Raw genomic sequence first — 57,671 nt, 5'->3', positions numbered from 1 at the left:
ATTGAACTTGCCAAAATTTTGCTGCAAAAACCTGATCTTATTTTGTTAGATGAGCCTACCAATCATATAGATATTGAATCTGTAATCTGGTTAGAAGATTTTCTACTCAATAAAGCCAACGCCGTAATGGTAATTTCACACGATAGGGCATTTATAGACAATATTACCAACAGGACTATTGAAGTTACCATGGGCCGCATCTATGATTACAAGGCCAACTATACCCACTATCTGCAATTACGGGAAGACCGTAGGTCTCACCAAATCAAAGCCTATCAAGAACAGCAAAAATTTATTGCTGATAATATGACTTTTATTGAACGGTTCAAAGGAACATACTCCAAGACAAATCAAGTGTCGTCTCGAGAGCGAATGTTAGAAAAATTGGTAATCATTGAAATTGATGAAATAGATACATCATCTTTAAAATTGAGTTTTCCGCCAGCACCACGTTCTGGTGATTACCCTGTAACCGTTAAAGATGTTTCTAAATCTTATGGAGAAAAAGTAGTATTCAAAAATGCGAATATGTCTATTGCAAGGGGCGAAAAAGTCTCTTTTGTAGGTAGAAATGGAGAAGGAAAATCTACCATGATCAAAGCTATTTTAGGTGAGATTGAAGTAGAAGGAACTTGCCAATTGGGCCATAATGCAAAAGTGGGATATTTTGCCCAGAATCAAGCTTCATTATTAGATCCTGAATTGACCATTTTTCAAACGGTAGATGAGGTTGCCTTTGGCGATATTCGAAATCAGATTAAGAATATTTTAGGAAGATTTATGTTTAGTGGTGATGATATAGATAAAAAAGTAAGTATGCTATCCGGTGGAGAAAAAACCCGTTTGGCGATGGTTAAATTATTATTGGAACCTGTAAACCTTTTAATTTTGGATGAGCCTACCAATCATTTGGATCTAAAATCAAAGGATGTTTTAAAAGAAGCATTATCCACTTTTGACGGTACGTTGATTTTGGTTTCACATGATCGTGATTTTTTGCAAGGCCTTTCTGAAAAAGTATTTGAATTTAAAGACCAAAGGGTAATAGAGCATTTTGAAACGATTGATGCCTTTTTAGAACGCAATAGAATTAAAAGTATATCAGAAATCAATCTGATGAAATAATAGTAACCAATCAAATTTCTTATTACAAATAACTGTGTAAAGTAATTTACATTGCCAGGTTTATAATTAAAACCAACGATTTCAACTAATTGATTTATAGCAGTTACGGTAATCAATTCTATTAAACTATATCTTTGAGAGGTTAGGATTAGATTAACTGTTCGACAAATAAAATTCTATAAGTAAAATTTGAGAAGACGATTTCAATTATTTCAACTTTAATTTTTATTTTCAAAATATGAATCGAAATTTTAAAATTGTAACTATTATTTTATTGATGGTAGTAGGCTGTAAAGACTTTCAAAAGGATGATAAAAATGCATCACAAACCGAAAAATCTGCTAAAGAACTAAAAGAAGAGGCTACTCAAGCTGTGGTAAATGAGGCAATTAAAGCCCACGGTGGAAGTCTCTATGATTCTGCTTATTATCAATTTTTATTCCGTGATAAACTATTCTCTTTTGAAAATAAAAACGGGTATACGTATAAAGTAAGGTCAACAGATAGTTTGGGTAATCAAATCGAAGACATTTTAAAGGATGGAAAGTTTGCCAGAACAGTTAATAATGAGTTGCTGGAACTATCAAAAAAGGATATTGCTAAATATAGTGAAGCGCTGAACTCGGTTATTTATTTTGCTACATTACCGCATAAATTAAATGATAAAGCAGTACAAAAGGAAGGTGCAGGTGAAACTATTATTAAAGGAGAAGATTACGATGTAGTAAGAGTTACTTTTGGTAAGATAGGTGGCGGTAAAGATCACGATGATGTTTTTATGTACTGGATAAATAAGAAATCGCATTACATAAATTATATAGCGTACAGTTATAGCGTTAATGACGGTGGAGTACGATTTAGGAGTGCGTATAACCCAAGAACCGTAGATGGTATTCGTTTTCAAGATTACATTAATTGGGAAGCACCAGTTGGCACCCCTTTAAAAGAACTACCTGAAATGTTCGAAAAAGGACAATTGAAGGAACTTTCTAGGATAGAGACTACAGATATTCAGAATTTGAATTCCGTCGAGATGGTGGAGTAGCCATTTTTGTTGAACACAATTTACTTATCGTATCTTTGATAAGCGCTGTTTGAGGTTTTCAAATACGTATTATTATCACTTGTTTTTAAATTAAACTCCGTCTTATATGAAGGGTGATGCCTTATTCGAAAATTTTAGGGAGGTTTCTGCAAAAGAGTGGAAACAAAAAATTCAATACGATTTAAAAGGTAAGGATTATAATGAAGAAGTTGTTTGGGATTCTCCTGAAGGAATTAAAGTAAAACCTTTTTACCATGCAGACGATTTAGATAATCTTAAAATAGAATCGTTGCTAACAACTCCTTGGAGAATAGGCCAATCCATTTACGCAGGTAATGCAATTATGGCCAATGAAAAAGCGCACAGGTTAATTAAGAAAGGTGCTGAGGTTATACATTTTGTAATTGATAAAGAAACAGTTGATGTTGTTAAACTTTTGAACAATATTGATTTAAATAAGACAAAAATTTCTTTTGATATGCAATTTTTGTCCAATGTTTTCATTGATAAGATTTTTAAACTAGTTCCAAATTCTAATAATGTTTATTTTCAAACTGATCCTATTGGCCATCTAGCTAAGTCTGGTAATTGGTATGATTCGCTAACTTCGGATTTTGCGGTTTTAAACGAATTAATAGATTTGAATGTTGAAAATTTAGTAAGTGTAGATCTTGCGCTTTATGATAATGCCGGGGCAGATATTTCTCAACAATTGGCCTATGCATTAGCACATGCCAATGAGTATTTTAACGTATTGCATGGGAATGGAAATCTACAAAAGTTAAAGAGTATAGAATTCAAAGTTGCCGTTGGGGGTAATTATTTTTTTGAGATAGCAAAGTTGAAAGCGTTACGAAATCTTTGGAAAACGCTTACTGAAGCATACGAGATTTCTCCGCGCTGCCACATCTCAACAATTCCATCGAAACGGAATAAAACCATATATGACTATAATGTTAATATGCTAAGAACGACAACTGAATGTATGTCTGCAGTTCTTGGAGGTTCTGATACCGTTTATAATTTACCTTATGATTCCATTTATAAAAAGGATAACGTTTTCGCAAATCGCATTGCCCTAAATCAGTTAGTGTTGATGAAAGAGGAAAGCTATTTTGATAAGGTAGAAAACCCTACAGAGGGTAGTTATTATATAGAAACCTTAACCAATCAATTAGCGGAAAAGGCTTTGGTTCTTTTTAAGTCTATTGAAAAAGAAGGCGGCTTTCTTAAACAATTAAAGAATAATTCTATACAGAATAAAATAGCTGATAGCGCAAAAAGGCAGCAAGATAAATTTGATGATAAGAAGACTGTTTTAGTTGGCACAAATACATATCAGAATAAAAATGATATTATGGGAGGGGAATTGGAGATTTATCCATTTTTAAAGAAGAATCCTAGAAAAACTTTGATTACACCTATAATTGAAAAGCGTTTAGCGGAAGAATTAGAGCAAAACCGATTATCACATGAGTAGAAAGGATTTGCAACATATTAGTTTAAAGAACTCAGATCATAATTCGGCTAAAATTGATGAGACAAACTCATCGAATACGGCGGTTTTTGAAACAGCTGAAACAATTGCAATTAAAAAAAGATATTCTAAAGATGATATATCAGAATTAGAACACGTTAATTTTGTTGCAGGTATGCCACCTTTTCTTCGTGGACCTTATGCTACAATGTATGTGCAACGCCCATGGACCATACGTCAATATGCAGGATTTTCAACTGCTACAGAAAGTAATGAATTTTATAGAAAAAACTTAAAAGCTGGCCAAAAAGGATTATCGGTGGCATTTGATTTACCGACTCATAGAGGTTACGACAGTGATCATGAACGGGTTGTGGGCGATGTTGGTAAGGCAGGTGTGGCAATAGATACCGTCGAGGATATGAAAATTCTGTTCGAGGGTATTCCACTAAATGAAATGTCGGTTTCTATGACCATGAACGGGGCTGTTTTGCCTATCATGGCTTTTTATATCGTTGCCGCCGAAGAACAGGGTGTTTCGTTAGAACAATTATCAGGTACGATACAAAACGATATACTTAAAGAGTTCATGGTTCGTAATACGTATATCTATCCGCCAAAACCATCCATGCAGTTGGTTGCAGATGTATTCAAGTATACGAGTAAATATATGCCCAAATTTAATAGTATAAGTATTTCTGGCTACCATATGCATGAAGCCGGTGCACCAGCGCATTTGGAGCTGGCGTATACCTTGGCCAATGGATTGGAGTACATTAGAACAGGAATAGAAGCAGGTTTGAAAATTGATGATTTTGCTCCTCGACTTTCATTTTTTTGGGGTATTGGTATGAACCATTTTATGGAAATTGCCAAAATGCGAGCTGCGAGAATGTTATGGGCCAAAGTGGTTAAGAAATTCGATCCTAAGAGTGAAAAATCCTTAATGCTTAGAACACATTGCCAAACTAGTGGATGGAGTCTTACCGAACAAGATCCATTCAATAATGTAGCACGAACCACTATAGAGGCTTCTGCGGCAGTTTTTGGAGGAACACAAAGCTTACATACGAATGCCTTAGATGAGGCGATAGCGTTGCCTACAGATTTCTCTGCGCGTATAGCAAGGGAAACTCAATTGTACTTGCAACATGAAACCAATATAACCAAGACTGTAGATCCATGGGCGGGCAGTTATTATGTAGAGAAATTAACGCATGATTTAGCGCATATAGCGTGGGAGTTAATGGAGGAAATAGAAAATCTTGGTGGAATGACCATGGCTATCGAAACAGGAATTCCAAAAACTAGAATAGAAGAGGCTGCAGCTAGAAAACAAGCTCGAATAGACAGTATTCAAGATGTTATTGTCGGTGTAAATAAATACCAATTAATAGCCGAAGATGAACTTCAAATATTGGAGGTTGATAATAAAGAAGTACGCAGACAGCAATTATTACGATTAGAAGAGGTAAAAAGAAAACGAAATACTACGAAAGTAGAGGAATGTTTGAGTGCCATTTCAAAGGCGGCAACAAATAAATTGGCCGGTAGCGATTCGGAAGAAAATTTATTAGCTTTAGCAGTAGCTGCCGCTCGAGAAAGAGCAACTTTAGGAGAGATAAGTAGCGCTTTAGAAAAGGCGTATGGCAGACATAAAGCTATCATTAATTCATTTACTGGTGTGTATTCAAGGGAGATTAAAGAAGACGGAAGCTTTAAAAAGGCACAGGAGTTAGCAGATCGTTTTGCCGAGCAAGATGGTAGAAGACCTCGTATTATGGTTGCAAAAATGGGTCAAGATGGTCATGATCGCGGGGCGAAAGTTGTTGCTACAGGGTATGCCGATTTAGGTTTTGATGTTGATATTGGACCTCTTTTTCAAACGCCAAAAGAAACCGCAAAACAGGCTGTAGAAAATGATGTACATATTCTTGGAATATCATCACTTGCTGGGGGACATAAAACCTTAGTGCCAGCAGTGGTTGCAGCATTGAAAGGATACGGCCGAGATGATATTATGGTTATTGTTGGGGGTGTAGTACCAAAACAAGATTATGAATTCTTAAAAGAAGCTGGTGCTACTGCAATATTCGGACCTGGAACTAAAATTAGTGATGCGGCTATACAGCTATTAGAGTTACTTTTGGAGTAAGCCTTTTAAATATTGAAAATAAAATGGCCGAACAAATTATTTGTTCGGCCATTTTTTATGGTTGAATTTGAAATTATGCTGTAGCAACTTCTACTTCACTTTTACTATTCTTCATCCAAAAATAAAGGATGGTGAAAAGAACTATTAAGATAGCAGGGAATAGGACCATAGTTCCTAAAGTTTCCTGTCCAGATATTAATTCTAATTCATCTCCTGTTAAACCTTGTGCTGATGCGGCTGCTCTATCAGAATCAATCCAACCACCAATGATAGGTTGAAAAATTGAAGTTGAGAACATACCAATAGCACCAATGATAGACATTCCTAAAGCACCAGTTTTAGGTGTTTTTGTTGCAGCAAGTCCAATCATGTTTGGCCAGAAATAAGCAATTCCTAATGCAAAAATAATTGCAGCGACGTAAGCCATAGCTCCTGTTTGTGTACTAAATAAATAGATGCCAATGGTTGCCAAAATAGCAGACCCTAATAATACACCTGTTTGGTCAAATTTCTTTACCATATCACCACCAAAATATCTTGCTATTGCCATTAAACCTGCGGTTAATGCTAAAATTAACGTTGGTTCTGCACCACTTTTAGATAATATTAGGCCAACCCATTGATTGGGTCCAAATTCAGAGATAGCCGTAAGTGCCATACATATTGCGATAAATGCGAATAATGGGGTAAGCATACCCTTTAAATTTCCACTTAGGGTTGCAGCTTCCTCTATTTTTGCCTTAGGCCAAGTTTGCCCATAAAACAAATAAGCGTAAATAACTGCTGGGATTAATAGTAACCAAACTTGACTTTGGCCGATGATTCCGAAATCTGTCATGAATCCAGATAGTAAACTCCCTACTGCTATGCCGCCTGGAAACCACATGTGAAAACGGTTTAGCATTTTACTCATTTTTGTACCTTTATAAGCATCTGCAATCATTGGATTACACGCAGCTTCGGTACAACCATTTCCTAATCCGATAAGCAGATTTGCCACTAATAAGCCAATATAACTACCAGAAAAAATTAACAATATAATTCCGATCGTATGTGCGAAAAATGCAAATTGCATTATAATTTTACCACCTACTTTATGGTAAATAAGTCCTCCTATTACCATTGCAATAGGGAATCCTGCAAACCACATTGAGGTAATTAAACCTGCTTGACTTGCGGTTAATTCTAATTCTGTTTTTAATTGATCTAGAATTCCTGCTGCTATAGCAAAAGAGAAGGCTGTTGTGATTAATGCGAAACAGCTGGCATAGAACAGCCTATTCGCATTTACATTAGAAGTTGTACTAGAACTTTCCATATTTGTATTGATTTAGTTGTTGTTGGTTTAACTGCTAAACTAATAAAAATGAAATAATAACAATGCTTTTTTAGTAAAATGATACCTTAAGTGCGACATATAGCACAAAAAAATACTTTTTATAGACATTTTAGTGGGTTTTATGTAATTACAATTCCTCAGATTTTTAACCTTATTATGTTGATGCTTAGGTATTAACTAACTTGTACTTAAATAATATGTCACTAATTAAAATATTTATGAAGAGATTGATTTATGTTTTTTTATGCCTACTTTTTTTTAGCTGTAGTGAGATAGATAGGAGTTTGAATAAAAAATCAGGAAGTGATCAAAGGATTACTGCAGACTTAAATTACAATCCGGAGGCTAATTTGAAAAGTTTAGGTATTGTATTTCGAGATCAAGGCAAACCAGTAGCAAATTATGTACATGCGGTTAAAAGTGGCAACCTTCTGTTTTTGGCAGGTAAAGGACCAAAACAAGCCAATGGTGAGAACATAGTGGGCAAATTAGGGGAAGATTTAAACATAGATGAGGGTTATGCGGCTGCACGTGAAGTAGGAATCAATCAACTTTCTGTGTTAAAAATGGAATTGGGTGATTTGAATAAGATTAAAAGGATTGTTAAGGTTTACGGTATGGTCAATGCAACGCTAGATTTTACAGATCATTCTAAGGTAATTAATGGATATTCTGATTTAATGGTAGCCGTTTTTGGTGAAAAAGGAAAACATGCACGCGCTGCTGTAGGTATGGGTTCTTTACCAGGGAATATGGCGGTAGAAGTTGAGATGATTGTTGAGGTGTATGAAGAATAGCTAACTGGGAAGTAATTTTAAATTTGGTTTAAATAATTCTATTTTTGCCATACTTTAAGATTCCGGCCTCGTAGTTCAATGGATAGAATAGAAGTTTCCTAAACTTTAGATGCAAGTTCGATTCTTGCCGAGGTCACTTTTTGAGTTCACAATCATATCATTTAAAACCATCTACTAGAGTTCACAATCTTCAATATTTTATCTTAATCTTTTCGTACGATGTAACGGATTATTTTAATTAAACGATTTGTAGATGATTTGTCTTTCGTCCTTAATTTGGTTGAACTTAAAGATGTTTGTTGCGCGTACTACTTCAAAATTTTCAATCATATACATTCACTGACGCAGGTCATTTACCTTGTTTTTCTTGTACACTACTTTTGTTTTAATCAATTTTTATGGTGATGAATCAAATCATTAATTAAAACAACAAATTATGACTGTTAAATATAATACCTTCTGCAAACTGTCAAAGTACCTACTAATGCTCATTTTAATATGTGGGGGTGTACTTTTAAGTAGTTGCAATGAGCAAGCCCTTGGGTTTGCATTACCTCAAGGTAATATTGAAGAAGGAAAAGCGACTTATGAGAGATTGGCCTGTAATGAATGCCATAGTATTTCTGAGATTGAGTGGAAGGGTGGAAGTGATAGTCTCAATATTCAACTTGGCGGTGAAGTAACCATTAAAAAATCTTATGGAGATCTTGTCACTTCGGTTATCAATCCATCGCACAAAATCGCTCCGCGTTACAAACAAAATAATGCTACCGAGACTACCGAATCGGGCCATTCTAAGATGAAGAATTACAATGAAGCTATGACTGTTCAGGAACTTATTGATTTAGTCACTTTTCTTCAATCGGAATACAACATAAGTATTCCGAAAACGTATTACTATCCTTATTATTAAATAGTTTAGGTCTTAATCTATGCACATTGCCTTAACCGGGTCTTCTTCACTCTTAGAGATTCCTTAATAACGTCATCAATATTCCCTTTGATTTTGGGTTTTTTTTGAAAAAAATAATTGGATTAAAAACAAAGAATAACATGAAAATTAATCGTGTTTTCATGTTTTGTTTTTTAAAAGGGGTTTTGAATAAAGATAAACGTTTAAACATTCTCAAATTTTACAGAAATAACTTGGTGTTATCAGTGTTTTAAAATAAGTTAAGTAAACTAGAACAAAATTATTTCGGTCGGAAATCAAACTAAAAGAACCCCTTCGATATAATTGAACACGCCTGTCTTAAAGGTGTTGAAATTGGTATAGAATTCCTCAAAACGTTTTTTTAAGTCCTTGTGGTTTTGCAGATAATAGGTGTCACAAGAAATATCTTGGCATTCTAAAATACCTAGCAACTTGGTTTCATATAATTCCAGTTCTTTTTTTAGATTTTTGGTATCTCTATTTCTAGTGTTTAGTTCTTGCTTGAATAGTTGTAACCGCTCATATAGATTGGGTGTGTTTTCTTTATATATTTTAGTAGACAGCAACCGATCTATGAAATGGGTTTCAGTTTCAAAATATCCAACTGCCGTTCTCCACCATTGTGCGTCATGATGGAAATCGGTCAACAGTTCTTTTTGTGTGTTCTGTTCGCCCAACATATTCTTAAATGATTAAATTGATCAAAAAGTTAAGCTTTATGGCTGAATACTTAAATGATAATTATCAGTTCTGTACATTATTTTCTACCGGTTTTGTAACACTTTTGCTCCACTGATATGTTGTTCCTTTAGTTCCAACAATGCCTTGTTTGCTTCTTCTAAGGGATAAACTTGATAATTGGGCCTTATTTTTGCTTTTGCCGCCAATTTCAAAAATTCGGAAACATCCTTCCCCGTTACGTTGGCAACAGACTTGAGTTCCTTTTCCATCCATAAATCTTCTTGGTAGGATAGGTTTTTAAGGTAATCTTTGTCATGGTCCTCTTTTCTAATGGCGTTTATAACCAATCGCCCTCCTTTTTCTAGGTTGCCCAATGCTTCTACAACGGGTTTCCAAGCTGGCGTAGTGTCTATGATGGTTTTCATTTTTTCGGGAGATGAATCTGTTGTGTCGCCCACCCAAACGGCTCCAAGTTTTTTGGCGAATTGCCGTTCCTCTTCCTTTCTTGCAAATACAAACACTTTGGTATTCGGGTAGCAGTACTTGACTATTTTCAGTACTAAATGGGCCGAAGCCCCAAAACCTGTAAGTCCTAACCTATCACCATCAGTTATCTGGGCTAGATGGATGGCCCGATAACCTATAGCTCCAGCACATAGTAGAGGGGCTGCCTCACTATCGGTAAAAAACTCTGGAATGTTATGCGCATATTTTTCCGATACGGTCATATATTCGGCATAGCCGCCATTAACGTCCTTTCCAGTGGCTTTAAAATCATCACAAAGGTTCTCATTACCTTCTTTACAAAATTTACATTTGCCACAAGCGGAAAATATCCAAGCGACACCCACTCGATCGCCAATCTGAAATTTCGTTGCTCCTAAACCTAATTTTTCCACAAGACCGACAACTTGATGCCCAAGTACTACCGGAAGTTCTGGAGGCATCAATCTCCCTTCGATTTCGTCGAGTTCGGTATGGCAGACTCCACAGACCGAGATTTTAATTCGAACTTCACTTTCATTGGGTTCTGGAATGGGAATATCAACCAAATCTAGTGGCATTCTATTTTCCTTTAAATCGGATATTTTTTTTAGGATCATTGCTTTCATACATCTATTTATTGTCCTCCAATTTTCGCTAAAATTTTTAATCGAACCACGGTAATCTTTATGGGAAGTCTTCAAGATTAATTTGCATAAATATAATTGAAGCAAAATGGGTTTTAAATGATCAAGATCATTCAAAATATTTTGGCTAGAATGATCTCGGTCATTTTTTACCCTAAGGCATTCCCTTAATTTTAATCCAATTTAAAAGACCAGTAAAATGCAAACTGAGCAGAAATATAAATCCGTAAATATCGTGTTAGATGGACTTGTGTTAAAGGGAAATCTTGCTGTTCCCAAAAACGCCATAGGAATGGTAATCTTTTCTCACGGTAGTGGAAGTAGTCGCCTAAGCCCTAGAAACAATTATGTAGCCGAAGTTTTACAAGAAAAAGGATTGGCAACCTTGCTCTTTGATTTATTGACAAAAGATGAAGACCAAATCTATGAAAACCGATTTAATATCGATTTACTGACTATGCGTCTGATTGATGTGACCAAATGGGTACAACTACAAAAAGAGACCAAAGGTCTGGCTATCGGGTATTTTGGAGCTAGTACCGGTGCGGCTTCGGCGTTACGTGCCGCCGCTTTTTATGGTAAAGACATCGAGGCCGTCGTCTCAAGAGGGGGCAGACCAGATATGGCCTTGCAAGATTTACATAAGGTAATAGCTCCCACCCTCTTAATTGTAGGAGGTTGGGACGATGTGGTTATTGAGCTTAATAAAAAAGCATATCAGAAGTTAAAAGGCGAACGTAAATTAGAAATCATACCAAATGCTTCCCATTTATTCGAGGAGGTGGGAAAATTGGAAGAGGTAGCGCGCATATCAGCTAATTGGTTTGCAAAATATCTGCATCCAGAAAAAATAAAAAAAGATGTTTAGGGATAGAATAGATGCAGGTCATCAATTAGCGGAAAAATTGATGAAATTCAAGGATGAAAATGTTGTGGTCCTTGCCATTCCTAGAGGAGGTCTGCCTTTAGGGGCAATCGTCGCAAAGGCTTTGCAAGCTCCTTTAGATGTAGCCCTGACCAAAAAAATAGGACATCCTTCAAATAAGGAATATGCCATTGGGGCGGTAAGTCTAGATAACATTATATTGACGAATGACATGGGCGTTAATAAAGAGTATATAATTGAAGAGACGGAGCGTATCCGTGAAAAACTCCTAAAACGCCATGACGAATATTACAAAAATCGTTTGCCCCAAAATGTCAAGGATAGAACAGTAATCATTATCGATGACGGAATTGCGACCGGTAACACACTATTGGCTACCATAGAACTAGTTAGTGAACAAGGTCCGAAAAAAATAATCGTAGCGATTCCCGTAGCACCAAATTCGGCAATAAGAAAACTTGAAAGCACTCTAAAAGTTGATGAAGTAATTTGTTTACAAGTACCTTACAATTTTCAGGCGGTTGGGCAGTTTTATGAAGAATTCTATCAAGTTTCCGATCAGGAAGCGATACAGTTATTGGAGAAAGCATATACATCAACAAAAACTAACCCTTAATAACTGCCACTGGTCTCAATTTTGCGACTTTCTTGGCAATACCCGAATCGCTTACGGTCTCGACCACCATATTAACATCTTTATAGGTGGACTTGCAACAAAAAAGTGGACAATTAGATAAGAGTCATGCGGCTATTTTTTGATTAGACATTTCGGTTTCAAATTCTTCTATTGTTTACAGTTCTAAATCTAGAAGTGAAAACAAACATTAGTTTACCCTAAAGCGAAAGGATTACCAATTTTAGAAGTTGATATTTTAAAAACGAAATTAACAGGTACCTAGATACCAGAACTGGCAGACCGTTTGCAAATTGATATCAAAAATTTGGTAAATCAAGACCATCCATCCTATAAAGCAAATTTCGAATATCATGATTTTTCAGAAAACGATTGGATAAAGATAATACGGTTCAATTCAGAAGCAACCTATTGTGCTTCGTGGTGATATGACCATATAAGTCGAAATTCCTACGGATATAATTAAAATATGAATCTGAAATGAATACTTTATTTGATTCAAACAAATTTTCATAACCCTAGGTGAGTTTTTACTATGACTTTTTCACTACAAAGTTCGATTTATGTAAATAGTGAATTAAATCTCTGATGATTCTCCCTTCAAAACTTTTAGATAAGCTGCTATCTGACCCGTGTGATAAATTTCGTGTTCTAAAACATTCCTCATAATAAACCACCAGAAACTCATTTTCTTTCCATTTTTATCGGCAACTTCCTTATTCATCCCAAAATCATCAAGTATGCAGATAGCGGTATATCGTTTTTTCAGATTTTTTTTTAATTCTAGAATCTTTGTCTCATAGGTATGTTTTGTTAGGTCTATATTTGGTTGTTCTGATCCTAATTCCCATTGAAATTGGTTTTCTTTGGATGTTCCTAAACTGAAAAAAAGCTCATCTACCTCAATAAGGTGTTTTAGGATATGTCCAAAACTCATCGCTGTGTTATTCAATCTCCAATTAAAAAAACCCTCAGGAACTTCTTGAAGCCTTTCAAGGGTAATTTTGCGTATTTCAGAAGAAAACTCTGCTAATCCTTGTATACTTTCATAAGTGTCCATAAGTGCTACCCTTCTTAAAAATTTGCGTTTTTGAATTTAGTATGGTGAGTCCAAAAGCACATAATAAAACTGAACTTGACACTGATAGTGAAGTACAGTATATTCAAAAGTGACTGCGATTCGCTTAGTAGGTTAGATTCTTTATCATATCGTTGGATCATATTCAATTCACCAAACAATCAAGAATCAAGTCCGAAAGCATAATACTGTTTTCCGGGCATATCTTCATATACTCCTTCGAGCATTACACCCCCTTCTTTCTTTTCGAGAGCGGAAACCAGTTCCTTTATATCGGTCACCTTTTTACCATCTATATGAGTAATGATAAAACCGGCGCGCATTTGTGTTTTCTGGCGTAATACCCCAGGGTGTAAATTAACAACCACCACTCCACCTTCCAAATTCAATTTTTTAGCTGTTTCCTTGTCCAGGATTTCAAAATCTGCACCCAGATAATTGAGCATTTCTACATTTTCCTTTTTCGTAATATTGGTGGTGCCCTTTACGTTTTCAAGAGTAACTTGAAACTCTTTCTCTTTTCCTTTTCGGTTCACAACAACAGATACCTTGTCGCCTGGTCTATGCTGCGCAATAATTTCCTGTAACCTTGGCGAGGTGGTAATATTTATACCATCGACTTTCACGATAATATCACCTTCTTCGATGCCCGCTTTTTCAGCTGCACTTTCTTCACCGACAGTTTCGACCCAAACGCCCTTTACGAAATCGATTTTCTTTTCCTTGGCCAAACTACCGTTCATCGTGGTTATGGTTACACCGAGCATACCACGCTGTACACTGCCATATTTTAAAAGGTCGCTAACCACTTTGGTAACAATGTTACTCGGTATGGCAAAACCATATCCTGTATAGCTACCCGTTCGGGTAGCAATGGCCGAGTTGATTCCCACAATTCTTCCATCAAGGTCTACTAGGGCACCGCCACTATTACCAGGGTTTATGGCAGCATCGGTCTGGATAAAACTCTCAACCGCTAATTTCTCAGGATTCATGTTGATATTACGTGCTTTGGCACTTACGATACCTGCCGTAACCGTAGAATAAAGGCTATAAGGGTTACCTACGGCTAATACCCATTCTCCGATTTCTACATCATCGGAATTGACAAACGATAACGCTTTTAAGTTGTCGCCCTTTATCTGTAACAATGCTAGATCCGTAGCAGGGTCAGCACCAATTACGATGGCCTTATACGTTTCGTTGTTGTGCAGCGTAACGTCCAATTCTGAGGCATTATTTATAACATGGTTGTTGGTCACAATATGACCTTTCTCATCGATAATAACTCCTGAGCCTGATCCGTACATTGGTTCTTGCGGCATATTTTCTGGCAATTGAAATCTGTCACCGAAAAATTCCCTAAAAAAATCGGGTAATTGTTGTGGCTGTATATCTTCATTTCCGCTACGCGGACTCTGTGTAGATCGAATATGCACCACGGCATCCAAGACTTTTTTGGCGGTATCGGTAAAATCAACTGGCCCGCCTTTAAAATTTTCATTTTCCGTAGATTCATCAGCATCCCTGTTCTCCGCATAAAACTGAACCTGTTCATTTTCTGTGTTTGCCTCTAGGTCGTTTACCTCCTTACAAGATGTTATTGATATAGACATCAAAATTATCAATAGTGCGCTTAAACTGAATTTTATGTTCTTCATGATTTTTGTGTTAAATGCTTTTATTGTACTTGAATTTTATATCTTATCTAAATGCTTTGCCTCTAAACCATTTCTATGCCTAATTCTACATAGCGATATGGAAACGTCTCTGTAAATGAAAATCCTTATCATTTGTTCAAATAGTACAATGGGGTAATTGAATTATTTTTAGACCTATAATCTTTATTACCATAATTCACATTAGTGTACTATAGGAGACTAAAGTAAAATTATGCTATCAATCATTTTCGTGCGATTCCAGTAGTCCCGGATGGTATTTTCTCAGAAACGAATTTCTGGTGGAATCCATTTTTCTCATCATTTCTTTTATGTCCAATGGTTTTCTTTTCCAATGGTCATAGAAATAGTCCTCCTTAAAAAAGTCCTTCATGAAAAGGGAGTCCGACTTGGGGAAATAGGAGAGCCCATCGTTCCATTTATAGGGAGCATGATAATCAAAATAGCCCCTAAAAGAATTCATTATGCTATCTAGATTTACTCGAACCGAGTCTCCCTCTGCATTGGGGAAGGCATATCTGTAGACGGAATCGTAGCGTATTAGATTACCTTGCTCATCAAATTCTCTGTGAACTTCCCATTCTTGCTTGGGTTTTTCGGACAACTCCTTTTTTTCATTTTCCTGTAGTTTCTCTTTTTCTTGGCCTTTGCATCCCACAAATAACAAGACCAATAATATTGTCATTATATTTTTCATAGTGTCAAATTTTAAGATATTCGTTTTTGATTTCAAAAAATCCTTTTTAATTGTTCCTCCGTGTCGTATTCCTGTTACTTCTCGTAGTGGTCCTATTACTTCTTCCTCTATTTGCATTATTTTCCTCGTGATAGGAGCGTATATTATCGTCTCGATATCCTTTTACTCGCTCGTATCTTGAACGCCTAAGATCTAGATTTCTGTAAGGTGGTGGCAAGACCTTACGGCGTACCCAAACGCCCCTGTCAAAATAAAGATAGGTACGGGCCGATAGGTCAAAATAAAAATGATGTTCCGGAAAATACACATAACGCACAACTTCCAACCTGTTCGGGTAGAACCAACGTGGTGGTGGCTCGATGACCCCTGTGGTCATAACCAAAGGGCCACAGCTTGCCAATAGCATTAAGATTATAGTTATGAGAAATAGCTGTACTGACCGGTATAGTTCCTTTATTTTGATATCCATCTTATTATCAATTCATAAACAAAATAATGGGAAACCCACCATCTTCGAAATGATCTGCATCATTCTGGACTTAAATTCTCAAATAGATGCGATGAAGTATTGAATTTATTTGGGCATAACAATTCATAATTATGAAATCGTAAAAAATTCAAAGGATTTATCGTTTCTCATTTCGCCCGTTTTTTATAGGAATAGATAAGAATCGATGATAAAATAACTACAGACTGATGTGTGTCATTTTGAGTGATATCAAATGCTTTTACTTTTAATTCTATTAAATAAGGTTTCCCTTTTATCTGAAGAAAGGCAGATTTATGTAAATAAAATTAAAAAAAGGCAATTATGAAAACGGTTGCAGAGCCAATAGGTTATTTTGGATGAACGGGTATTCTTACCAGATGTCAACGTGACACCGATTGGGCTCATCGTTAAGGTGACTAGGTAATCCTTTGCCAGGTTCGTATATGCCCATCTGAAAAAAGTTGCCTCAGAAAAAGCGATAAAAGGTATTACGGTTGTCAAGGCCGTAAACGAGGGCGTTGTCTTAAAATATTGAGATGACTATAAAAGAATGATACACTGCTTGCAAAAACCTTGGTAAAGGAGAAAGCGGATAACGGTTATAGAGATCCTACCGGTAATTTACTTTGGGTGCATCAAATAAATGCTGCAAAACGTGCGGTTAAAAATCTCTTATAAGCAAAGGAGCATCAATAACTTAAAATTACCTCGAAAAGAGGAACCTAATTAATATAAAGAAATAAGAAGCATACTCTTGATCGTTTCTTAAATCTTTATGCCAAGGGTAAATGGGTACAAGTAATAAATAGCATCGTATAACTGAAGGGTAGAGTACACTCGCACTAGTAAAATAAATTACCCTAAAGGGCCGCTAATACAAAATAGGTAACTAAAGTGCGGAACGATATTGTTGTAAGGTTCTATTCAGATTTTACCGATTAATACAAAACAAACATGAATGATTTTTTCTGATAAAATAGCACATAGCGAAAAGATACTGTTTCCTAAATCAGCGATTACCAAAGGTCAGCTCATAGCGTATTATGAAGCAATTGCAACTTATATGTTGCCTTATCTAAAAGATAGACCGCTGACGTTGCAGCGATTTCCCGATGGCATCGTAAAAAAAGGATTTTTCCAAAAAAATACGCCTAATTATTTCCCCGACTGGATACACACTGAAAAAGTTAAGAAGCAAGGGGGATGGGTAAACCATGTTATCTGCGATTGCAAAGAGACCTTGATTTACCTTGTGGGTCAAGGTACTATATCGTTTCATATTACGCTTAGCAGAATAGATAAATTGGACTATCCAGATAAATTGATATTCGACCTAGACCCTTCAAACGCTACATTCCGAGATGTGACAGAAAGTGCTCATATTCTTCGAACGTTGTTGGAGAGCGAATTGGGCCTTACTACCTATCCAATGTTGACGGGATCATTAGGAATTCATTTGGTGGTGCCACTTGACCGGTCAGATAATTTTGATAGTGTACGTGCTTTTTCGAAAAATATAGCACAATATATAGCAAAGGTATATCCAGAGGAATTTACCGCTGAAATTCGAAAACAACAACGAAAGGGGAGGTTATTTGTGGATTACCTTCGAAATTCATATGCGCAAACGGCCATCTGCCCCTTTTCGGCTAGGGCCTTTGAGAATGCGCCCGTTGCCGTGCCAATTGGTTGGGACGAGTTGCAGAATGGCATAAAAAGCGCACAAGCTTTTACCATTAACACTATTTTAAATAGACTAAAGTATAAATCAAATCCATGGGAAGACCTTTTCAAAAATCCATATTCCTTAGACAGCGCCATGTCTAAGCTGGAAAATTTGTCGGGGAAAAATTAATACTGATAAAAATTATAAATCTTCTTAAAAAAGCATCTAAATAAAAGGTTATGAATATTGAACAACAGCGAATAAAAAAACTTAGCGAAGTGAGTCAAAAACTTGAGAATGCCTTGGATCTCGATCCCCTAATAGAGGCACTCTCTCATTCGAAACTTGTGCTTTTGGGCGAGGCATCACACGGCACCCATGAATACTATACATGGCGTACCGCTATAAGTAAACGACTAATTCAAGAGCACGGATTCAATTTTATTGCCGTAGAAGGCGATTGGCCCGATTTCTATCGCGTAAACCGCTATGTAAAGAACTATCAAAACAGCCACAATAGCTCGGTCAAGGTGCTTAAGGAATTCAATCGCTGGCCAACTTGGATGTGGGCGAATTGGGAAATTGAAGCCTTGGTAAATTGGCTGTACATGCATAATACCGATTTGTCCGCCCACAAAAGGGTAGGCATATATGGTCTAGATGTTTATAGTCTTTGGGAATCCATTGAGGCTATTGTCGATTATCTACAAATACACGATAGAACGCTCTTGCCTTCAGCCAAAAGGGCTATGGGCTGTTTCGAACCCTTTGGCGATGAAATGGGCATGGCCTACGCACGGTCTTTGCAGCGTTTTTTGCCCAAGACCTGTGAAAATGAAGTTGTTTGGTTATTGAGCGATATAAAGAAACGTGTACCTACTTTTAATACTGATATCGAAGCCGCTCTAAATATGGAACAAAACGCCCATATCGCTAAAAATGCAGAAAAATATTACCGTTCTATGGTTTCGGCAAATCAAAGTTCCTGGAACTTGCGTGACCACCATATGATGGATACTTTAGAGCGATTGTTGCACTTTCACGGGCCCAATACCAAGGCCATTATTTGGGAGCACAATACCCATGTCGGCGATGCCCGTGCTACTGATATGGCACTTGACAATACCATCAATGTTGGTCAATTGGTACGCGAGCAACTTCCAGGCTATAATCCTAAATTAGTTGGATTTGGATCATACCAAGGTACCGTGGTAGCAGGCTCTGAATGGGGTGCACCTATGCGGAATATGCACGTTCCTGAAGCAGTCGAAGGTTCCTGGGAATATTTATTGCATAAAACCGGTAAGGGTAATCAATTGGTTTTCATGGATGAACTAAAAGAGAACGACCTATTTAAAACTTCAATAGGGCACCGTGCCATTGGGGTGGTGTATCACCCAAAATATGAAAGAATAGGGAATTATGTGCCCTCGGTCATGCCTGAGCGATATGATGCCTTTATCCATATTGATTCTTCAGAAGGGGTGCATGCCATGGACGTTTATGTAGATAAATCCCAGCTCCCTGAAACCTACCCATGGGCTTTTTAAGGCGAATATATTGTGTAAGGTTTTCTGTAAAGGAATGCATTTTTTTAACTTCAACCTATGTTCTTATTAAACCCCGCTCACTAGTTTTATTAGACAATTTTTTATGGAAAATTTTAAAGGATTTTTGAGCATATAGAAGTTAAAGTCTTTAATTGTAATAAGCAATGCCACGAACCAAACCTGATTATATGGATGGGTTCAGGGCTGGTATGAGGGCATTGCTGAATGGAAAATGTGTTTATGCGATTTCAATTACTTTGGGCGGTCTTTTCTTGGCCTCTTCTTTTTTGGCCAATTTAAAGCTCAAGATGCCATCATTATATTTTGCTTTGATTTCTTCTTCTTTTACATTTTCAGGCAATTGTAACGAACGCTCGAAAGAGTTGTAGCTAAATTCCCTGCGGGTGTAGTTGTCTTCTTTTTCTTCTTTCTCCATAGACTTTTCGGCCGAAATATTCAAGCAGCCATCATCGATTGTTACATTAAAATCTTTTTTACCAAAACCCGGGGCGGCAAGTTCGATCTCGAAATTATCGTCAGTTTCCTTGATGTTCAAGGCTGGTTCTGCAGATTTGCCATTCCAAAAGGCATCGGGCAACATATTTCGCCCCCATCTACGGTTGTCAAAAAAATTATCAATATCGAAAAAATCTTGGGTAATTAAGTTTCTAAAGGGCCTTCTTCTAAATTTTACTAGTGACATAATATTTTTTTTAGATTAAAAAATTATTCAAATATAATTTGAAGGTATAGCCAGTATTGTACCTATAAAATGATTCGGGTCAGTTTAATTTTTTTTGTAACAATACAGTCAAGTCAAGGATGTACAAATTTGAAAAATCAGTTTTGTGTGTCTTTGCATTAAAGTGCATTGATATATTTAATTTTCTTAATAGGATTTATTGTGACCGAAATTCTGTGTTTTTATAAAGGCTTGGCGGCTTTGTCAAGCATCTATATAAATGAAGTTTATTTTTTGACACATACCATAGGTAGTTTTCTTATTCCTGTAACTATAATGTCTGATTTTAATTATGAATTTAAAAGTAAAACCAGCTTTAAAGGGATGTGTTTCTGGTTTCATTTAAATAAAGAAAATCATTTACACTTGAAGCGCTGGGTAAGATTATTTTAAATTTACTTGCTAATTACGTTTTGCCCAAATCTCGTACATAGGCTCTCCTTTACTATTATTTCCTGTATGGTGCCAATCATCGCCTTGTAGATTGTATTTAAAATCTAGTTGAGCACCTACCCTTGAATTGTCTTTAGAGAAAAATTCTATATGTTCAGTATAAATACCATCCATTGCGCTGTAACTACCTCCACCAGTACCAGAAAAACGAAAAGATTCTGTGTCGTAAGCTATCCATTGAAACGTACCATCTTTTAGAAATTTCAATGTTTTTCTTGAGCTTTCTTCCCCACGTCTTTCCTGATCTTCATCAGGACCTCTTGTTGCAAAGAGCCATTCGCCATCTAAATCTTGAGTTTTAGTTTCAATAGGTTCTAAAGTCAATTCTTCAAACCAACTCAATTGTAGTTTTTCTCCAACCATTTTTAACGATATGCTTAGCTGCCTAATAGAATCTTGTTCGTAATTTGAGTTAAATTCTAGTAAAACTATTAATTGAGTATTAGAATCAGTCTTCTCTATTTTAGCAAAACCACCTAATGTTTTTATGAAATTGGAGGGGTCATTTTCGTAAGCGGTATAGATGAAATAATCACTATGTATTTTAACCTGGTGTATTATTTTTGAGCTGTTATTTTCTAAAGTGTCAACATAAATCCCCTCAGATATCTGACCATTTGCTATAAAATTTGCTGTAAAAAATAACAAAGTTAGCATGGAGTAATTCAATACCGTATTATTTCTCTTTTCTTTCATCGTATTATTTTCTTTTAATGTACTAAAAATAAGATAGTTACATGGTATTTAAAAATTTTGTTTTAAAAATAATACAAGAACAAAGTAGCTCATCGTAAAAAAAATGAAAATGCTTGTTTTTTGATTTTTTTTGATTTCATTTGTTCTATCCTAATACACTATTATCGGTGTTAGGGATTTTAAGCTTTTAGCTGAACATTATGTGTAATTTTTTCATGTTCGGATTTGAGGGAAGTTGGAAACAAATTCAACAGATTGCTTATAACATTAGTTTTCATGTTGTAGAGCTCGCTTCCCATCCTTTTTCAACAATCATGCAAAGTCAGCATGATTATTTTTTCATTCCTACCACACAAAAACAAATTCTAATTTGATTTTCTAGTTGAAGATTACGTTTTCTTAACGTTCAAACCGCAGGCTAGTGGTTATATTTATAAAGAGTCAAAATTCATTATAATTCAATTTCATGAATACCAAATACATTGATCTTATTGATCAAACTTATTATTTTCCTCAAGAAGAGTTTAATTTAGATGGTGAACACTTACAATTTCATGGTATACCATTACATGATTTAGTGGAGCAATATGGAAGCCCATTAAAATTCACCTATTTGCCTAAAATATCTGAGAATATTTTAAGAGCCAAAAACTGGTTTGCAAATGCCATAGAAAAGAATGATTACAAGGGTAAATACCACTATTGTTATTGTACAAAAAGCTCTCATTTTCAGCATGTAATGCACGAGGCTTTAAAAAACGATATTCATATGGAAACTTCATCTGCCTTTGATATCAATATTATTGAAAAACTTAAAGAAGATGGTAAATTAACCGATAAAACGTATGTAATCTGTAACGGATTTAAGCGTGACAAATACATTGAGAACATTGCTAGATTAATAAATAAAGGTCATCAAAATTGCATTCCAATTATTGATAATTACGAAGAAATAGATTTATTGACCGATGTAATTGATGACACCTTTAAAGTGGGTATTCGAATTGCCTCTGAAGAAGAGCCTAAATTTGAATTCTATACTTCTCGATTGGGTATCGGCTATAAAAACATTGTACCATTCTATGAAAACCAAATAAAAGATAATGATAAGGTAGAGCTTAAAATGCTTCACTTTTTTATAAACACGGGTATTCGTGATAATGCTTACTATTGGAACGAATTGGTAAAATGCCTTAAGGTGTATGTTCGGTTAAAGAAGATGTGTCCTTCATTGGATAGTTTGAATATTGGTGGAGGTTTCCCTATAAAGAATTCTTTACAGTTTGATTATGACTATCAATATATGATTGATGAAATATTAAACCAAATTAGTATTGCCTGTTCTGATGCAGATGTACCTGTTCCACATATTTTTACCGAATTCGGTAGTTTTACCGTAGGTGAAAGTGGTGGTGCCATTTATGAGATCTTGTATCAGAAGCAACAGAACGACCGTGAAAAGTGGAACATGATCGATTCTTCTTTTATAACTACATTACCAGACACTTGGGCAATTAATAAAAGATTTATTATGTTGCCAATTAATCGTTGGAATGATGAATATGAACGTGTACTTTTAGGTGGTCTTACTTGCGATAGTGATGATTATTATAATAGTGAACAGAACATGAATGCTATTTATTTGCCAAAATATAGAAAGGATAAACCTCTATACATAGGCTTTTTTAATACTGGTGCTTACCAAGAATCAATAGGAGGTTATGGTGGTTTACAACATTGCCTTATTCCTCAGCCAAAACATATTTTGATAGATAAGGATGAAAATGGTAATTTCACGTATAAGCTCTTTAGAGGGCAGCAAAAAGCAGAAGACCTTTTAGGTATATTGGGTTATGATGTTGAGAGTTCCAATGAATAAAAATAAGTAAATTCAAAAGACCGTTAAATAAAGAATTACGCATATAAAATTGAAAAATTTTCTAAAAAACCACTTAACAATAGCTGAAATATCATGAGTACATCTAAGAATTATGCCGGTATTGCCGATGAATTCGCACAACTAGAAAAATCCAAAATTATCTTGATACCTGTTCCTTATGATGGAACCAGTACTTGGGGTAAAGGAGCGGACAAAGGTCCAGAAGCTTTTTTAGAAGCCTCTGAAAACATGGAATTGTATGATATTGAAACCGATTCTGAAGTTTACAAACAAGGAATTCATTTAACTGACCCTATAACTGAAAATAGTTCGCCAGAAGCCATGGTCAATGAAGTGCATACTATTACGAAAGACTTTATTAAGCGTAATAAGTTCGTGACGTTGTTTGGAGGTGAACATTCTATGTCCATAGGTTCTATTCGTGCCTTTAATGAGTGTTTTGATAATCTTACCGTATTGCAGATTGATGCACATGCAGATTTGAGAGAATCATATGAAGGTACAAAGTATAATCATGCTTGTGCTGTATATGAAGCCAACCAGACCACCAATTTGGTGCAAGTCGGTATTCGCTCTATGGATGCTATCGAGAAAACGTTAATGGATGAAGATAAAACATTCTTCGCTCATGACATGGTTAATGATGAATATTGGATGGATAAGGTGATTGAAACAATGACCGATAATGTTTTTATAACATTAGATCTAGATGCTTTTGACCCTTCTATTATGCCTTCAACCGGTACTCCAGAACCAGGTGGCTTATTTTGGTACGAGACTTTAGAGTTTTTAAAGCAAGTTTTCGAAGATAAGAATGTGGTTGGTTTTGATATCGTTGAACTTTGCCCAAATAAAAATGATAAATCATCAGATTTCTTAGCAGCTAAATTATATTACAAAATGCTTAGTTATAAATTTGCTGGTCAAGATATCGATCAAGAGTATGATAATACATTCGATATAGATTATAAAGCTAATACAAATTCAAGATTTGAAGATGACGAAGACTAAAGGTGCGATTACTAATTTTATAGAAAAATACTATTTACATTTCAATGCCGCTGCCTTGGTAGATGCTGCCAAAGGCTATGAACAGCAACTGAATAACGGAGCTAAAATGCTAGTTTCATTGGCAGGTGCAATGTCAACAGCGGAGTTAGGTAAAATTTTCGCAGAGGTTATTCGTCAAGATAAAGTTCAGATAATATCTTGTACAGGTGCTAATCTTGAAGAAGATATTATGAATTTGGTAGCACATTCTCATTATAAACGCGTGCCAAATTATAGAGATTTAACACCGCAAGATGAATGGGATTTGTTGGAGAAAGGGTTAAATCGAGTTACCGACACCTGTATTCCAGAAGAAGAGGCGTTTAGAAGATTGCAAGAGCATATTTTTAAGATTTGGAAAGATGCAGATGACAAGGGTGAGCGCTTTTTGCCTCATGAATTCATGTACAAAATGTTACTTTCGGGGGTGTTAGAAGAATACTACGAAATTGACCTTAAAGATTCTTGGATGTATGCTGCTGCAGAGAAAAACCTACCTATCATTTGCCCAGGTTGGGAAGATAGTACTATGGGTAACATTTTTGCATCTTATGTGATGAAAGGGGAGTTGAAGGCTAGTACAATGAAATCAGGTATTGAGTACATGACCTTCTTGGCAGATTGGTATACCGATAATTCTAAAAATGGAATTGGATTCTTTCAAATTGGTGGTGGTATTGCAGGCGATTTCCCAATTTGTGTAGTGCCAATGTTATATCAAGATATGGAACGTACCGATACGCCTTTCTGGAGTTATTTCTGTCAAATTAGTGATAGTACAACCAGTTATGGTTCATATTCCGGTGCAGTGCCAAATGAAAAGATTACTTGGGGTAAATTAGATATTAATACTCCAAAATATATAATAGAGAGTGATGCGACGATAGTTGCACCTTTGATTTTTGCTTACCTTTTAGATATGTAATTATGGACAAGAACGCACATTTAAATAGAGTCATTGTTGACTTTAAAAAATTGACCCCAGAAGTTCTTAAACTTTTGGTAGAAAAATATCCTGACGGATACGATGATCGTAATATTATCTCTTTCAGAAATGGACAAGGAGAGCGTATTGAAGCTGTTGAAGTGTTAACTGAAGATACCAAGTATTTAGTGAAAATAAGTGCTAAGCTTGAGTATACTATGGAGAATTATGACGAAGATGATTACGAAGATTTCGATGATGACGATCCTGAAGCAGTAGTAGAGCCAGACCCAGAAGATATGGTCGATGGCCAAGACGAAGACTAGCTTTATTGCTAAGTTAGAGTTACAAAACTATTTAAATAAATTCAAAAAAATTCCTTTTCCGGTTTGCTATTTGTAAATCGGAAAAGGATTATATTCTATATATACATTTTAAACTTAACACGGTTGTATTTACAACGCCAATATGAAGATTGATGAAATTGAGAATATCGAATTAAAATTCTTAGACCTTGATGATTATCAAGAGCTTAAAGCAGCAATGATTTCTGCTTATGCCAATATGCCTGGGTCATACTGGAAAGAGGAACATATTAAATCTTTAATCGATAAATTTCCAGAAGGTCAGGTAGTCATAAAAATAAACGGACAAATTGCTGGTGTAGCCTTGTCTATAATTGTTGACTATGATGCGTACGATGATAGTCATACTTATGAACAAATTACGGGTAAATATACTTTCGATACCCATGATGACAATGGTGATGTACTTTATGGTATAGAAGTTTTTATAAAACCAAGTTTTAGGGGTTTACGTTTAGGTCGACGTTTGTATGATTATAGAAAAGAACTATGTGAGAAGTTGAACCTAAAAAGTATTGTATTTGGTGGCCGTATGCCTAACTACCATTCACATGCTTCAGAACTTTCACCAAAAGAATATATTGATAAGGTTCGACGTAAAGAAATTCATGATCCAGTACTGAATTTTCAAATTAGTAATGACTTTCATCCTGCCAAGGTTATGAAAGGGTATTTAGATGGTGATAAGGCTTCTCAAGACTTTGCAATTCTTATGGAATGGGATAATATCTATTATCAAAAACCGAATAAAAAGGCAGCTACCAAAAAATCAATTGTTCGTTTAGGATTGATTCAATGGCAAATGCGCCCTTACAAAGACTTGGAGGAACTTTTACAGCAAGCGGAATTTTTTATAGATTCTGTTTCTGGTTACAGGTCGGATTTTGCTTTGTTTCCAGAATTTTTTAATGCTCCCTTAATGGCAAAGGACAATGATATGTCTACATCGAATGCTATTCGAGAGCTCGCTAAACACACCAAAGCCATAGTTCAGAAATTTTCTGAATTCTCTATATCCTATAATATCAACATTATTTCAGGTAGTATGCCTGAAATAATAGATGGCCGCCTTTTTAATGTAGGTTATTTATGTAGACGCGATGGTAGTATGGAACGTTATGAAAAGCTGCACGTTACACCAGACGAAGCAAAGGTTTGGGGAATGCAAGGAGGTACGCAGTTCAAGACTTTCGATACTGATTGTGGTAAAATAGGAGTTTTGATTTGTTATGATTCTGAATTTCCGGAACTAAGTAGGTTATTGGCAGATGAAGGAATGGATATTTTATTTATTCCGTTCCTGACCGATACCCAAAACGGATATTCACGTGTGCGCCATTGCGCACAAGCACGCGCGATTGAGAATGAATGCTATGTAGCGATTGCAGGTAGTGTAGGTAACTTGCCAAATGTTCAGAATATGGACATACAGTTCGCTCAATCTATGGTATTTACACCGTGTGATTTCTCTTTTCCAACCAATGGTATTAAAGCGGAAGCTACCCCAAATACAGAAATGATTTTAATAGCAGATGTGGATATTGACCTATTGCGAGAGCTTAATCAATTTGGTGCGGTACGCAACCTTAAGGATAGAAGAACAGATTTATTTGAGTTAAAAAAGAAATAAGAAAACTCCATATTTAAAGGAGTCAAAAAACAACAATTTGGATAATTTACAGATTATAGGTAGTGAAGAGTGGTGTGTGTTTAATGAGCTAGGTATACCAGCCATTAAAGCACGGGTAGATTCTGGTGCAAAAACATCTTCTTTGCAGGCTGCCAATATTAAAATAGTCAATAAAGGGGCTAACGAATGGGTGAAATTTGAAGTTAGTCCGTTGCAGGAAAATCGAAGTATTGCCATAGAATGCCAAGCAAAATTGGTTGATCGTCGTATGGTTAAAAGTTCATCAGGTATATCTGAAGTACGGTTGGTTATAAAAACACCCGTTACGATTGGGAATTCGACTTTTGATATTGAACTTACATTGGCCAATAGGGATACCATGGAGTTTAGAATGTTATTGGGTAGAGAAGCACTTAATGAGCGTTTTATTGTGAATCCTGCGGTTAATTTTCAATTACAGGATTTTGATGATACCGAAGTCAATAAAATGTACGCACCTTACTTTAAAGAAAAATCTGGATTAAAGATTGCGCTTTTGGCGAGTAATCCGTTATTGTACAGCAATAAAAGATTAATAGAAGCTGCCGAGGCAAGGGGCCATGAAATTGTATTTCTAAATGTGGAACAGGCCTATATGAAGCTTGATGCACATTCTCCTGAAATACGATATCGTGGAGGTACTATTCTTAAGGATTTTGATGCTGTTATACCACGTATTAAGCCAGCGGTGACTTTTTATGGGTGTGCATTAATTCGTCAATTTAAAAATTTGGGAGTTTACTGCCAAAATTCGGCTGAAGCTATTTCGCAATCAAGAGATAAACTTTTTGCATCTCAGTTATTCTCCAATAACGATATTCATATTCCTATTACCGGTTTTGCAAAATCACCTATGGATACCAAAGATTTGATAAAAATGGTTAATGGTGCCCCATTGATCATAAAACTTTTAGAGAGTACTCAAGGTAAAGGAGTGGTTCTAGCAGAAACCAATAAGGCGGCCGAGAGTGTAATTAATGCTTTTAAGAGTGTAAATACCAATATTTTGGTGCAAGAGTTCATTAAAGAAGCTAATGGCCAGGATATTCGTTGTTTTGTAGTGAACGGTAAGGTTGTCGCTAGTATGCAACGACAAGCTCAAAAAGGGGAATTTAGAGCCAATATTCATCAAGGAGGTAAAGCCTCTATTATTAAAATAACACCAGAAGAGAAAAAGCTTGCCCTTAAAGCTGCAAAAGTATTGAACTTGGCAGTTGCCGGGGTCGATATTATTCGTTCTAATAAAGGTCCGTTGTTGTTAGAAGTCAATTCCTCACCCGGACTAGAAGGTATTGAAAATGCTACTGGTAAAGATATCGCCAATGCCATGATCATGGCTATTGAAAAACGTTTGAAGTATAGTAACTAAAAAATTTGAAAAACAGGCTAAACCCTGTTTTTCAAATTTTCTAACATTGTTTCTGTAGTTTTTTGAAGGTCGAATTCGGCCTTCCATTTCCAATCTTTTTGTGCATTGGAATCATCTATACTGCTTGGCCATGAATCAGCAATGGCCTGTCTAAAATCAGGTTCATAATCAATTTTAAACTCAGGAATAACTGCTTTGATATTTTCAGCCATTTCTTTAGGGGTAAAACTCATAGCAGCCAAATTATAAGAAGAACGCTCTTTAATTTCATTTTCAGGAGCTTCCATAATCTGTAAGGTGGCACGTATGGCATCGTCCATGAACATCATTGGCAATTTAGTGTCTTCCTTAAGAAAACAAGTGTAAGAGCCTTTAGATAAGGCCTTATGGTATATTTCTACAGCATAATCGGTTGTTCCGCCGCCAGGCATGGTTTTCCAGCTAATAAGTCCAGGGTAGCGAATACTGCGTACATCGACATTGAATTTATTGAAATAATATTCGCACCAACGTTCGCCAGATTGCTTACTGATACCATACACTGTACTCGGTTCCATTATAGTATTTTGAGGGGTGTCTTCTTTAGGGGTATTTGGTCCAAAAACGGCTATACTCGACGGCCAGAAAATCTTGTCTACTTTTTTCTCTTTCGCCAAATTAAGTACGTTAAACAAGGTATTCATGTTAAGGTTCCATGCTCTCATAGGAAATTTTTCTGCAGTTGCACTTAACATGGCAGCCATTAAATAAATTTCACTTATATCATAGTAGGCAATAACTTCTTCTAGATTATCATAGTTAGTGGCATCTAATATTTCAAAGGGCCCAGACTGCATTAATTCGTCGTTACCTTCTCTTATGTCACTTGCGATAACTTGGTCGTTACCGTATTTTTCCCTGAGGGCTAAAGTTAGTTCCGTTCCTATTTGACCACAAGCTCCAATTATCAATATGTATTTTGGCATTTAAAATAGCGTTAAATGAATATCATATAAAGATACCTTTTCTTAAAATTTGTACATTCGCTTATGCCCAAAATTATCTTTTATTTAATTATTATACTTCTAGCTTCTTCATGTAAAGAAGCTGTTTCGGAAACAGAAAATGTTCAGGAATCTCAATGGGAGGTTGTTACTGATGGTCTTCCTAATACAGTACGTGTAGATTCAAAAGCTCAGACCATACTTAATGATTGGAAAGAATTCATGACCTTGGAAGGGAGTTTTGATAAGATTTATTCAACTGAAAATAGAGAAGATTTCGTTTTAATTGTTGATGAGTTAGTCGAGAATCAGAAGAAAATGGAAGTAGGTATTTATCCTACTGCTTTTGATATACCTCAAATTAAAGGGAGACAAAAGGTTTTTAAAACGTATATTTTAAAAGTTAAAGGTGATTTAGAGTATCGTCAAAACCCAAGGGAATCTTTGGTAGAAATGATAACCGCTTTTAATGACCTTAGAAATCAGTTTAATGTAGTGGTAAATAATACGCTGCCAGATGAATTACGTGCGAATGAAGAAAATTAGTCTACTTGTTTTATTAATGAGTACTGTGCTTTTTGGGCAGAGTGATGAAAAAATTCTAATTACTAAAGCTTTAGACGATTGGCATGTTGCTGCTGGATCGGCTGATTTTGATGCTTATTTTGGCTTAATGACCGAAGATGCTGTATTTATAGGAACCGATGCAACTGAAAATTGGCAACGAGATGAATTTATGAATTATGCTAAGCCCCATTTTGATATGGGTAGGGCTTGGAATTTTAAAGCAGTCGAGCGAAATATATATGTAAACAATGAAGCAAATTTTGCTTGGTTCGATGAACTTTTAGATACGCAAATGAAAATTTGTAGAGGTTCTGGTGTTTTGAAAAAAGTAAACGGAAAATGGAAAATAGTTCATTATGTACTTTCTATAGCAGTGCCTAATGAAAATGTAGATGAGTTGGTAAAACTCAAAAGTGAAAAAGATAGTGTTTTACTGAAACGACTAAAAATAAAATAAAAAAAGCGAATCCATTGGATTCGCTTTTTTTATTTCTATAACTTGATATTATTTATTCTCCTCAGGAGTATTTTTTCTAGATGTCAAAGCTTGCTTGCTTAAACTTGCCAAATTAAAATTTGGATCTATTTGTAATGCCTGATCAATCGTAGCAATGGCTTGATCAATATTGGCTTTGTCCATATTGTACTCAATAAGTCCTTTAATATGTATAAATGCTGCTTTTAAAGGAACTTCATAAGGCTGTTGGCGCTCATAAAAGGCATATTTCATTTCATCAGTTGCATTTGCAATACCATATTCGACATTTTTCATGGCACCTGCATTGTCACCTAATTGTACTTTTAAATCTGCTAATTCATAAGCAAGATATGCATTTGGCTCTCTAAGGTTTAAAATTTCAAATTGTTCTAAAGCTCTTTTTGGTTGATTTAAGGCTTTTAAAGAAATCGCCTTAACTTGAACAGCAAGGTCAGAATCGGTATCAATTTTTTCTATACCGATAGTATTTAACGCCTGTAAATGCTGATTGTCATTTGCATAAATATAGGCAAGGGTATCCATTCTTTCTTTAGAAGGAGACAGTACGTTCAAATGGGTAAGTGCATTTATAACTCCATCTACATCGCCTTGTAGACGCATTTGGTCATAAAATGCCTGATAATGTGTTTCTAATTCTGTTTTCGTTTGTGTATATCCAAAACTGCCAGAAAACAATAGGGCAATCATTACTATTAAAACTGTCTTTTTCATCTTTTTAAATCTATTTAAGGTGCGCTAAACTATTAAAATATTCTGTAAGATCTTGTTAAGGAAAGCCTTAAATGTTAAAAAAGGAAAAGGCGCTCATTTGGCGCCTTCTAAAATCAATGTTTTTTAAAAGTTTAAACCAATTCAATGGTATTATTGGTCTCTCTTAAAGAGCTTATTAGTTATGTGTAAAAGCCAATGCTTTTATTGTCTTTTTCAATACAAGAATTTAAAAATTCACATAAATTATTAAAAAGTAAATTGGTGTAAATACTTGTTAAATAAGCAATTATCGTTTTGTGGTCATATAAACTATCATCTTGTATAACTTCCATCTTTATTCTATGGCGGTGATAATCTATGGTTACATGAATAGCATTATAGTATTTTTTTAATAATGCAACATGTAATTGTTCGTACTTTATAGAACCGTTCGGATTCTTACAACTTAGGTAGATCAGCTTCTCTAATTCAACTATAACCCTCTCCCATAATTTTGCTTTCTTCATAACATTTTGGATTTAAATTGTTATATAAAGCCATATCATTTATCGATAAATAATTGAAAAATAATAATATAACTACTAGTTTATACTCAATATGTTGTGAAAATGAATTAAGTAAGGTATAGGGCTAATTTATAGATGTAAGAAAATCATAATTGTTAATAAGAAAAGGACTATGGGTTGAAATTGATTTATATGTTTTGAAGTTTTCAGATTCATAGTGTGGTGGAGCGATCCCTCTTTTTAATGCTTCCTTAGTATAATATTCTTTTTTTGTTGGGTGCTGTGGATATACAGCATTGAGAATCGTATTCCAATGATTATGATGAATAATGGACTTTATTATACCTATACAATCATCTAAATGAATAAGGTTGATGGGTGCATTGCCACCTTTAAGATTTTCCCGGCCGGATAGCATGGTAATAGGATGCCTTTCAGGACCAATTAATCCTCCAAACCGAATAATGGTAGTTTCTAAATGTTCATCATTTAGCAATAGATTTTCACACTCCAATAACTGAACTCCAGACGCTGTGTTTGGTGCAGGCTTAGTTTTTTCTGTAACTGTGCCATCAGCTTCTCCATAAACAGCCGTGCTACTTGCGAAAATTACCTGTTTTATTTCTGTTTTTATAATGGCATCATACAACAACTTTATTTTTTCGATATAACTTTCCTTTGGTCCCTTGCCTCTTAATCCAGGAGGAATATTAATGATAAGTATTGATAACGTACTTAGGAATTCTAAAATTGGGCCATTGATACCATCTTCAGAAATTGAAATTTTAAAAGGCTGAATCCCTTTGGATTTCAATAATGCCATTTTTTCTTCTGAAGTGGTCGTTCCACTAATACTATGTCCTATTTTATGTAACTCTTCCGCTAATGGTAGTCCTAACCAACCACACCCTATAATTCCTATATTTTTATTCAAATTTTACTTTTTGAATGGTTAAAATAGCATCGTTAAGTATAAAAGGCATTGGCATTTCATTGGCTTTCCTCTGAGGTATGGTAAACAAAGTATTACTCAATAAATCATTCGACGCTTCATATACTGTTAATTCTAATTTTGCTTCTGAAGAAATTTCTAGATTTAGTTCTGTATAAACAATATCACTAATGTAATGCGTTATTAGTTTTCCATTTCCTCTATTTTTTAAATAATATTCAGATAGTTCTATACCATTTATATCAGCCTTTAAAATATCAACTTTATTAGTAAATACTTCTAGACGATTAATAGGTCTATTTGGGGTAACACAAACTCTTAGTTGTCTAACCGTACCTATAACCGTATCTAATTGTATATCGATGTTTGGCGTTGGTACTTCCTTTAATGGGGCCTTATTGGTATACGTGAAATTTGAGCCATATTTACTGCTAATCGTATTCTTTGTCAATGTACTATCTACATAATTTTCATCAGTAATATATTGTTTTGTCCAATCAGATAGTACATTTTCATACGTTGCCCACATACCTTTTTTTTCATCAACATTTAAGACATAAAGTAAGCTGGTAGGTTTTGGGCTTTCTTTTGTAAAATTAGATTGCATATGAGCAGATGCCATAAAACCTACAAAGAGTAAAAAACTAAGAAAAGCTAATGCCGCTTTTTGACGATATTTTGTAATAAGTGGTAATAATAAAAAGAAAATTAAAGTAGTAAGTAGGGTTGTGGCAACCATCATTTTTAAACCTAGACCAACAGGGAACATTTTAACGAATGGCGATAGAATAAATAGGGCCGGTATTCCCAAAAACACCAATAAAAATGGATTCGGGTTCTTTTGGTTGATATGCACATAAAGAGCAACTATAAAACTAAATAGCGGCACAACAAAAAATGCCGCACCTTTAAGATATACGGCTAATAGACCACAAATTATAAGCCACAAAAAAAGAGGTGCCACTAATAAATTGGCTGTTTTCACTACTTTAAACCTATGGTATGCGTAGAAGCATGTGGCTATGGAGAAAAGTGTGAATGCAATTATATAGGCATGACCATTATAGGTGAACCCATGCAAAATATCTTTATAGCTCGGATAAAGCCATTTAAGAATCGACCAACTATAAAAACCAACGATACCGTTAATACCCAGAGCGAAAAATACGGGTATAAAGCCCTTTAATACATCCTTACCGTTTAATACCTTCTTTTTAAAACCTACTAGTAAAAGAATAATAAATAATAGAACTGCAAGAATTAGCATGGGTACAATCCATGTAAAAGGGTAGGAGACCATTTTAAAAAACGGTACATTAAAATAGACATTGTCATTCAAGCTTTTCAAATCCCCTAAATCAATACTACTAAAATGATTTAATAAAGGCATAAGATAGCTTCCTTGGTGTGCTAATGTATTTCTATCTAATCGTTCATAATTGTCATTTGCAGTATGATAATCGAAGTGATCATCGATGAAAGCAAAATTAAACCCCTCTATATCGGCATCTTCTCTAAATACGGTTAAATCGGTATCATTGGGCAACATCTTGTAGATGCTATAGGCCAATGAATTTGCTACTGGAAATTCAGGATTCGCGGTAATAAATTCTGAAATTAATCGGCTATTGCCACGGTTAGTTTCCATAAGCATGTAACTTGGGCCACCACTACCGCGTGCTTCAAAGTTTAAGACTAGGCCAACATCTTTTAACCATTCATGTTCGTCGACAAACAGGTCTGCACCATTTAAACCCAATTCTTCTGCATCGGAAATAAGGATGATAATATCGTTTTTAGGATTTGGATTTGTTTTCAGAAAAGCTCTTATGCCTTCTAATATAGTGGCAACTCCGCTGCCTGCATCGCTTGCACCGAGTGATGAATGCGGATTGCTGTCATAATGACTTAATAATAATAAAGTCTTACCAGCTTCTTTTCCTTGAATACGTGCAAGAATATTTACTGCTTTGCTAAGGTTACCCCAATCGCCAGCAGTGTAGCCTTCTTGTATAGATGTTTCGAGGCCTAATTTTTGAAGCTCTGCGACGATATAGGAACGTACTTTAGCGTGTGCAGGAAAACCAACAGCATGTGGTTCTTTTGAAATTTCTTTTATATGTATTAGGGCTCTATCTGTAGAGAATTCAGTTTCTACAACCGCATTATCTGCTTTGTATTGGGGCAAGAGCGCACGAAAGCTCCAATAGACGGCAAGAATAACTACGAGTAAAGTTAGAATGGTTGGTGTTTTTTTCATCATTATGATATTCTTTTATAAAGTCATAAATTATTAAAAAATAAGTTGCATACATCGACTTTTATTAGTAAAAGTGATATTTTTTAGTATCTTTAGTAATCAACCTCTAAATACACTGTTATGGGAATCAAAAGCTTTCAAGGCGTTCGAAAGATATTTAAAAAAGAATTTGAGGCCCCAATTCTGGTAGCCGATTACATGACGACTAAGTTAATCACTTTTTCGCCAGATGAGTCTATTTTGACCGTAATGGAAAAATTTGCCAAACATCATATTTCAGGTGGGCCCGTTTTAGATAATAATGGGTTTTTGGTCGGTATTATTTCGGAAGCAGATTGTATGAAGCAAATTTCTGAAAGCCGCTATTTTAACCAACCAATATTAGATAAAAGTGTTGAAAATTTCATGACTAAATCTGTAGAGACGATACCTCATGATACTTCAATTTTTGATGCTGCGGGTATTTTTGCACAACACAATAGAAGAAGATTACCTGTTATGAAAAGCGGTATACTAGTAGGTCAAATTAGTAGAAAAGATATTGTTATCGCAGCACTTAAGTTAAGTGGTCATAACTGGAAGTAGTTTTATTTTTATATTTTTAATAGCTAATGGCACTCCTATGAGTGCCTTTTTTTTACTAATTACTCTCGTTTTACAATCATAAAAAAATCATTGTCCAATGGAAGGTACCCAAGGTCATATAAAAAGTAATAGGTAGTTCCTTTTTTTGTTGTGTATAGATTAGTGACATAATCAAAATCAAAACCTTTATCCAGCAAACGGGTGCGCGTAGTTTTGGTTTTACCATCGGTGAGTTTGTAACTATCTAAAACCTTGTAATTTTTTCGAAGTCGATTGTTAATATTTCGAATTAGGTTTTTACTATCTGGATTAACTTTGTTGTTGTAGGCATTACGGCAGTAGTCGTTACAGAACTTTTTGTCTACTCGACCCATTACTTCCTTTCCACATTCCAAACATTTTTTCTTTTCCATATTACTGTCTGTGGTAATTAAATTTCACCTCGTTAGAGGTGCCATCTTCTTCTCCTACCTCTACATACATGTTTATTTCCTTATCCGATATTCGTTCTATGGTGAAGTCATCGAAATAAAAGCGGTCTTCTTCTACCTTTAGCAATTTAAAATCAATTGTTTCTTCTTTTTCTTCCCAACCACTTAAATCAGCATTAAAGTGCTTTAGTTGAAGAAGTAATGTGCCGTCTGTTTCAAGTATATGTCCGAATTCATAAAAACTAATGGAACCATTAGCTAACAGACGAAATGAAAACATCATAGCGCCTCCCAATGGCGGACTCCATATTTCTTCAGCAATACCACCAAAGGCTTCTCCTTTCCAGTGACCGGTAAGCCATTCTATATTTTTAAGATTGGATTCTGGACTTGTCATTCCTTCTTCAAAAGACAATGTATTTTGCGCGGATAATAAGCAGGTAGCGCTAATGAATAATAACAGTATCAATTTCATATTCAAGTGTTTGTGCCAATATACAAATTAAACGGTAACAAACGGCTTTGCCTACTTTTCGTAAAACTCAATAGGTAAGTCATCTGGATCGGCAATAAATGTAAATCGCTTTTGAGTGAATTCATCAACTCGTATGGGTTCGGAAATTACATCATAGGATGTACAATGTGCTATGATTCTATCTAAATCATCTACCTCAAATGCCAAATGCCGGAGTCCGCACGATTCTGGTCTCGATGGTCGTTTTGGAGGATTGGGAAAGGAAAACAATTCAATGATATACTCACCATTTAAGGCTAAATCTAGCTTATATGATTTACGTTCTTCCCGGTATACTTCTCTTATTACTTCCAAGCCTAATACATCTGTATAGAATTGCTTGGAAATGGTATAGTTAGAGCAGATTATTGCAGTATGGTGTATCTTATTCATTATTTTTTGAAATTTATAATGGTAATAGAATATTCTAAATAAGGAAATTACTTTATGCTAAGCTTAGCAGTTTTTAATTATTTAAAGAACGTCCAAAGGACTAATATGTAAACCTTCGGTGCCGCTGAATAAAACTATTGAGGTACATACTCAAGTAGTTAATTAATAAGTGATAAACTAATTAACTGAATAATGTCCCGCCCCATTTAAAATAGCTATCTTTCTTATCGGTTCAATTTCACCCAATGCTTCTCTAACTCTACTATTGTTTTTTACATGCTCCATCGGAATTGCATAAAGACTAGAATCAGCGTAAGTTTTTCCATAATCGCCCATTAGACTACGGAAACCAGATGAAAATAAAAATGTAAATGAAAAAATAAATAGGAACACAGGTACAAACCATTTCCATTACCTCTTAAACCAACTTTTCTTATTACATATTCACTCATTTCAAGTTATACTTTTACAGGAACAACAAAATATTTATTTTCCTCTAAATATTTTAAAAACCAAATCTTTGGTTAGTTGTTGTCCTTTTGCTTTTTCTCGAACAGATTCGTAACTAAACCTAAAATCGCAACCCGTTTTATATTGGGTACAACCATAAGCTGTTTTTCCCTTAATAATGGTTCCTTTATTACATTTTGGACAACTATTTTCTTCGTTAGACTTTGCGGAAACTGGAACACTTTTAATGTTTACTTGTTTTTTAGGTTCCAATTTTAGTTTAAAATTTTTATCAAGTCTAATAAGTCCTTCAATAGTGGTATTATCAACTTTAAACCCCTTTAAATTAACGGTCGATCCTTTCTGCAACATTCTTATGTATTGTTTTTCTGAAATGTTTTTACCTTCAAAAATGAATGGAATAATAAAATCGCAGTTCTTTTTAAATTCAGAACAACCAAAAGCATTTTTTCCTATAAGAATTGATCCATTATTACATTTAGGGCATTTTTCTAATCCTATTCCACTTGTTTTTTTTGCTGCTATTTTCTTTGTGCCAGTAGGTTTATTATGTACTGCCGAAATATTAGCTTTTTTAGTTTCGCTTCTAACTTCGTAAACCAAACGATCTACCATTTGTTTCATTTGCTTAATAAAACTTCCAGCACTAAATGTTCCTTTTTCAATGTCTTTTAATTGTTTTTCCCATTTACCAGTTAGCTCGGCAGATTTTAATAATTCATTTTGAATGGTATCGATTAATTGAATGCCAGTATCTGTTGGTATTACTTGCTTTTTATTTCGTTTTATATATTTTCTACGGTATAAAGTTTCAATAATATTAGCACGTGTAGAAGGGCGGCCAATACCATTTTCTTTCATGATTTCACGAAGCTCATCGTCGTCGACCTGTTTCCCTGCAGTTTCCATAGCACGCAGTAGTGAAGCCTCGGTAAATTGCTTTGGAGGTTTGGTTTGCTTCTCTAAAAATAACGGTTCATGTGTCCCTCTTTCACCTTTTTTAAATGCAGGTAATATTCCAGATTCCTTAGTCGAAGAATTTGGAGTTTCAAAAACAACACGCCAACCTTTTTCTAAGATTTCTTTTCCTGTAGTTTTAAACTTTACTTTTTCAGCTTTTCCAATAACCGTCGTATTAGATACTTTACAATCTGGATAAAACACAGCAATAAAACGTCGTACAATAATATCGTAAACCTGTTGCTGATTGTATGGCAAATTCATTTGCTGCCCAGTTGGTATTATTGCGTGGTGATCTGTTACTTTACCATCATCGAAAACCTTTTTAGTTTTCTTTAACTTATTGCCCTGTAAAGGTGCTGTTAAAGCCGCATAATTGGTTATATTCTTTAGGATTCCAGGTGCTTTTGGGTATATATCGTTTGGCAAAAAGGTGGTGTCAACCCTAGGATATGTAACTACTTTTTGTTCGTATAGCTTTTGGACAATCTTTAAGGTTTCATCTGCAGAAAATCCAAATTTCGTATTACAATAGACTTGTAAACCTGTTAAATCAAAAAGCTTTGGTGCATATTCATTACCTGCCTTTTTTGCAATAGAAACTATTTCGAAATCGTGCTCTTTTACAATTTTAGCCAGCTTCTCTCCATCTTCAACTTTAAGAAAACGCCCTTCTTCGTAGCTAAATAAAGTATCGCGATAGAGGGTTTGCAGTTCCCAATAAGGTTGGGGTTTAAAGTTTTCTATCTCCTTAAACCGATTTACCAACATAGCTAATGTTGGTGTTTGCACACGACCAACGGATAATACTTGTTTGTAACCACCATGTTTTAAAGTGTACAAACGTGTTGCATTCATGCCCAATAACCAATCTCCAATAGCACGAGAAAAACCTGCGTAATATAAATTATCGTAATCTGTAGATGGTTTTAGGTTTTTGAAACCTTCTGTTATGGCTTCGGTTGTAAGCGAAGAGATCCAAAGCCTTTCAACCTTACCTTTGTAATTCGCTTGATTTAAAACCCAGCGTTGTATTAATTCCCCTTCTTGCCCAGCATCACCACAATTGATAACAACATCAGCTTTATCGAATAATTGTTTTATAATTTTAAACTGTTTTCGAATACCAGAATCTTTAGATACTTTGGTTTCAAAATGTTCTGGTAGCATTGGTAAATTGTTAAGATCCCAACTTTTCCAATGCGGTTTATAATCGTTTGGCTCCTTTAGCGTACAAAGATGCCCAAAAGTATACGTTACAGCATAACCATTGCCTTCATAATACCCATCACGTTTGGTGGTAGACCCCAGAACGGAAGCAATTTCTCTAGCTACAGATGGTTTTTCGGCAATACAGACTTTCATATTAGATATTGAAAATTTAAAAATTCTAAGTAAGGTTATAGACTTTATTGATGTTTGTTATCTTTTTAACCCCTTATTTCAACTTTGGTTTAATCAATAATTAATTCAACAATCGGGATAATAACAAATATCAACAAAATCATCCCAATGAGTATATTATTAAAACCATGGCCCATATTATCATAGTAATCAGAATTTTCTGGACCATATAAATATTGATTCCAAGTAAATTTCGGTTTTTTAAAAATAGTTCGCCAAATAGAACCTCATAACCATCTGGCTGAAGCTCCAAGAGAATTTAAAATTACTCTGGCAAACCATGATCCCATTTATATATTCACATTTAATCTTGTCTTCAAACCCGGAAATGGGATCCTTTCTTATTATTTTGATAATAGTTCGGCTTATTTATTTTCTAATTAGCTCATTTATCTGATTGTTCATTTGCTCCCATCACATCGGCCTCCTGTTCTACGCCCGCATCATCATTTACATCTATCTTAACTTTGGGCTGCGGTGTGGGTATTACCCGTCCCTGCTTTTGCTGGACAACATGCCAAGCCTCGTTAGGCAAGTGTTTTTCTTGTCCAGTAGCTAAATGAATCTCGGTCCCTTGAGCATACGCATGAGCATTTAATTGGACTGGGTTATTTGAGTTGTAATGTACTTTAACATCATCCATAGAGTAACCTGATAGATTCTCAATTCCTGATTTTAAATTATCAGATAAACCTGTATTGTTTTCTTTTTTCTGTATGTGAGGCTTATTAACATCATCATCTGCAACCGAATTGCTTTTATTATTTTGTTTTTTGTTAGTAGCCATAATTATCTTCTTCGTATATGGTATGTAGGAGTTGGATTATTAACTATAAATCTAAAATAGATTCAATCTTTTTATTCAAACTTTTCAATTACGACATACTGTTTTAACACATCTTTTAATAAAACGCTTATCACTTTACAATCTTAAGCTTATATTTTTGCAACAAACCAACAAGACTGTCGCTTGAGAAAATTGCACCAGTCATTTTATTATTTTCGGGGTCAATGCTAAAATTTGAAGCTGTGCTAAAATCTGTTTTTTCAAGATTCGTTCTCGAAAAAATAGTGCGATTTAAATCACATGAGTCAAAGGTTACTTTACTTAGGTCACAATCTGAAAATTCTGCTTCATTAAGTTTGCATGAAACAAAGAACTGCCCTACAAGTTTCATTTTATTAAAAATTGCATAACTGAGATTACAGTCAAAAAAAGATAGGTCCATTAAAAACGTATTGCACGTATTAAAAGCCACTCCCATAAGTTTGCAATGTGAAAACTTCACCTCTTTAAAGGTTGTATTTACAATGTTTGCATTACTTAAATTACATTCTATAAATTCACATTCCATGAATATCTGGTTATCCATATATCCTTCGGAAAAATTACATCCTTCAAATACGCAATTTTCATATTCTGCTCTAGGCAAACGAGTTCTAGTAAAATCTTCTCCTTTATAAGTTTTGTCAATAATTAGGGTATTCACTATGCCGTTTCTATTTTTTATTGGATAATATTAGTGCCGGAATTTCTAAACTTCTAAACGTCTCATTGTATGCTGCCATTTCTGTATTAATGAGGGTATTATGTTCTGTTTTAAACGTTCTCCATTGCGCTAAAAGGTCTTGTAATCTAATTTTGGCACCTGCTGTAACTTTTGGTTCTACAACATCTATGTATCCTCTTAAATTTAATAGTTGGGCGTTTAACTTATTTTCAAAATTGATTACATCTTGAAAAGTTTTTTGATTGGGTTGAATTAAATTCTCTTCCCAAGTTGTTATTCGTTTCATTAATATATCTCCTTGTTTTAATAGGGATTCAGCTTTTTCATTATCCTTTAAAAGTTTAGTATAATCCTTCAATTGTACTCTTGCCGAACGCATAGAATTTACTGAATTATGTATGTCAACCACAGTAGCTTCTATAGTTTTTAAAAGTTCCTGTTGCTCTGCATAATCGGCTAGGCTACTTTTTACTTTTGGGTTCGGTGAAATTTTCACGGTAGTTTCTGTGGTGTTTGTCCCTAAAGTTAGTTTTAAGGTATAATCTCCTGGACCTACTGTAGAACCATCATGACCACCAAGAACAAACACATTATCAACAGCTGGTAAACTCTCAGTTTTAAAATCCCAAGTAAATCGATTGTATCCTTTTTTAGAGGGTAATATGGCCGGTTTAGAAGGGCCTCCAGGCCATGATTTAAAGCCTTTCGGTTTCTGGTTGGTAATGGTACGGATGACTTCATCATCTTTCAATACTTCTAATTTGAGCTCTGTACTATCTTGTTTTTGGCTTAAGTAATAATCAAAAGTAACTCCACTTTTAGGATTACTTCCAAGTCCAGGAACCGGTTTTTCACTTGACCCACCCATAAACAAATAGGTGTCTTTGGGTTGAAAAATAGTTACTTCTTTTTTGAGTGTTTTTATATTTTGTAACGTAGCCAAATCATCCAAAATCCAAAATGCGCGACCAGCAGTGGCTGCAACTAAATCATTATCTTGAATGGTTAGGTCATTAATTGGAGTGATCGGCAGGTTTAATTGGAATGGCTCCCAATTTAAGCCATCATCCAAAGAGATAAAAAGACCTGTTTCTGTGCCTGCATAAAGTAAACCCTTTACCTTTTTGTCTTCACGAACAACACGGGTAAATGTGTTATCGCCAGTTATTCCATTGGTAATCTTTGTCCAAGTTGTTCCATAATCAGTGGTTTTGAAAATATAGTTGTCCAAATCCATCGACTTATACCGCATAAGTACAATATAGGTGGTTGCAGGGTCATGTGGAGATACTTCAATGCTATTAATAATACCTTCTTTAATGCCTGTTGGTGTAACGTTGGTCCAATTTACACCTCCGTCTTTTGTAATATATACCAAGCCATCATCGCTGCCGGACCAAAGAACACCTTCTTCATGTGGAGATTCGGTTAGGTAGGTAAGGGTGTTGTATATTTCGCCACCTGCAGCTTCGTTCGTAAATGGTCCTCCACCAAGTCCATGTTTGTCTTTTTCGTTTCGTGTTAAATCGGGACTAATAACAGACCAGCTATTTCCTTCGTCTGTAGATTTGAAAACTACATTACCACCATGGTAGATTGTTTTTCTGTTATGTGGTGAGGTAATAATTGGTGCGTTCCAGTTATAACGATATTTTGCATCTTCGGGTGAAATACTTAAACCAAGTTCTGGATATTCTTTGATAGGTTTAGATTCTTTGGTATTTGCATCCCACTTATCAATATTGCCTTGATATGTTCCACCATAAATTAATTGCGGGTTGTCTGGGTCAAAGGCCAAAAATGCACTTTCTCCACCAGCTACTGCATACCAATCTTTCCAATCGATTCCAGAATCATTGGTTCGAGAGGCTATGGCCACTGTAGAATTATCTTGCTGACCTCCATAAATAGTATAAGGAACTAAATTATCTGTAATAACCCTGTAAAATTGTGCTGTGTTTTGATTTTCTTGTGTACTCCAGCTTTTGCCTCCATTGTTAGAAACGTTAGAACCACCATCATTAGAATTAATCATACGCTGGTTGTTCAAAGGATCAATCCATAAATCGTGATTATCACCATGGGGAGTGGATAGTGGAGAAAAAGATTTACCCCCATCTATAGATTTGGTTACTGGAGCATTGAGTACGTAAACTATATTTTCGTTTTGTGTATCCGCAAAAATCTCCATGTAATACCAAGATCGCGTAATATTGATTCTGTCTTTATTAATTAATGTCCACTTCTTACCCGCGTCATCAGATCTATAGACACCTCCTTTTTCACCTTCAGCCTCAATTACAGCAAATACCCGCTCTGGGTTTGCTCTTGATACGGACACTCCAATTTTTCCCATTTCTTTTGGAAGTCCTTCGGTTAATTGATTCCAAGTATCACCACCATCGGTAGATTTATAGATGCCAGAATTTTTACCGCCAGATTCCATCGTCCAAGGAAAACGTCTATGTTGCCACATTGCAGCATATAGTATTGTTGGGTTGGTCATATCCATGGATAGGGCAGAAGCACCTGTGATATTGTCTATAAAAAGAACATTCTTCCAAGTTTCACCACCATCAATAGATTTATAAATACCACGTTGCGATGAAGGGCCATATTGTGCTCCTTGGGCAGAAATAAGAATAATATCGGGGTTAGTTGGGTCTATGATAACATCAGAAATATGTCTGGTTTTTCCCAGTCCCATATGTTTCCATGTTTTTCCTGCATCGGTAGATTTGTAAACACCATCACCCATAGAAGTCATTACCCCTCTAGCGGCATGCTCGCCCATACCGGCAATAACAATATTCGGATTACTTTCGGATACTGAAATGGCACCTACAGTCGCAGTTTTCAAGAATCCGTCAGAAATATTGTTCCATGTAATTCCGTCATCGGTAGTTTTCCAAATTCCACCACCAACAGTTCCCATATAATAGGTCATTGGTTGACCAACTACACCGGTTGATGCAACACTTCTACCGCCTCTAAACGGACCTATATTTCTCCATTTTAATCCTTGAAAAAGTGAATCTTCCAGTTTAATCGTTGGCTCGGTAACCTTATTTTTTCTACGTTGCGATTGTAGTGCTAGAGGATAAATAAGGATCAGTAGTAGTATAAGTTTGATGGTTTTCATATTGTGGTTGGTTTTTGACATTTTTATGTTGAAATCTTATTCTTGACCCCCATTACGCTTCGGGGTTCTTGGTGTTGGCCATTCTTCTTTTTCACCCGATCTAGGATTTATGCCCAAAACGGCTTTTTCGCGTGATGTTTTTTCAGGGTCTTCACACGCCATATAGGTAAGAATAGCCGTTAAAATTGCATTATTGCGAACATCATCGAAAACGATTTTATCATATGTATCCAAGTTAGTATGCCATGTATAGTTCCAATAATCCCAACTTAGGGAGCTTAATGAAAAAGCAGGTGCACCGGCTGCAACAAAGGAAGCGTAATCTGAACCGCCACGACCTGGTGAACCTGGGAAGGTTGTTTTAATTTCATTTTTATACGTTTCAGGAACAGCCTCTAACCAACGCCCTAAGTAATCATAGGCATGAAGAAAACCTTGTCCAGATAAATTCACCACACGCCCCGTACCATTATCTTGATTGAAAACAGCTTGTACTCCTTCAACAATTTCTGGATGATCTTGTACAAACGAACTAGAACCGTTCAATCCTTGTTCTTCACTTCCCCAATGCCCAATTAAGATGGTTCGTTTAGGGTTAGGATATACTTTTTTAAGAATACGGGCCGCTTCTAACATGGTGATAGTTCCCGTACCATTATCGGTTGCACCTGTTGCGCCATCCCAAGAATCGAAATGTGCCGATAGAATTACATACTCATCGGGGAATTCTGTTCCTGGTATGGTAGCGATAGTATTGAACGTGGGTACTATACCTAGGTCTTTTGATTCAGCTACAATTTTTATTTGCGGATTGGCTCCATGTTCAACCATTCTGTATAACATACCATAATCTTCTAACGATATATCCACTACTGGAATCTTTTCTGTTCCTGCACTGAATATTTTATTCGCTCCAAACCCTTCAGACCATCTTGATTGGGCGATACCTACGGCACCTGATTTTTCAAAAGCAGCGTTGATATTTCTACTGGTATACCCCGTATTACTAATATTCTGACGCCAAATTTTCTCTAGTGAATCTCGTTCAGACTTCATTTTTTCAAAAGATTCTTTGGTTGCATACTTTTCCCAGTTCTCATCTGGTCGACCAGTAGGTTGTAACATGCTTACCATAACAATTTTACCCTTTACTGAAGGAAGCCATTTTACAAAGGCTAAAGAATCGGCGAAGTTTGGTAGTGTGATTAGTGGAGCCGTAACTCCTTTTTTACTAGTACTTGGATTCCAAGCTAATTGTGTTGCGTGAAGTGAAGCAATTCTAGGTGATACCATGTCAACATGGGTGATGCCACGTTGCCAACCTTTCCAAGTACCCCATTGTTGGTTTTCGGCAGATATGCCCCATTTTTCATAGGTGTTTACAGCCCAATCATGAGCAGATTTCATTTCTGGGGTTCCTACTAATCTTGGTCCGTTCAAGTCCAATACTTCATAGGCAAGTTGTTCAAGCTGTGAATTTTCATTGCCTTCTTTTTCAATGGCCTCAATAAGGTCTTTTTGGGTTTGAGCAGTAATTATTGAACTGCAAAGTAAAAGTGATACAGCTAAAAGAGATAGTAGTTTTTTCATTAGAATATGTGCTTTGGTTTGACTGTTCTAAAATAGTAATTATAAGAGGAAGAAAGGTGTTTGTAAATCACTAGATTTCTGTAAAAATTCTACCAAATTTTCATTAATCAGATAATCCCATCCGGCTTCGCCACTTTCTCTTTTAAATTCAGGAATATCTTTAGGGTAAGGTTTAAGAACTTGACTTTTGAGTCTTAAACGAGTGGTATTATTTTCTTCTGTCATTTCAAAGATTGATTCGCTTGTACCTGAACATTCTTCAAAGTTCCAAGTATAAGTGATTTTTTTAAATGGAATTACCTCCGTGACTTTCCAAATATGGGTAAAATATCGTTCTGTGCTATGTACTATAAATCGGGTTTCAAAACCTATTTCGGGTTTAAAATCGGGTATATTTTCAAAGTACCATTTACGCATTTGGATAACATTGGTCAATGCTTGCCATACTTCTTTCACTGCTGCATCTAAACTAATTTCAATTCGTATGGGTTTATTATCATCCATTTAGTCAAGCTTCTTGTCCAAAGCCAAAATAGTTTTCAATAATACATTGGCGCCGTTCGCCATATCGGAAGCAGAAGTAAATTCATTTGGAGAATGACTAATGCCACCTTTGCTCGGAACGAATATCATTCCCGTAGGTGCAATTAGTGCCATGTCTTGAGCATCATGACCAGCACCACTGGGCATAGACTTATAGCTTAGTCCAAGCGAATTGATACTTTTTTCTATCTCGTTCTGAATAGAAGCATCCATAATTGCAGGATCGGCTGTTGTATCCAAAGGGAAAAACTTAATTTCTACACTCGATGCTTTATTAATCTCTAAAGCGCGCTTTTCAATTTCTTGATATACTTTTTCAATAACTTCAGAAGAAAGATCACGTATCTCTAAACTTGTCGTAACCTTGCCCGGAATCACATTTGGCGCACCGGGCTCAGCTGAAATTCTACCTACAGTAGCAACTTGTGCACCGTCAAAGCTATTGGCAACTTCGTTTACGGCAATAATAAACTGTGATGCCGCTAAAAGCGCATCTTTTCGTGCATTCATTGGTGTTGTGCCAGCATGGTTGGCAAAACCATTAAATTCAACATCCCACCATTTTAGCCCTACAATACCTTCAACGATGCCAATTTCCAATTTTTCCTTTTCCAATGTTCCTCCCTGTTCAATATGCAGTTCAAGAAAAGCCGCGATGTCTCCTTTTTTACGGGCTACTTCGGCTATTTTTGTGGTGTCCCCACCTAAACGCATGATTCCTTCCGCTACCGTATATCCGGTAGCATTTTTTATGGGGAAGGCTGTTTTGCTTAAATGACCCGCCATGGCCCTACTACCCATTACTGCCCCTTCTTCATTGGAGAAAATAATGACTTCCAAAGGATGTTTTGTTTTTATTTTCTGCTCAGTTAACACTTTAAGTACTTCCAAAGCCGCCATAGAACCTACGCATCCGTCATAATTACCGCCATTAGGTACGCGGTCTATGTGAGATCCAAACGAAATGTTTTTTTTTGTTTTGCCACTTCCTTTTCTAATTCCAATTACATTACCTGCAACATCTATTTGGGTGTCCAATCCCATTTCATTAAGTTGAGAAATAACCCATTGCCGTGCGGCTATATCAGCATCACTAAAAGCTACGCGTTCTGTTTCACCATTCTCTTGAATTCCGAATTGTGCCAAATCCATGATTCGTTTTTCCAATCGGTCTTTATTAACGGTAAGTTGTGCTTTCAGTACAAATGAAGTTAGTATAAGGCTAAAAGTGAGTATGTGCTTTTTGAAATGATTCATGCTAAAATTAGTTACGTTCCAATTCTTTTTGGTTAAATATGCAATGCTTCATAGGTGCTATGTCTCGTAAAATGGCCAACGTATTTTCTACGGTCATCGTGCACATTTTGGTATAGGTAGTATTTGTTAAACTGCCCAAATGAGCGGTGATTAAAACATTATCTAATTGTAAAAGTGGGTCGTTGATATCGGGCGGTTCTTGAGCTAAAACATCTGCAGCGAAACCTGCTATTTTGTTATTTCGCAAAGCACCGTACAATTCTTTTTGGTCAATAATTCCACCTCTTGCGGTGTTCACTAATAAAGCATTGGATTTCATTTTTGAAAATGCCGAAGAATTTAATAGATTCTCTGTTTTCGGTGTCAAGGGGAGATGTAGACTAATACTATCTGAAGTACTTAAAAGTGTGTCAAAGTCTAAAAAAGGGTAGGGGACGGTTTCCTTATTAGCACTCCAATAGACAACTTTCATCCCCAAAGCTGTTGCAATTTTCGCGACCTTTTTTCCAATATTCCCCATGCCGATAATCCCTAAGGTTTTACCGTGACTTTCATCACCAACATAGGTGCCTCTATCTGTCCAACGGTTTTCTTTTACCATGGTAATGGCAGAATAAAGATTTCGCTGTAACATTAATAAAAGGGCGATGGTATGTTCTGCGATGGTATCGGCGTTCGAATTAGGGGCGTTTACTACTTTGATATTTCTTTTAGAAGCTTCAGATACATCAATATTATCCAATCCTACGCCACATCTAGAAATTACTTGTAAGTGGGTAAGTTTATCCATTAAATCGGCACGAACTTGACCTTTACCCCTTGTGATAATTCCATCGATTCTTTCCTTTGAAATATGATGCTGTTGCATTGTTTCATCAAAACCTTTCAAAATCTGAATATCCTCAGCAGCTTCCAATAGTTGCATTGCTTCATCAGCAACGGTTTCTAATAAAAGTATGTTCTTAGTCATTAGATTTATGATAAAGGGTGGCGTCTTTAGATTTGTAACCACGGAAATCATTTCTTCCGGAGACATAAATTCCATCCTTGAACAATTCATCCTTAAATATTTTTGGGTCAATGTAGGCTCCAGGAACAGAAGATAACTCTACCAAATTTCCTGATGGGTCACGCACGAACATTTGAATGGCACCATCAGGTAGTTGACGAACTTTCCCCCATGGTTTTATATCAATTACACCTAATTCCTTCATCCGAAAGAAAATGGTGTTGATGTCATCTACCTGTACACAGATATGACCTCTAAAAGAATAGGTGTCTTCCCATTCGGTCAAATGCAATTGCTGCTCTTCATTAAATTTAAAGAACGCCGTTGGGTAATCGAATAGAAATGCAGGTATAGCTTCTAAACCCAACTCTTCTTCATAAAATTTACAAGCTTCTTCTAAATTGCTAACTACGAGTGCTACGTGATTTATATGTACTGCTTTTGCCATAATTTATTGTTTAAAGTCTTTTACAAAATCCCAATTAGGAGTAAGTCCCAATCCTGGTTTTTCAGGAGCGGTGAGCATACCTTCCTTGTCCACGGTTATATTTTCTTTCACCAGATCGTACATCATTGGGTTACCGCCTAAAGAAAATTCAATAACGTTTGCAGAAGGTGATGCAAAGGCAACTGAGAGACCCGCCATAAATGAAAATGCAGACCCCCAACAATGCGGAGCCAGTTCTAACTGATAGGTATGTGCCAAATGCGATACACGCATTGCTTCGGTGATACCTCCTATAATTGCGCAATCTGGTTGTAATACATCCAGTGCGCGTTCTGCGATCAAATCGCGTACATCAAAAGCGGTGTATTCACTTTCGCCTGCCGCAATGGGTATAAATGTGTTGGCGCGTATTTCTGCGGTCCCTATTTTGTTATCGGGACTTATAGGTTCTTCGAACCAATACACGTTGCAATCTTCCACACCTTTGGCGAACTGTTTGGCTTCAGGCACACTAAAAGTACCGTGTGCATCGGTCATTAATTTAATATGGTCCGGTAATGCTTCTCGTGCAGCCTTAACACGCTTAATACTTTCGGCAACGGTTTGGTCCATAATGCCAACACGCATTTTTACGCCACTGAATCCTTTTGATGTGTAGCTTACTAATTGTTCGCCAATAGCTTCTGCTTTTGCCCAACCACCACTGGCATAAGCGGGCATTTTATCGCGACAGCTGCCACCTAATAAGTCAACTACCGGTGCGCTTAAGGCTTTTCCTTTAATATCCCATAAAGCGGTATCGATACCACTCATGGCAGAAATCGTTAATCCTCTTCTACCTAAAATCGGAAACTTGCGTCCACGAGACAGCGAGTAATGGTCTCTTGTTCCATTATAGATATGTTCCCAAATACGAGATATGTTTCTGGCATCTTTACCTATTAATTGTGGCTTTAGTTCATTTTCAATGCAGCTTACAATTGAAGTGCACGAACCTGATGAACCAACAGCTGCTTTAGCTTCTCCAAATCCTTGAAGTCCGGTATCTGTGGTAACTACGACCAAAGTCATATCGAAATTCGTCAATAGACCATAATCGGAAAAATGTTGTTTCTCTTTTGGGATAGGACAGCGTAACCAGAACGCTTCTATGTTGGTTATTTTCATTTAATAAGGTCTTTTAAGGTATCGATTGATTTTTTGGTCAGCATGGTATAAAATTCATCGGTAACCGCAGAACTACCATGGTCCTCTAAAAACTTCTTTTGTTCGGCAGTTAGTCCTTCAGGATTGGTTTCAATTGAATTCGGATACGGATTCGCAGGTGTACGGTCTAATGGTGCGCAAAATTCTACTGAGAGGACTTTATCATATTCAATTTCTTTTAACGTACCAATAATTTTGGGCCAGTTGAGGTGCCCCATGCCAGGTGCCATTCGATTATTATCGGCAACGTGGAAATTCACCAAACGTTTGCCGACTTTTTTCATGGTATTGAACATATTTTCCTCTTCCAAGTTCATATGAAAAGTATCTAGACAAACTCCGCAGTTTGGGCCAACTGCTTCTGCCAATGCCAAAGCTTGTTCGCCCCGGTTAATAAAATAGGTTTCAAATCTGTTAATCGGTTCAATGCCTATTTTCAGTCCATGGTCTTCTGTGTATTTGTAAATTTCTTGAATCCCTTCAACCGCCCATTCCCATTCTTCGTCTGGCCTTGCATCGGGCACTATTTTACCTACGGTTGCGGGAACTAATGAAATAACAGAACCGCCTAGTTCATACACCATTTTAGCTACGTCCTTCACATATTGAATGGACATTTTTCGTTGAGCTGGATCTTTGGCCAATAAATTTCGCTGCTCAAGCATAAGGGTAACAGATCCCCAGCACTTAATGCCATAGAGGTCTAAAAGTAATTGTGCCTTTTGAGTGTCATAGCTCTCTGGGGCACCCTGTATTTCTATATGAGTATAATCTAATTTCTTAATTCTATTAAGCGTGTGTTCTAAAGATTCTGCACGCATCCAATTATGTATGGCTAATTCCATTTGTAAGTACTATTGTTCTGTTATCCAATAAATTCTATTTTTCTATGGGAGCCATCGCAAAATGGTTTGTTTTCAGAAACACCACAACGACAAAAACCGGTAGTACCTTCTTTTGTGACAATTTCGCCAGAGGCCAATTGAATTTGTAGGTTACCTTTAATTTTTAACGGACCATTATTTGCAACAATAATATCTGTAGTGCATTGGTCTTTTATTTGATTTTCTTCCATTTTTTCGTTTTTCATGTAATAGGTTAGTGCTCCAGAAGGGCATGCATTTATTTGTGACTTTAAAGCTGATGTATCGGTACTTTCAGGTGTAATCCAAGGTCGCTTGTTTGGGTCATAAACTTTAGGAAGCATATGAACACACACTTTCGAATGGATGCACTTTTTCGGTTTCCAAACCACAACAAGTTCACCGTTGGTATATTCTTTTATAATTTCTTTCTCCATATTTTATGCATCTATGTTTATTCCTTTCAAAACCAGCTTTTTCCATTCTGGATGCCTTTTTAAATAGAGCGCAACAAAAGGGCACAAAGGAATCAATATTAAATTCTGTTTTTCAATTTTCTCCAAAACTTTAAGGATCAAGGCAGAACCAACACCTTTTCCTTCCATGGATTTTGGCACTTCAGTATGGGTTAAATATATTTTATCCTGGGCTTTTATATATTCTATGTAGACAGGGTAAACATCGAAATTGGCTTCATATCTTTTTTTTGACTCATTGTCTACTAAATTGAAATCCATTGCCATTAAAAATTTAGAAGTTTTAAGGTAGGGAAAAAATACTTCTTTTGATAGATAAAGGGATTATGAATTGTTAAAAATTATCAATTGGTTTTTGTGTAGTTGGTATGAAGTTTATTTGAAATATGACACGTAGGCTGTATATTTATTGCCACAAGAGATAACAAGAAATAAAAGGTGTAATAGAAAATTAATGAAGAAGGAATTAAATATAAATGAATGGAAAAGGGCTGGCCACTTCAATTTTTTTTCACAGTTCGATGAGCCATTTCATGGTGTTACGGTAAAAGTTAATTGCTCTAAAGCATATGAGTTTGCTAAAAAAACGGGCAACTCATTTTTCTTGGTTTACCTTCATAGAACATTAAAGGCTGCCAATAAAATTGATCCGTTTAAATATAGAATAGAAGATGGTAAAGTGTTTGAGTATGAATACGTTCACGCTTCACCAACTATTGGTAGAAATGATGGTACGTTCGGTTTTTCTTATATCGAATATAAAGAAGATTTTAAAGAATTTAGGGATGAAGCAAAATCTGTAATTGATGAGGTTAGACAGTCAAATGGGCTAGTGCTACCAACGTGCGGAGATAATGTAATACACTGTTCTAGTATGCCGTGGCTCGATTTCACATCGGTTTCTCATGCACGGCATTTCAAATTTGAAGATAGCTGTCCTAAGATTTCTTTCGGTAAGATGACTGGTGATGGCGAAAATAGAACAATGCCAGTCTCTATACATGTGCATCATGCCTTAATGGATGGGTTTGAAGTAGGGTTATTTGTAGAGGAATTTCAGATATTAATGTCAATGGATAATGAGGTATAGATTGTTGATGAAAGCTTTGATGAATTATTATTTCTCTAGTAATCTTTTTTATATTTATTCTAATGAAAGCATTAGAAGAACAACTTAAAAACCCGGTATGGTATTCCTTAATAGAAACCCATAAAAAATTTATTGAAGAATTTGACGGAGTTCAATTTTACAAAGCAGAGGTGTGCACCTTTGGTGCATTCTTCGATGAAACAAAAACAGCGAAAGCTTCAAATCAATATCTAAAAACTACGGATCATTTCTTTTTAGTTTCAGAGAAGCAAACACCTATTATAGATGATGATAAAGTCTTCTTAGAGAAGAAAGTTAATGGTTGTCAGATGGTTTTAAATGAACTGGCAGACGTTCAAATATCCGAAGACATTGTGCCTTTAGGTCAAGAATTTATCGAAGAAATCTATAATTTAATTTGGTTGGTAATGCCTGGTTATTATAGAAAAAGAACTTATGAAATGGGTAACTATTTTGGGATATTTAAAAATGGTAAATTGGTGTCAATAACTGGTCAACGAATGCAAACCAATCTGTTTATAGAAGTAAGCGCCGTTGTAACGCATCCTGATTATACGAGAAAAGGGTTGGCGAAACAGTTAATTGCGCATACTACAAAAGAAATTTTAAAAGAGAATAAGAAACCTATTTTACATACCAATAAAGGAAATCTTGCAATTCCGCTTTATGAGAAATTGGGTTTTGAAGTAACAAGAGATATGAATTGGTGGTTGTATCGTAAAAAATAGGATGACAAGTTCTATATATTGGCGGTTTTGTTGGTTATCAATGACCTTTAATGTATTGATGATAATTTCAATTATTCCAATGTTTATTTCCAAAGTTGAACGAACAATGGATAATTAGATGTTTTTAAAAACATTATGATTTACTTAGATTTCTTAATAATATTGGCTTCCAGAAATTTGTTGACCTCAAGCCAATGCATAAAGGAATCGAACCAACGGTTGCTTGTTCGATTAGGATTTCCTAGACCAAAACCGTGGCCGCCATTTTGGTAAAGGTGGAACTCAACTGGAATTCCTGCTTTGTACCAAGATTCAATTACCCCAAATTGTCCACGGAAAAGAAAATCATCCGTTGCAATAATGTTAAACATAGGTGGAGCACTATTTGGTACATCTACAGGACCCATACCGCCATAGATAGGACCAATAAAAGCCAACTTCATGGTCTTGGAATTTAGGGTTGAATGCATGGTAAGTCCTGCGCCGGCAGAGAATCCGATCATTCCAATTCTATTTATGTCTACTCCCCACTCATCAGCTCGGTCTATTATCATGGCATAGGCTGCTTCTGCATCCTCCAACTGATCAGATAGGTCACGTTGCTGAGTACTTGGTGGAGGTGTATTCTTTAAAGTATCCGAAGTATCGGAGGGTATTGGTCTTGGTCGATTCATCCAGGCCTTAAAATCTTCAAGGGATTCATCGGTGGGTTTAAGGCGGTATTTTAAAACAAATGCTGCAATACCTTGCTCAGCCAGTGCTTCCGCTACTTCCCAGCCTTCATTGCCCATGGAGAGCCACATAAAACCTCCTCCTGGTGTTACGATTACCGCTGTACCATTGGCCTTTTCAGGATTGGGTAAAAAAGGAGTTAGTGTTGCTTCGGTTATATTTCGAGCCATAGGGTCTCCCCATTGTCGAAACCAAGTCTCGGAAGAAGGCTGGTTTTCAACTCCACCTGTATTGAGTGGAATGGCCGTTGGTTCATCAGGGGCTGCAAGTGGATAGATTGTTCCGTCTTGTGCAATTGTTGCCGAGGTAAAAAAAAGGGCTGTGATAAAAATAAAGCTTTTGGAAAAGTTTAAAAGTGTGGCCGTCATGATAAAGTGTTTATACTACATTTAAATATATGTAATATATACATTACTTTGTTATTTATTTCATTCTATGATAGGTTGAAAATTTATTCTTTCCCATTAATTACCATTTAGAAGGCATAATTTCATTGAATCAGAAATTATTTTATTATCTAATTTGAATAAGTAATTACCTGGTAATAAACATTATATAAGTTTTTAAACGACTGTAAACGATAACAAACGATAGTAAGTGTTTAGAAACCGAATAATAATTGCTGTGTGTTTTAGGTTTGCAGTGTCAAGTCAACGCGGCTTGGTAGTATGAACTGTTTAACGATAAAATTATTTAAGATGAACGCACTAAAAAACAAAGTACAGTTGATTGGAAACTTGGGTCAGGACCCAGAAATTGTAAACTTAGAAGGTGGTACAAAATTGGCTAAATTTTCAATTGCCACAACCGATAGTTTCAAAAATGCAAAGGGTGAAAAAGTTGATGATACACAATGGCATAATATTGTAGCCTGGGGAAAGACTGCAGAGATTGTAGAGAATTATTTAACTAAAGGAAAACAAGTCGCTATCGAAGGTAAACTCACACACCGCTCATACGAAACTAAAGAAGGTGAGAAACGATATATCACTGAGATTAGGTGTAATGAGTTGTTGATGTTGGGTAAATAAAGAATACGTTTTTATCAGGAGGTACAACGAAGTGATCTGTTGGTTCGAAATACGAATACAACAGTTTGCTTCGTATTCTTCTAAAGACGTTTTCAAACACTATTTTTGCACCATATGACTTCAACAGTACAACAATTACTTCCTTTATTAAAAACCCATTTTGGTTATGATTCCTTTAAACCGAATCAATTACCTATTATTGAGGATGCTTTAAACAAAAAAGATGTGTTGGCAATTATGCCGACAGGAGGGGGTAAATCGCTTTGTTATCAGTTGACGGCTTTAGCTTTAGAGGGTACGGCAATTGTAATTTCACCACTAATTGCTTTAATGAAGGATCAGGTTGATGTATTACAGGCCAATGGTATCGCTGCTGCATATTACAATAGTTCTCAATCGGAAGAAACTAGACAGGTAATTTTGCAAAAATTAGAAAAGGACGAATTGAAACTGTTTTATGTTGCTCCTGAAAGCCTAGGTTTCTTTGATTCTATATTAGAAAAATTAAAGATTAGTTTATTTGCGGTAGATGAAGCTCATTGTATTTCGTCTTGGGGTCATGATTTCAGACCTGCCTATACCCAGTTGGGTAGTTTAAAAAAACGTTTTCCGAATATTCCGGTCATGGCACTTACGGCAACGGCTGATAGAACTACACAAGATGATATTGCCGACCAATTAAAAATTCCGAATGCAGAACGACATTTGGCGTCGTTTAATAGGCCTAATTTATATTTAGATGTCAAACCTGCGCAAGACCGAATTAAGCATATACTCGATTTTTTAGATGACCGCCCAAACGAAAGCGGAATCATCTATTGTTTAAGCCGAAAAAGTACTGAAGCTATTGCTCAAAAATTACAAAAGGCCGGATTTAAAGCCAAGGCTTATCATGCTGGTTTGTCATCAGAAGAACGGTCTAAGGTACAAGAAGAATTTATTACAGATAGAGTTCCCATAATTGCTGCAACAATTGCTTTTGGTATGGGAATAGATAAGAGTAATGTACGTTGGGTTATACATTATAACCTTCCGAAAAATATTGAGGGTTATTATCAAGAAATAGGTCGTGGTGGCCGTGACGGACTCCCTGCCCATGCCTTGCTTTTTTACAGTTTTGCAGATGTAGCTCAGCTACGCCGTTTTATCAATCAAAGTGAAAATGCAGATGTAGAATATGCTAAATTAGAACGAATGCAGCAATTTGCGGAGGCACTGAGTTGCCGCCGTATAGCATTGTTAAACTACTTTGGAGAGCAAGGGACCAAAGGATGTGGGAATTGCGATATCTGTTCAAGCCCACCAGCATATTTTGATGCTACGTTATTGGCGCAGAAAGTATGCTCTGGCGTTGCACGATTGCGAGAACGTGAACCTATGGGTATGGTCATAGATGTTTTACGGGGAGCACAGAATGTTCAGGTATTAGAGCGAGGATATCAGAATATTAAAACCTATGGCGCTATTAAAGATGTTTCGTGGTTAGACTTACAACAGTATGTTATTCAGTTATTGAACCAAGGTGTATTGGATATTAATTTTAGGGAAGGCGCTCGATTAGGTTTAACACCATTAGCAAAAGAGGTGCTGTTTTCAAATAAAAAAATTCAGTTGGCAATCTTGCAAACGGAAAAAGAAAAGAAGAAAAGTACAGCTAAGGCGAAGACTTCAAAAACAGGACTGTTCGAAAAACTTCGGCTTTTAAGGCAGCGAATTGCCGAGGATCAAGGTGTGCCCGCTTATGTTGTTTTTGGTGATGCCAGTTTAAAGGATATGGAACTCAAATTGCCGAAAAATCAAAAAGAATTCATGGAGGTTTCTGGTGTAGGGCAAGCTAAATTAGAAAAGTACGCCGAAATATTTATTAAGGAAATTGCCAAACACGCTCCTACTAAAAAATCAAAAAAAGCAACGCACCAGCAAACCTTCGATTTATTCTCTGAAGGGTTAACAGTTTCTGAAATTGCAACAGCAAGAAACCTTTCTGAGAATACAATTTACGGTCACCTCATGAAAAAACATGCCGAAGGTGAGGAGCTAGATTTGAATCAATTTGTTAGTGCTAAAGAAGTCTCACAAATAGAAATTGCTAAATCTGAATTGGTCGAAGCAAACGGACTAAAAGATTATTTTGAATTTTTTGAAGAACAAATGCCTTATTGGAAAATAAAATTAGGATTATATTTGTTGGATGCTTAGATACGTTTTTTAAGCATCCAATATTTATAATTTTCTCTTCAATTGCTAATCACAATC

At 35.9% G+C, this 57,671-nt stretch carries 57 protein-coding genes and 1 tRNA gene (2 of these 58 cut by a window edge); 24 read left to right on the top strand and 34 right to left on the bottom strand.

The features are described 5' to 3' along the window. The 4 genes from AACZ49_RS13790 to scpA form a co-directional block, all read left to right on the top strand. Positions 1-1,125, top strand: the 3' portion of a protein-coding gene (locus AACZ49_RS13790) for an ABC-F family ATP-binding cassette domain-containing protein (protein WP_339655973.1). It extends 513 nt beyond the left edge of the window; the window shows 1,125 of its 1,638 coding nt (coding positions 514-1,638); the start codon falls outside the window, past its left edge; its stop codon occupies positions 1,123-1,125. 238 nt (positions 1,126-1,363) lie between these two features. Beyond that, on the top strand, positions 1,364-2,170 hold the full coding sequence (locus tag AACZ49_RS13785) for a DUF6503 family protein (protein ID WP_339655971.1): 807 nt from the start codon (positions 1,364-1,366) through the stop codon (positions 2,168-2,170). A gap of 106 nt (positions 2,171-2,276) precedes the next feature. Next, positions 2,277-3,650 (top strand): methylmalonyl-CoA mutase subunit beta, encoded by a 1,374-nt coding sequence (locus tag AACZ49_RS13780; protein ID WP_339655970.1) that lies wholly within the window; start codon positions 2,277-2,279, stop codon positions 3,648-3,650. Further along, the gene (gene scpA / locus AACZ49_RS13775) at positions 3,643-5,802 is read left to right on the top strand and encodes a methylmalonyl-CoA mutase (RefSeq protein WP_339655967.1); all 2,160 of its coding nucleotides are present in this window, start codon (positions 3,643-3,645) and stop codon (positions 5,800-5,802) included. Before AACZ49_RS13780 ends, scpA begins: the two co-directional genes overlap by 8 nt. Before the next feature lie 73 nt (positions 5,803-5,875). Here the strand turns inward: scpA and AACZ49_RS13770 are convergent, their stop codons facing one another. Beyond that, positions 5,876-7,120, bottom strand: a complete 1,245-nt coding sequence (locus AACZ49_RS13770; protein WP_339655965.1) for an MFS transporter — start codon at positions 7,118-7,120, stop codon at positions 5,876-5,878. A gap of 239 nt (positions 7,121-7,359) precedes the next feature. Here AACZ49_RS13770 and AACZ49_RS13765 point away from each other — a divergent pair, with 239 nt between their 5' ends. The 3 genes from AACZ49_RS13765 to AACZ49_RS13755 all read left to right on the top strand — a co-directional run bounded on the left by AACZ49_RS13765 (position 7,360) and on the right by AACZ49_RS13755 (position 8,851). After that, complete coding sequence (locus AACZ49_RS13765) at positions 7,360-7,938, top strand: RidA family protein (protein WP_339655963.1); 579 nt, start codon at positions 7,360-7,362, stop codon at positions 7,936-7,938. A gap of 64 nt (positions 7,939-8,002) precedes the next feature. After that, a tRNA-Arg gene (locus AACZ49_RS13760) sits at positions 8,003-8,074 on the top strand. Between the two features lie 348 nt (positions 8,075-8,422). Next, positions 8,423-8,851: a hypothetical protein gene (locus AACZ49_RS13755; protein WP_339655960.1), complete on the top strand. Its 429-nt coding sequence runs from the start codon at positions 8,423-8,425 to the stop codon at positions 8,849-8,851. Between the two features lie 296 nt (positions 8,852-9,147). Here the strand turns inward: AACZ49_RS13755 and AACZ49_RS13750 are convergent, their stop codons facing one another. Further along, on the bottom strand, positions 9,148-9,552 hold the full coding sequence (locus AACZ49_RS13750) for a hypothetical protein (RefSeq protein WP_339655959.1): 405 nt from the start codon (positions 9,550-9,552) through the stop codon (positions 9,148-9,150). 84 nt (positions 9,553-9,636) lie between these two features. Beyond that, positions 9,637-10,665 (bottom strand): zinc-dependent alcohol dehydrogenase family protein, encoded by a 1,029-nt coding sequence (locus AACZ49_RS13745; protein WP_339655957.1) that lies wholly within the window; start codon positions 10,663-10,665, stop codon positions 9,637-9,639. 217 nt (positions 10,666-10,882) lie between these two features. Here AACZ49_RS13745 and AACZ49_RS13740 point away from each other — a divergent pair, with 217 nt between their 5' ends. Both AACZ49_RS13740 and AACZ49_RS13735 read left to right on the top strand, forming a co-directional pair. Continuing rightward, entirely contained in the window at positions 10,883-11,551 is a 669-nt protein-coding gene (locus tag AACZ49_RS13740; RefSeq protein WP_339655954.1) for an alpha/beta hydrolase, read from the top strand. Next, a complete protein-coding gene (locus AACZ49_RS13735) occupies positions 11,544-12,185 on the top strand; it encodes a phosphoribosyltransferase family protein (protein ID WP_339655952.1) in 642 nt (213 codons plus the stop codon). The genes AACZ49_RS13740 and AACZ49_RS13735 overlap by 8 nt, the downstream gene beginning before the upstream one ends. On the opposite strand, the gene AACZ49_RS13730 is transcribed toward AACZ49_RS13735, so the two are convergent. The 5 genes from AACZ49_RS13730 to AACZ49_RS13710 form a co-directional block, all read right to left on the bottom strand. Then, positions 12,175-12,255 (bottom strand): hypothetical protein, encoded by an 81-nt coding sequence (locus AACZ49_RS13730; protein WP_339656010.1) that lies wholly within the window; start codon positions 12,253-12,255, stop codon positions 12,175-12,177. The two genes, AACZ49_RS13735 and AACZ49_RS13730, sit on opposite strands and share 11 nt — an antisense overlap. A 525-nt stretch (positions 12,256-12,780) precedes the next feature. Continuing rightward, positions 12,781-13,263, bottom strand: a complete 483-nt coding sequence (locus AACZ49_RS13725) for a DinB family protein (RefSeq protein WP_339655950.1) — start codon at positions 13,261-13,263, stop codon at positions 12,781-12,783. A gap of 179 nt (positions 13,264-13,442) precedes the next feature. Continuing rightward, positions 13,443-14,942 (bottom strand): Do family serine endopeptidase, encoded by a 1,500-nt coding sequence (locus AACZ49_RS13720; RefSeq protein WP_339655947.1) that lies wholly within the window; start codon positions 14,940-14,942, stop codon positions 13,443-13,445. Positions 14,943-15,180: 238 nt separating this feature from the next. After that, positions 15,181-15,657, bottom strand: coding sequence for a hypothetical protein (locus AACZ49_RS13715; protein ID WP_339655946.1), 477 nt, complete (start codon positions 15,655-15,657; stop codon positions 15,181-15,183). A 46-nt stretch (positions 15,658-15,703) separates the two neighbouring features. Further along, complete coding sequence (locus AACZ49_RS13710) at positions 15,704-16,126, bottom strand: hypothetical protein (RefSeq protein WP_339655945.1); 423 nt, start codon at positions 16,124-16,126, stop codon at positions 15,704-15,706. A gap of 979 nt (positions 16,127-17,105) precedes the next feature. Here AACZ49_RS13710 and ligD point away from each other — a divergent pair. Together ligD and AACZ49_RS13700 are read left to right on the top strand one after the other, a co-directional pair. Continuing rightward, a complete protein-coding gene (gene ligD, locus AACZ49_RS13705; RefSeq protein ID WP_339655944.1) occupies positions 17,106-18,002 on the top strand; it encodes a non-homologous end-joining DNA ligase in 897 nt (298 codons plus the stop codon). Positions 18,003-18,052: 50 nt separating this feature from the next. Further along, positions 18,053-19,363 carry an erythromycin esterase family protein gene (locus AACZ49_RS13700; protein ID WP_339655942.1) on the top strand — a complete coding sequence of 437 codons (1,311 nt, stop codon included), beginning with the start codon at positions 18,053-18,055 and terminating at the stop codon, positions 19,361-19,363. A gap of 238 nt (positions 19,364-19,601) precedes the next feature. Here AACZ49_RS13700 and AACZ49_RS13695 read toward each other — a convergent pair whose 3' ends face one another. Then, on the bottom strand, positions 19,602-20,066 hold the full coding sequence (locus tag AACZ49_RS13695) for an Hsp20/alpha crystallin family protein (protein WP_339655939.1): 465 nt from the start codon (positions 20,064-20,066) through the stop codon (positions 19,602-19,604). Between the two features lie 441 nt (positions 20,067-20,507). Next, complete coding sequence (locus AACZ49_RS13690) at positions 20,508-21,254, bottom strand: hypothetical protein (RefSeq protein WP_339655936.1); 747 nt, start codon at positions 21,252-21,254, stop codon at positions 20,508-20,510. Positions 21,255-21,720: 466 nt separating this feature from the next. On the opposite strand from AACZ49_RS13690, the gene AACZ49_RS13685 reads away from it, so the two are divergent. From AACZ49_RS13685 to rimK, 6 genes are all read left to right on the top strand, one after another. Then, positions 21,721-23,133 (top strand): arginine decarboxylase, encoded by a 1,413-nt coding sequence (locus AACZ49_RS13685; RefSeq protein ID WP_339655933.1) that lies wholly within the window; start codon positions 21,721-21,723, stop codon positions 23,131-23,133. A gap of 93 nt (positions 23,134-23,226) precedes the next feature. Next, a complete protein-coding gene (speB, locus tag AACZ49_RS13680; RefSeq protein WP_339655930.1) occupies positions 23,227-24,165 on the top strand; it encodes an agmatinase in 939 nt (312 codons plus the stop codon). Continuing rightward, positions 24,152-25,129 (top strand): deoxyhypusine synthase family protein, encoded by a 978-nt coding sequence (locus AACZ49_RS13675; RefSeq protein WP_339655927.1) that lies wholly within the window; start codon positions 24,152-24,154, stop codon positions 25,127-25,129. The genes speB and AACZ49_RS13675 overlap by 14 nt, the downstream gene beginning before the upstream one ends. Positions 25,130-25,131: 2 nt before the next feature. Then, on the top strand, positions 25,132-25,455 hold the full coding sequence (locus AACZ49_RS13670) for a hypothetical protein (protein WP_339655924.1): 324 nt from the start codon (positions 25,132-25,134) through the stop codon (positions 25,453-25,455). Between the two features lie 142 nt (positions 25,456-25,597). Then, positions 25,598-27,124, top strand: a complete 1,527-nt coding sequence (locus AACZ49_RS13665; RefSeq protein WP_339655921.1) for a bifunctional GNAT family N-acetyltransferase/carbon-nitrogen hydrolase family protein — start codon at positions 25,598-25,600, stop codon at positions 27,122-27,124. A gap of 37 nt (positions 27,125-27,161) precedes the next feature. Next, complete coding sequence (rimK, locus tag AACZ49_RS13660; RefSeq protein WP_339655918.1) at positions 27,162-28,532, top strand: 30S ribosomal protein S6--L-glutamate ligase; 1,371 nt, start codon at positions 27,162-27,164, stop codon at positions 28,530-28,532. A 17-nt stretch (positions 28,533-28,549) separates the two neighbouring features. Here the strand turns inward: rimK and AACZ49_RS13655 are convergent, their stop codons facing one another. After that, complete coding sequence (locus AACZ49_RS13655) at positions 28,550-29,497, bottom strand: NAD-dependent epimerase/dehydratase family protein (RefSeq protein ID WP_339655915.1); 948 nt, start codon at positions 29,495-29,497, stop codon at positions 28,550-28,552. Between the two features lie 63 nt (positions 29,498-29,560). Here AACZ49_RS13655 and AACZ49_RS13650 point away from each other — a divergent pair, with 63 nt between their 5' ends. Further along, entirely contained in the window at positions 29,561-30,061 is a 501-nt protein-coding gene (locus AACZ49_RS13650; protein ID WP_339655913.1) for a hypothetical protein, read from the top strand. Continuing rightward, positions 30,048-30,539, top strand: a complete 492-nt coding sequence (locus AACZ49_RS13645) for a nuclear transport factor 2 family protein (RefSeq protein ID WP_339655911.1) — start codon at positions 30,048-30,050, stop codon at positions 30,537-30,539. Before AACZ49_RS13650 ends, AACZ49_RS13645 begins: the two co-directional genes overlap by 14 nt. Positions 30,540-30,587: 48 nt before the next feature. Here AACZ49_RS13645 and AACZ49_RS13640 read toward each other — a convergent pair whose 3' ends face one another. The 4 genes from AACZ49_RS13640 to AACZ49_RS13625 all read right to left on the bottom strand — a co-directional run bounded on the left by AACZ49_RS13640 (position 30,588) and on the right by AACZ49_RS13625 (position 35,010). Continuing rightward, on the bottom strand, positions 30,588-31,292 hold the full coding sequence (locus AACZ49_RS13640; RefSeq protein ID WP_339655908.1) for a hypothetical protein: 705 nt from the start codon (positions 31,290-31,292) through the stop codon (positions 30,588-30,590). Between the two features lie 179 nt (positions 31,293-31,471). Beyond that, on the bottom strand, positions 31,472-31,798 hold the full coding sequence (locus AACZ49_RS13635) for a hypothetical protein (RefSeq protein ID WP_339655906.1): 327 nt from the start codon (positions 31,796-31,798) through the stop codon (positions 31,472-31,474). Between the two features lie 124 nt (positions 31,799-31,922). After that, positions 31,923-32,732 carry an NAD-dependent epimerase/dehydratase family protein gene (locus AACZ49_RS13630; RefSeq protein ID WP_339655904.1) on the bottom strand — a complete coding sequence of 270 codons (810 nt, stop codon included), beginning with the start codon at positions 32,730-32,732 and terminating at the stop codon, positions 31,923-31,925. After that, a complete protein-coding gene (locus AACZ49_RS13625) occupies positions 32,725-35,010 on the bottom strand; it encodes a M28 family peptidase (RefSeq protein WP_339656007.1) in 2,286 nt (761 codons plus the stop codon). Before AACZ49_RS13625 ends, AACZ49_RS13630 begins: the two co-directional genes overlap by 8 nt. A 120-nt stretch (positions 35,011-35,130) precedes the next feature. Between AACZ49_RS13625 and AACZ49_RS13620 the strand changes: the two genes are divergently transcribed. Continuing rightward, entirely contained in the window at positions 35,131-35,595 is a 465-nt protein-coding gene (locus AACZ49_RS13620; protein WP_339655901.1) for a CBS domain-containing protein, read from the top strand. A gap of 59 nt (positions 35,596-35,654) precedes the next feature. On the opposite strand, the gene AACZ49_RS13615 is transcribed toward AACZ49_RS13620, so the two are convergent. The 17 genes from AACZ49_RS13615 to AACZ49_RS13535 form a co-directional block, all read right to left on the bottom strand. After that, the gene (locus AACZ49_RS13615; RefSeq protein WP_339655899.1) at positions 35,655-36,008 is read right to left on the bottom strand and encodes a hypothetical protein; all 354 of its coding nucleotides are present in this window, start codon (positions 36,006-36,008) and stop codon (positions 35,655-35,657) included. 1 nt (position 36,009) lies between these two features. After that, complete coding sequence (locus AACZ49_RS13610; RefSeq protein WP_339655896.1) at positions 36,010-36,501, bottom strand: DUF6265 family protein; 492 nt, start codon at positions 36,499-36,501, stop codon at positions 36,010-36,012. A 51-nt stretch (positions 36,502-36,552) separates the two neighbouring features. Next, positions 36,553-36,933, bottom strand: a complete 381-nt coding sequence (locus AACZ49_RS13605) for a VOC family protein (protein ID WP_339655893.1) — start codon at positions 36,931-36,933, stop codon at positions 36,553-36,555. Positions 36,934-37,110: 177 nt separating this feature from the next. Beyond that, complete coding sequence (locus AACZ49_RS13600; protein ID WP_339655890.1) at positions 37,111-37,326, bottom strand: hypothetical protein; 216 nt, start codon at positions 37,324-37,326, stop codon at positions 37,111-37,113. Positions 37,327-37,419: 93 nt separating this feature from the next. Next, complete coding sequence (locus tag AACZ49_RS13595; RefSeq protein ID WP_339655887.1) at positions 37,420-39,729, bottom strand: DNA topoisomerase 3; 2,310 nt, start codon at positions 39,727-39,729, stop codon at positions 37,420-37,422. A 424-nt stretch (positions 39,730-40,153) separates the two neighbouring features. Continuing rightward, entirely contained in the window at positions 40,154-40,555 is a 402-nt protein-coding gene (locus tag AACZ49_RS13590; protein WP_339655885.1) for a DUF4157 domain-containing protein, read from the bottom strand. A 130-nt stretch (positions 40,556-40,685) separates the two neighbouring features. Next, positions 40,686-41,258, bottom strand: a complete 573-nt coding sequence (locus AACZ49_RS13585; protein WP_339655882.1) for a pentapeptide repeat-containing protein — start codon at positions 41,256-41,258, stop codon at positions 40,686-40,688. A gap of 10 nt (positions 41,259-41,268) precedes the next feature. Then, positions 41,269-44,421, bottom strand: coding sequence for a glycosyl hydrolase (locus AACZ49_RS13580; RefSeq protein WP_339655879.1), 3,153 nt, complete (start codon positions 44,419-44,421; stop codon positions 41,269-41,271). Between the two features lie 36 nt (positions 44,422-44,457). Beyond that, a complete protein-coding gene (locus tag AACZ49_RS13575) occupies positions 44,458-46,011 on the bottom strand; it encodes a M20/M25/M40 family metallo-hydrolase (RefSeq protein ID WP_339655876.1) in 1,554 nt (517 codons plus the stop codon). Positions 46,012-46,050: 39 nt separating this feature from the next. Then, positions 46,051-46,515, bottom strand: coding sequence for an SRPBCC domain-containing protein (locus AACZ49_RS13570; protein ID WP_339655873.1), 465 nt, complete (start codon positions 46,513-46,515; stop codon positions 46,051-46,053). Next, a complete protein-coding gene (locus AACZ49_RS13565; RefSeq protein ID WP_339655870.1) occupies positions 46,516-47,811 on the bottom strand; it encodes a Zn-dependent hydrolase in 1,296 nt (431 codons plus the stop codon). A gap of 7 nt (positions 47,812-47,818) precedes the next feature. Further along, positions 47,819-48,781: a hydroxyacid dehydrogenase gene (locus AACZ49_RS13560; RefSeq protein WP_339655869.1), complete on the bottom strand. Its 963-nt coding sequence runs from the start codon at positions 48,779-48,781 to the stop codon at positions 47,819-47,821. Then, positions 48,774-49,268, bottom strand: a complete 495-nt coding sequence (locus tag AACZ49_RS13555; RefSeq protein ID WP_339655867.1) for a VOC family protein — start codon at positions 49,266-49,268, stop codon at positions 48,774-48,776. The genes AACZ49_RS13560 and AACZ49_RS13555 overlap by 8 nt, the downstream gene beginning before the upstream one ends. A 3-nt stretch (positions 49,269-49,271) precedes the next feature. Then, positions 49,272-50,435 carry a mandelate racemase/muconate lactonizing enzyme family protein gene (locus tag AACZ49_RS13550; protein ID WP_339655864.1) on the bottom strand — a complete coding sequence of 388 codons (1,164 nt, stop codon included), beginning with the start codon at positions 50,433-50,435 and terminating at the stop codon, positions 49,272-49,274. After that, entirely contained in the window at positions 50,432-51,319 is an 888-nt protein-coding gene (locus AACZ49_RS13545) for a sugar phosphate isomerase/epimerase (protein WP_339655861.1), read from the bottom strand. Before AACZ49_RS13545 ends, AACZ49_RS13550 begins: the two co-directional genes overlap by 4 nt. Before the next feature lie 20 nt (positions 51,320-51,339). Continuing rightward, positions 51,340-51,774: a (4Fe-4S)-binding protein gene (locus AACZ49_RS13540; protein ID WP_339655858.1), complete on the bottom strand. Its 435-nt coding sequence runs from the start codon at positions 51,772-51,774 to the stop codon at positions 51,340-51,342. Positions 51,775-51,777: 3 nt separating this feature from the next. Then, on the bottom strand, positions 51,778-52,074 hold the full coding sequence (locus AACZ49_RS13535) for a GNAT family N-acetyltransferase (RefSeq protein WP_339655855.1): 297 nt from the start codon (positions 52,072-52,074) through the stop codon (positions 51,778-51,780). 193 nt (positions 52,075-52,267) lie between these two features. Here AACZ49_RS13535 and AACZ49_RS13530 point away from each other — a divergent pair, with 193 nt between their 5' ends. Continuing rightward, a complete protein-coding gene (locus tag AACZ49_RS13530; RefSeq protein WP_339655852.1) occupies positions 52,268-52,903 on the top strand; it encodes a chloramphenicol acetyltransferase in 636 nt (211 codons plus the stop codon). A gap of 62 nt (positions 52,904-52,965) precedes the next feature. Continuing rightward, positions 52,966-53,652 (top strand): GNAT family N-acetyltransferase, encoded by a 687-nt coding sequence (locus AACZ49_RS13525; protein WP_339655850.1) that lies wholly within the window; start codon positions 52,966-52,968, stop codon positions 53,650-53,652. A 140-nt stretch (positions 53,653-53,792) separates the two neighbouring features. On the opposite strand, the gene AACZ49_RS13520 is transcribed toward AACZ49_RS13525, so the two are convergent. After that, complete coding sequence (locus tag AACZ49_RS13520; RefSeq protein ID WP_339655847.1) at positions 53,793-54,752, bottom strand: alpha/beta hydrolase; 960 nt, start codon at positions 54,750-54,752, stop codon at positions 53,793-53,795. A 330-nt stretch (positions 54,753-55,082) separates the two neighbouring features. On the opposite strand from AACZ49_RS13520, the gene ssb reads away from it, so the two are divergent. Together ssb and recQ are read left to right on the top strand one after the other, a co-directional pair. Then, entirely contained in the window at positions 55,083-55,415 is a 333-nt protein-coding gene (ssb, locus tag AACZ49_RS13515) for a single-stranded DNA-binding protein (protein ID WP_091624045.1), read from the top strand. A gap of 114 nt (positions 55,416-55,529) precedes the next feature. Next, positions 55,530-57,614: a DNA helicase RecQ gene (gene recQ / locus AACZ49_RS13510; protein ID WP_339655845.1), complete on the top strand. Its 2,085-nt coding sequence runs from the start codon at positions 55,530-55,532 to the stop codon at positions 57,612-57,614. A gap of 55 nt (positions 57,615-57,669) precedes the next feature. On the opposite strand, the gene AACZ49_RS13505 is transcribed toward recQ, so the two are convergent. Continuing rightward, positions 57,670-57,671: a 2-nt sliver of a serine hydrolase domain-containing protein gene (locus AACZ49_RS13505; protein WP_339655843.1), read on the bottom strand. The gene runs 1,285 nt beyond the window's last position; just 2 of its 1,287 coding nucleotides fall inside the window; its start codon lies off the right edge, out of view; only part of the stop codon is in view: it crosses the right edge, with 2 bases visible at positions 57,670-57,671.

This window comes from uncultured Maribacter sp., assembly GCF_963975365.1.
In the GTDB taxonomy this organism is placed as follows: Bacteria; Bacteroidota; Bacteroidia; order Flavobacteriales; family Flavobacteriaceae; genus Maribacter.
This window is presented reverse-complemented; position numbering and strand designations above follow the sequence as displayed.

Bases quoted from the DNA above. Each gene is read 5' to 3' on its own strand.
- AACZ49_RS13685 (WP_339655933.1), top strand. From the start codon at position 21,721: ATGAATACCAAATACATTGATCTTATTGATCAAACTTATTATTTTCCT.
- AACZ49_RS13665 (WP_339655921.1), top strand. From the start codon at position 25,598: ATGAAGATTGATGAAATTGAGAATATCGAATTAAAATTCTTAGACCTT.
- AACZ49_RS13615 (WP_339655899.1), bottom strand. From the start codon at position 36,008: ATGGAAAAGAAAAAATGTTTGGAATGTGGAAAGGAAGTAATGGGTCGA.
- AACZ49_RS13605 (WP_339655893.1), bottom strand. From the start codon at position 36,933: ATGAATAAGATACACCATACTGCAATAATCTGCTCTAACTATACCATT.
- speB (WP_339655930.1), top strand. From the start codon at position 23,227: ATGAGTACATCTAAGAATTATGCCGGTATTGCCGATGAATTCGCACAA.
- AACZ49_RS13575 (WP_339655876.1), bottom strand. From the start codon at position 46,011: ATGAAAAAACTACTATCTCTTTTAGCTGTATCACTTTTACTTTGCAGT.
- AACZ49_RS13645 (WP_339655911.1), top strand. From the start codon at position 30,048: ATGAAGAAAATTAGTCTACTTGTTTTATTAATGAGTACTGTGCTTTTT.
- AACZ49_RS13590 (WP_339655885.1), bottom strand. From the start codon at position 40,555: ATGGCTACTAACAAAAAACAAAATAATAAAAGCAATTCGGTTGCAGAT.
- AACZ49_RS13625 (WP_339656007.1), bottom strand. From the start codon at position 35,010: ATGAAAAAAACACCAACCATTCTAACTTTACTCGTAGTTATTCTTGCC.
- AACZ49_RS13690 (WP_339655936.1), bottom strand. From the start codon at position 21,254: ATGAAAGAAAAGAGAAATAATACGGTATTGAATTACTCCATGCTAACT.
- AACZ49_RS13770 (WP_339655965.1), bottom strand. From the start codon at position 7,120: ATGGAAAGTTCTAGTACAACTTCTAATGTAAATGCGAATAGGCTGTTC.
- ligD (WP_339655944.1), top strand. From the start codon at position 17,106: ATGATTTTTTCTGATAAAATAGCACATAGCGAAAAGATACTGTTTCCT.
- AACZ49_RS13555 (WP_339655867.1), bottom strand. From the start codon at position 49,268: ATGGCAAAAGCAGTACATATAAATCACGTAGCACTCGTAGTTAGCAAT.
- AACZ49_RS13735 (WP_339655952.1), top strand. From the start codon at position 11,544: ATGTTTAGGGATAGAATAGATGCAGGTCATCAATTAGCGGAAAAATTG.
- AACZ49_RS13620 (WP_339655901.1), top strand. From the start codon at position 35,131: ATGGGAATCAAAAGCTTTCAAGGCGTTCGAAAGATATTTAAAAAAGAA.
- AACZ49_RS13710 (WP_339655945.1), bottom strand. From the start codon at position 16,126: ATGGATATCAAAATAAAGGAACTATACCGGTCAGTACAGCTATTTCTC.
- AACZ49_RS13560 (WP_339655869.1), bottom strand. From the start codon at position 48,781: ATGACTAAGAACATACTTTTATTAGAAACCGTTGCTGATGAAGCAATG.
- AACZ49_RS13785 (WP_339655971.1), top strand. From the start codon at position 1,364: ATGAATCGAAATTTTAAAATTGTAACTATTATTTTATTGATGGTAGTA.
- AACZ49_RS13655 (WP_339655915.1), bottom strand. From the start codon at position 29,497: ATGCCAAAATACATATTGATAATTGGAGCTTGTGGTCAAATAGGAACG.
- scpA (WP_339655967.1), top strand. From the start codon at position 3,643: ATGAGTAGAAAGGATTTGCAACATATTAGTTTAAAGAACTCAGATCAT.
- AACZ49_RS13755 (WP_339655960.1), top strand. From the start codon at position 8,423: ATGCTCATTTTAATATGTGGGGGTGTACTTTTAAGTAGTTGCAATGAG.
- ssb (WP_091624045.1), top strand. From the start codon at position 55,083: ATGAACGCACTAAAAAACAAAGTACAGTTGATTGGAAACTTGGGTCAG.
- AACZ49_RS13535 (WP_339655855.1), bottom strand. From the start codon at position 52,074: ATGGATTTCAATTTAGTAGACAATGAGTCAAAAAAAAGATATGAAGCC.
- AACZ49_RS13715 (WP_339655946.1), bottom strand. From the start codon at position 15,657: ATGAAAAATATAATGACAATATTATTGGTCTTGTTATTTGTGGGATGC.
- AACZ49_RS13700 (WP_339655942.1), top strand. From the start codon at position 18,053: ATGAATATTGAACAACAGCGAATAAAAAAACTTAGCGAAGTGAGTCAA.
- AACZ49_RS13545 (WP_339655861.1), bottom strand. From the start codon at position 51,319: ATGGAATTAGCCATACATAATTGGATGCGTGCAGAATCTTTAGAACAC.
- AACZ49_RS13695 (WP_339655939.1), bottom strand. From the start codon at position 20,066: ATGTCACTAGTAAAATTTAGAAGAAGGCCCTTTAGAAACTTAATTACC.
- AACZ49_RS13640 (WP_339655908.1), bottom strand. From the start codon at position 31,292: ATGAAAAAGACAGTTTTAATAGTAATGATTGCCCTATTGTTTTCTGGC.
- AACZ49_RS13635 (WP_339655906.1), bottom strand. From the start codon at position 31,798: ATGAAGAAAGCAAAATTATGGGAGAGGGTTATAGTTGAATTAGAGAAG.
- AACZ49_RS13550 (WP_339655864.1), bottom strand. From the start codon at position 50,435: ATGAAAATAACCAACATAGAAGCGTTCTGGTTACGCTGTCCTATCCCA.
- AACZ49_RS13595 (WP_339655887.1), bottom strand. From the start codon at position 39,729: ATGAAAGTCTGTATTGCCGAAAAACCATCTGTAGCTAGAGAAATTGCT.
- AACZ49_RS13520 (WP_339655847.1), bottom strand. From the start codon at position 54,752: ATGACGGCCACACTTTTAAACTTTTCCAAAAGCTTTATTTTTATCACA.
- AACZ49_RS13725 (WP_339655950.1), bottom strand. From the start codon at position 13,263: ATGGACACTTATGAAAGTATACAAGGATTAGCAGAGTTTTCTTCTGAA.
- recQ (WP_339655845.1), top strand. From the start codon at position 55,530: ATGACTTCAACAGTACAACAATTACTTCCTTTATTAAAAACCCATTTT.
- AACZ49_RS13610 (WP_339655896.1), bottom strand. From the start codon at position 36,501: ATGAAATTGATACTGTTATTATTCATTAGCGCTACCTGCTTATTATCC.
- AACZ49_RS13570 (WP_339655873.1), bottom strand. From the start codon at position 46,515: ATGGATGATAATAAACCCATACGAATTGAAATTAGTTTAGATGCAGCA.
- AACZ49_RS13650 (WP_339655913.1), top strand. From the start codon at position 29,561: ATGCCCAAAATTATCTTTTATTTAATTATTATACTTCTAGCTTCTTCA.
- AACZ49_RS13670 (WP_339655924.1), top strand. From the start codon at position 25,132: ATGGACAAGAACGCACATTTAAATAGAGTCATTGTTGACTTTAAAAAA.
- AACZ49_RS13565 (WP_339655870.1), bottom strand. From the start codon at position 47,811: ATGAATCATTTCAAAAAGCACATACTCACTTTTAGCCTTATACTAACT.
- AACZ49_RS13740 (WP_339655954.1), top strand. From the start codon at position 10,883: ATGCAAACTGAGCAGAAATATAAATCCGTAAATATCGTGTTAGATGGA.
- AACZ49_RS13745 (WP_339655957.1), bottom strand. From the start codon at position 10,665: ATGAAAGCAATGATCCTAAAAAAAATATCCGATTTAAAGGAAAATAGA.
- AACZ49_RS13540 (WP_339655858.1), bottom strand. From the start codon at position 51,774: ATGGAGAAAGAAATTATAAAAGAATATACCAACGGTGAACTTGTTGTG.
- AACZ49_RS13780 (WP_339655970.1), top strand. From the start codon at position 2,277: ATGAAGGGTGATGCCTTATTCGAAAATTTTAGGGAGGTTTCTGCAAAA.
- AACZ49_RS13765 (WP_339655963.1), top strand. From the start codon at position 7,360: ATGAAGAGATTGATTTATGTTTTTTTATGCCTACTTTTTTTTAGCTGT.
- AACZ49_RS13750 (WP_339655959.1), bottom strand. From the start codon at position 9,552: ATGTTGGGCGAACAGAACACACAAAAAGAACTGTTGACCGATTTCCAT.
- AACZ49_RS13580 (WP_339655879.1), bottom strand. From the start codon at position 44,421: ATGAAAACCATCAAACTTATACTACTACTGATCCTTATTTATCCTCTA.
- AACZ49_RS13730 (WP_339656010.1), bottom strand. From the start codon at position 12,255: ATGGTGGTCGAGACCGTAAGCGATTCGGGTATTGCCAAGAAAGTCGCA.
- AACZ49_RS13530 (WP_339655852.1), top strand. From the start codon at position 52,268: ATGAAGAAGGAATTAAATATAAATGAATGGAAAAGGGCTGGCCACTTC.
- AACZ49_RS13525 (WP_339655850.1), top strand. From the start codon at position 52,966: ATGAAAGCATTAGAAGAACAACTTAAAAACCCGGTATGGTATTCCTTA.
- AACZ49_RS13675 (WP_339655927.1), top strand. From the start codon at position 24,152: ATGACGAAGACTAAAGGTGCGATTACTAATTTTATAGAAAAATACTAT.
- AACZ49_RS13720 (WP_339655947.1), bottom strand. From the start codon at position 14,942: ATGAAGAACATAAAATTCAGTTTAAGCGCACTATTGATAATTTTGATG.